Genomic DNA, 57671 nt, shown 5'->3' with positions numbered 1-57671 from the left:
CGCCGCGAGAGCGACAAGCTGTGCCGGTCCATCGTGCAGTTCGGCTCCGAGACGTCGTAGATATCGCTCGTTCAACGCCGTTGTGCGCTGGCTGGCGCGCTGGAGCTTCGCACTAAGTTCGCCGTTCTGCGTCAAAAGGTCGTATAGGTCCTGGATCCGCTCCTTCAACGCTTCTCGCTGGCTGTCGATCGTCCTGCTGCCTCTGGACACGAGCAGCGACAGGATGGCGAAGAATGTCATGGTAAATGCCACGACAGCAATCCAGCTTTGTAGGCGTGCGCGGTTCAGGCTGTGTTGGAAATCGGTCGCAATCTCATAGAACTCGAGGACGGCGACGACATCCCCGGACCAAGGCTGCAGAACCGGATTGTAGACCTCAAGGAGCGGAACGCCGGCTTCGCGTTCGCTCTCGCTCCCGACATCGTCGATGTTGTCATATTCGGTGACCATTATTCCAGTGAGCGCCGTCTGCAGGCCGTCGCTGATCGGCAGCTTCTGCCCGATATGCTGTCTGTTGTTGGAGTAAAGAATCGTCCCGTCGGGCCGCCAAAGCTTAAAAGACATCAGACGCCTTCCGAGTGCTCCCTGGCCAAGCGTCTCGTCTAGCGCCTGCTTTACGGAGTCGCTCAAGTCGGTGCTGGCTTGCATGTCCGGCAGCAGCGGTGCGATGACGCTATCGACGTATAGTGCAGTCGCGGCTCCAGAATTTCTTGTGACCGCATCCTCAATGAGGCTAGTGACGAACGCCCCAACGATGAGAGTTGCGAAGAGCGTGACCAAGCCTCCGACGAGAAGAAACTGCTGAGCCAGCGAAAGCGCCTTCCAATGATTGCCTTTGATGAACGGGTGCATGCTTGACAAAAGATCCCAACGCCACATTGCTAGCCTGCGAAGTGTCTGTCACAAACTAAGGCGGTACTGCGTTTCGTCAACGATTGGGAGTGCGATCGTCGGCGAATCCAACGGCCGCGTTTTTTTTCAAATGTACGGAGAGACGCAGGACCGGATTTCACCGCTGAATGCCCTATACGTATTGTTACCCGGGTTATAGGAGCGGTAGCGCGCGAAGCACCACTGGGCGTGGATCGTTCCGGAATATTCGATCTTACCGATGTGGGAATCTTGCTCCACCACCTCCGCGGGCACAGTGTTCTGGGGGGGAGATGCGAACGACGGCTCACATCGGCGGCGTGCGCCGTTGTACGGCTTGAATGTGTTGTCCGACGAACGATAGGACGTGTTATCGCTCGGCGCACCACTTGGCCGCTTCAGTGCCGGCCTGGAAACTTGAGGGCAGGCCCACGCTCGCCGTTTCACCTTCGCCGCTCAGATTGGGATGGGAGAGTTTCCTTGAAAGTTGGGTGGCGCTTGCGACAATGTTGTCCACGGCAGGAGTTAGGTCCGCCGATTTCGGCAGTTCGGTGACGAGGGCTGGAAGGCGCTCAAAATTCTGCTTGCTGGGATCGACTAACGAGGGTTTGGACGTCCAGAGCGAGGAAATGTCTATGCTGTTCAGGTTTTTGATTTCATCCTCGGGAAGGTGACTGGAGATTGCCATGACATTACCCGCTATCGCGGTGAGCGAGAGTGTTATGCCCACGATGGGCAGGATAGAATAAGTCATGAACGGGGCTCCTGCGTTCCGATGGTTCCCACGCCAATTGAGGAAAGGGAGAACGGTTATTCCGTGTAGGTTTCAGCGTGAACTCGCGCGCCTCATCCCGACAGTGTTCTGAGCCACCAAACGCCGCCAGGGTACGCGAGTTCCAGCTAACAATGCCGATACCGGCCCTATTAGCCCTTTGCTGTTGAAAAATCAGGACTAAAGCCCTGAATGGCATCATGTCTGAGAGCGCTCAATCATTGCTTTAGATCTATCGATGCCGACCCGCCACTTGGCGTCCTGCGCGTCGCGAAGTTGAGCATTTCTTTCACGCGCTGGTCTGCGCTTTCCGCAAAGTGCCTCCAAGCGAGGAACAAACGCGTCATCCCGCCGTTCACGAAGAATTCCCACGGAGTATCTTGCATGGCACCTCGGTCATTCTGGAAAGGCTATCTCAAGCTTTCTTTGGTGAACTGCGCGGTGTCCATGATCCCCGCGACCACCGAGAGTGAAAAAGTACGGTTTCACACCCTGAACCGAGCCACAGAGAACCGTGTTGTCAGCCGCTTTGTCGATTCCGTGACAGGGCGGGAAGTTGACGAAGATGACGAGGTCAAGGGTTTCCAGCGGGGCGAAGATGAATATGTGATGCTTGAAGACGACGAGATAGATGCTGTCGCGCTTGAAAGTACACGTACGATCGATATCGAAACCTTTGTCCCAAAAGATTCAATTGAATGGATCTGGTACGACACACCGCATTATCTCACTCCCAGCGATAAGGTTGGAGAGGAAGCGTTTGCCGTTATCCGCGAGGCGATGGCCGCCAAGGGCGTGGTCGGAATAGCTCGCTTGGTCATGTATCGGCGCGAACGGGCCGTGATGCTCGAACCACGCGACAATGGCATCGTCCTGTGGACGCTGCGCTACGGCGACGAAGTGCGTGATCCCAACCAATATTTCAAGGCGATCGGGGCACAGAAATCCGAATCCCACTACATGCAGCTCATGGGAAAATTCATTGAGGCGCGTTCAACGCCATGGGACCCTTCGATCGTTGATGACCCGGTACAAGATCGCATCCTCGACATGATCGCCACCAAGAAAAAGGCCAAATCGAAGAAAACGGTGGCCCGCAAGATTGAGGCCAAAGGTCCGAACAACGTCATCAACATCATGGACGCGCTTAAAAAGAGCCTGGATGCCACTAAGAAAAAATGACCGCCTAACCATCAGCCTGCCTTTCGGGTCGGGGCAGTCTTCTTGGGTTGAGTGCCGGTGCTCTTCTTGGATTTTTTGCTCGGCTTTTTGGCTTCAGCCTTAATACCCGCACTCTGGCGCAAGGCATCCATCAGATCCACGACCTTCGCCGGTTCTGGAGCGGGGCGCGGCTTGATCTTCCGACCTTCAAGCTTGGCCTTCACAACATCCGTAAGCGCCTGTTCATAGCGATCGTCGAACTTGCTGGGATCGAATTTACCCATTTTTCCGCCGATAATGTGGTCGGCGAGATCGAGCAGTTCCTTTTCGATTTCAAGCTTTGGCGTGTCGCTAAAGGCATCTTCTGCCGAGCGGACTTCGTATTCGAAATTGAGGGTCGACGCGACCAGCCCTTTTCCATGCGGTCTGATCAAAAGCTTTCGGACACGGCGGAACAGCACGGTTTCAGCAATGGCGGCGACTTGCTTCTTTTCCAATCCATCACGGATCAGAGTGAAAACTTCGAGACTTTGCTTGTCCGAGGGAGAGAGGTAGTAGGGCTTGTCGAAATAGACGTCATCAATGTCATCGCACTTGATGAACATTTCCGCGTCGAGTATTTTGTCTGCGTCCGGCACTGTCGCGGCAACCTCTTCAGGCTCGAAGACGACGTAGTGGCCGTCGGACTCTTCATATCCTTTGACCTGGTCCTCCCGCTGCACGACCTTGCCGGTTTCGCTATCCACGAACTCACGACGGACGCGATTTCCTGTCTTGCGATTGAGGGTGTGGAAAGCTATGCGCTCTGAGGTTGAAGCGGCGGTGTAGAGCGATACAGCGCACGTTAGCTCACCGATCTTGAGAAACCCCTTCCAGTTCGCCCGTGGCGCCATCTGTCTTCTCTCCTGCAAAAGTGAAAAATGTCCACGAACAACTTTAGTTCCGCGAGCAGTGCTCACGACCGAGTTGAACTTTCCCCCGTTAGTGCCGAAGCAGCGGCTGGAGCAGACGTGCCCGAAGAGCTGAAAGCATGAAGTCGACACTCGAGGTTACCCAGGCTGCTATGACGCAGGTAACCCGCCACTACTGCGGTGCACTGGTGCATTTGCCGACTGAGACTATTGGCTGACCCAAAACTTCCGATCAAGCAGGGGTTACGCGGTGGTCAACGTCGGAGCCTTTGCTCCGCCGTCTGGCTGCGGCCAGACGTAACCTTCAACTGAAGACGGACCTAATATCGTCCACCAAGGCCTCAGACCGGGCATTGTTGGCTTTGAGGCAGGCTGACCTCAGCTGATATCGGTGTGTCTTAGAATGATCAGTTCATTTCAAAGCGGTACATTTTTGACGATACTATCGGGCGACTTATGGGCGTTCGGCCGGTAAAGCATTGAACGACCGAAAGAATGCGAAAACCAAACGTTTCAAAATAACTTTGTGCAGTGCAGCAACAAACTCGCTTCTCACGCGTTGAGGGGCACGTGGCAGTCGTCGTCAGCCGCGAGGGAGACCTTAGATGCGATCCATTTCCGATACGATCGAACGGTTGCGTAAATTGCGCGCGGCTAAGGGCCAAGCATTCCACCCTGACGGAGTATTGTCGGACCTTGGGCCTTTCGGCACCAACCCTGGTGGATTGGAGGCGCGAGCACACATTCCCGCGAGGTTGCCGCTCCACTCCGCACTCGTCGTCGTCCTTCATGGATGCACTCAGACCGCGAGCGGCTACGATTATGGCTCTGGATGGTCACGACTAGCAGACGACTACGGCTTTGCGGTTCTCTTCCCTCAACAGACCCAGAGCAACAATGCCAACACCTGCTTCAACTGGTTCGTCCCTGACGACATCGGGCGGGGTCGGGGAGAAGCCGCGTCGATCCGACAGATGATAGAGACTGCAACGCTACGTTATGATATAGACCGCCGCCGCATTTTCATCACCGGCTTATCTGCGGGCGGTGCCATGGCGAACGTCATGCTCGTAACATACCCCGAAGTATTTGCTGGAGGCGCAATAATCGCTGGCCTTCCATATCGCACGGCAACGACCATTCCAGCGGCATTTGACCGGATGCGCGGTTATGGCACTCCCGACGCGACGACACTGCAATCTCTTCTCCGCAATGCATCAGGGCATAAGGGGCCCTGGCCAACGATTTCGGTATGGCAAGGGACGCGGGACGCAACAGTGGCTCCGTCCAACGCGATGTTCATAATTGATCAATGGCGCGGCGTTCATGACGTGCCACCAAAGCCTGATCTCATCGAGACGTTTGATGGCCATACCCGCCAAGCTTGGAAATCAGCCGACGGAAGAGCTGTCATCGAGCATTTCAGCATCAGTGGGATGGGACATGGGACACCGATCGATCCGAGGTCCGGCTATGGAAGGAGCGGGCCCTATATGCTCGACGTCGGTATTTCGTCCACATTTCATATAGCCCGGACCTGGGGATTGGTCGCATCGTTCGATAGACGACAGGAACAAGATCTTGATTTCAATCTACCCATTCAGCCCATGTCTGTTACGACGCGAGTGTCCTCATCTGGCCCGACAAGCGGAATTCAAAACACGATCGAGGACGCATTGCGAGCAGCCGGTCTGATGAAATAACACAGGCACTCCGGGAGGGTTTTCCGTAAACGCCTTGTAGCCCTCTCTCAGCGCTATCGAGCTAAAGGGAATGTGAGAGATAAATGTCAGCAGAAATAAGACGACGTGCGGCTGCGAGCGCGTTTCAACGTGCGCAGCGGGCGGGCCATGCTATCGAGCAGGACCCACGGTTCCACGAATGGGTTGAGGAATGGATTGCCGGGCGAATAACAATGCCGGATGTTGCAATGCGCTACCGTGCCTTAATTATCGAACGCTCGGCCGCCCGTCGTGCAGACACCAATGCTCACGTATTTGAGGCTCTACAACAGACGGAGACGACCGCTGGAGCTGAGCCTGCACGCTCCTTCGACCTGGAAACCGAGATCGGCCGCCTTATGGACGAGGATCGCCGATAGTCCCGTCACGCCATTGTTCCGGCAGTCGGTGGCTCTTGCGCCCGAACAATTGCTGCTGTGGCTATTTCAGTGAGCTCTCACGGCCAGCGGGAGTGGCCAAACCCGACAGTCATGTGGCAAAACGAATACGTTTTCCCCGACGAGAGGGCCGAACCACGTAAGCGCTGGCGTGTTCGCTTTCCCGATCCGGCAAATCGTCAAGAATGGGTGTAAGCCTCATCGCTCGGTGACCGCCTTTAAGATCAGCTCTTACAGCCGTTGCATATCACGCAACGCACGCGCAAGCGGCTCATATACTTGCCGCTCAATTCCCTCGCAGCGCATCGACAGTAACCCGTTGTCGCAGGGCCTCCCGTCGTCCCATCCTGCATGGTTGATAATAGGATACAGGCAAATACCCTCGACAGGAACCCCTCTGCGCATGGCTGCGCGGACCTCGGCGTTAACGTAAGTGATCCAAGCTGGGCGTCTTTCTGCCTCGATACCAGTTTCCGATATAAAGATCGGTTTCCCATAGCGGGCGTAGGTCTCGACCAGGATCGTGCGCAACGGCTTATAAAGTCGGTGGTCGATATCGATGGGAGGCCCTCCGTGGATCCACTGGTTGTTGTGATAATAATTCACGCCGACGATGTCGAGATACTTTTCAGCGCCGCCGATCTGCGGCCACATCCGGCCGGCGATCAGATCCCATCCTTGATATTGTGACTGACGGTGACCGTCGGCAACTCTTCGTTCCCATGGGCGGGCCGGATCGGTGACAACGTTGATTACCGGGTCACAGTGAACGAACCGCGCCCTCGGATCGACAGAAACAATCGCGTCCATGGCAGCAATCGAAGCGCGCGCCAACTGAACTTTGAGCTCAAAACCCCGTCCATGGGCAAAAGGATTTAGATAGCCTGCGTCGCCACCGCCCCACGAGAAGAAAGAGATTTCATTAACGGGGCAATAAAACGCCACTGAGTTGCTCTCCTTGGCTACAATCCGCGCTACTGCTCCGGCAAAGCGTGCGAAACGCGCGACGAAATCCTGCGACCAGATGTCAATGCTGTCGGGCCAGCCATAATGCAATAAATCCCAGATGACCTGAGTTCCAGTCTCCGTCGATGCCCTGAGCATAGGAAGGAAACTCGACCACTCATATTGCCCGGGGACTGCCTCGATCAGATGCCATCGCAACCCGTCGCGCACGGTGTGCATCGAATGTTGGGCCAGTTGGGTATAGTCGTTTGCTGCATGAACATCATGCCCGGTTTGAGCGATCACATCGAGGCGTCTTCCAATCGCTTCTCCAGGCCGTGCACGGATCCGGTGCGTGGAACACTCGAAGCCACCCTGGAGAAATGATTGAAACAGCCCTGTGGGCTTCGAACCAGCCCGTTCGGATGCGACGTCCCGAATAAGCCTCTCCCATTGGGGAATGACGGCGGTAGCGCTATAGTGCGTTTCGACCCTCCGCCGCAGAGCTTGTCCAAGCCGCTTTCGTAGCTGGGCGGATGAAATCAGCATCCTCATGGCCTTGGCAACGGCTGCTGGGTCGTCGTACGGTACAAATAGTCCTGACACGCCATCATCAATTTGCTGCACGGCGCCATTGTCGGGAGTGGCGATGACAGGCAAACCAGCGGCACCCGCCTCGGCAATTACATGCGGCATTCCCTCTCCCTTCGACAGCCAGGCGAAGACGTCGCAAGCGGAGAGGAGAGCTGGGATATCTGTGCGATCGCCGAGAAATGTCAGCGCACCGGTCAATCCGCGGGCGGCGGCGAGTGAGCGTAGCTGCTCGGCATAATCCGGTAAGAATGCATCCGGACCACCGACTATGACGAAGCGCGAAGTCGTGTCGTCTGCATGTACGATCGCCGCGGCCTCAATGAACTGATCGACGTTTTTCTTGGGGTCGAGACGGCCTACCCAGGCGATCAGAACATCGCTTTCCGCTATGGCGAGCGACGCGCGCATGGCGGTCCTTTGCAAGGGATCAAATTCCGAAAGATCGACCATCGAAGGAATTTCGATCGCATCGTTTTCGCGTCCCGGCATAATGGTGGCCGCGGCATCCCGAATAGATTTGCAGACACCAACGTACCGATTAGTGAAGTGTTTTGGCCCTGCAAGGGCTTCTGACACGAGGCCTCCATGCTCGATCAGGGCAGGCCGCAGATGAATACGCTCCAGCGCAGGATAAATATCGGCGACGTTTTGGCATGAGACTACCACGTCATAGCCCGATATCTTGCCTGCTAGATAGGAAACCGTATCCTCAAAGGAAAGTTCGTAAGGCGTCGTATCGACATCGACGCCGAGCGCCGCGAGTTGCTCATGTGTCTGTAACGGCATGTTGGGTTTGCGAAAGCATGCGACAACATCGAGTTTGAAGCGGGCCTGATCGAGGTGTGTTGCTAGAAGCCGGACTTCGGTTTCCTCGCCCCCGACCACCAGCCACGCGAAGACAAAGAGTATGCGGATCGGCGGTTCCTGCGGGGTCATGCGTGGACCTTAAAAACGATCTGCACAAATTCCGGCCGGTTTTCCACCAAATCGGCGAGAAATTTAGGACCGTCGTCAAACGGGACGACATGGGTAATCATATGCTCTCGAATGAGAGTGCCGTGACTTTTCATCAGCTGCACGGTTTCGCCAGCCAGTCGCCGCCTGTCCCAGAGCGATTCCAGACCGCGAGGCACGCGATTAATCTGAGCGCAGCGGATGTTGAGACCGTTATGATGAAACTCCTCGCCCAGCCGCAACGCATCGGCGCCGCCTTGATAGAAGGCGAGGTCGATCACAGTACCTTGCGGACGCAATGTTTTTAGCGCTACATGCAGGCTGCGGGAATGTGCGCGCGTTTGGAACACCACATCGCCGCCGCGATCGTTGCCACCGTTATGCCAGCGCGATTTCGCATAATGCCACACTTCCTCTTCACTCATGGCCATCAGGCCCATGGCACGGGCTTTGTCCCGGCGAAATTCCGAGGGGTCAGCGACGATGACACCTGACGCGCCCCGTTTCTCTGCAAAAAGAGCTGTCATCAAACCCACGGTGCCGGCACCGAACACGACCACGTTACGTCCCGCGATACCCGCGCCGAAGCTCGATACGTTGGCTCCAAATGCATCCGCGTCGGCATGCAAAATGCCATTGGCAGCAATCGGGCCCATCTGCGCGACAAATATGCCGAGTATTGGATCGAATCCGGCGGGCAATGGCACCAGCACATCCTGGAAGGGATCGGCCGTATGACCGCTTTTGTGGGCGTAGCTCGAGGCAACGACGTCGCCGGTCTCAAAGCCCGGTGCTCTCGACTCCGAGACACGTGCCACTTCCATGTAACCCAGGAAAGGCACGGGATAGCGCAGGTCGGGTTCATGTTCGATAAATACCCCACGGCCACCGTCAAAACGGGAATGGAAGTAGGGATTGGTATTTTTCATGAAGGTTAACTCGGTCCCGGCGGAAAAACCGGTGTAAAGCGTTTCCAACCGGACATGCCCGTCAGCAGGTGGGCCTTCTTCATACTGCAGGAAGTAAGGCTTTCCCCGACTTTCGATCCCAAGCGAGCGAATGTGACGATGGCCCGGAGGCAGACTCTGTGGAAGTTCTTTCTGCGGGGGGTTCTTAAGCGGCGAGGCCGGCTTGCGGTCCAGCACCGGCACGGAAAGCTTGACCGGTTCGCCGCAACGCGCTGAAATTTCGACGGCGAGCGCCAGCCTGTGTGTTGCCAGCGCGTCCTTATAGTCGCACCGGATATGATTTTCGCTGCCGCTCACCGCGTCGATGAAATCGCGGTCTTCGCGCCAGACCGGGTCGCCTTCGGCGTTCCGCACGGGCCGGCCGGCGCCGACATCGACCATGATATCATGGTCGGTCAATTCGATCGCCAGCCGGTCGGCGAAGATGTTCAGGCCGACCCTGTGACTCCATCCGAGAAGGCAAGTGGAAGAAATGTTGGCGATAACGCCCGACTGGAAGGTGAGGTTCGCGGTCGTGACGGCCGGCACGTCGAGGCCAGGAAACTCCGGTCGGTCTTTGAAGCCGGTACGCCCGTAGACTTCTGTAACTTCTCCAATCAGGTAACGGGCAAGATCGATGATATGCGTCGTCTGCTCAACCATCTGGCCGCCTGAGCGATCGGTCTTCCACCACCATTGCGGCGGTGGCGTCTGGTCTAGCCAATACCCAGACAAAAGCTGAGCAGGATTGTCGGCCAAAATTCTGCGTGCCTCTTCCACCGTATCGAGATAGCGCCAATGGTATCCGACAGCTGTGATCAGTTTCGCGCGATCGATCGCCGCCGACAATTCTTCGGCCAACCCGACATCGAGCGTAATCGGTTTTTCAACAAAGAAGGGAATACCGCGTGCAATAAGATCGCGCTCGGCGTCCCCATGGGCAAACGGTGGAACGCAGATGTAAACCGCATCAAGAACCTCTTCCACCAGCATTCTGCTATGGTTGTCAAACGCGCGCGCACCAAATCGGGAGGCGGCCTTTATGGCACGATCGAAGTCGGGGTCAGCGAAGGCCACCAGTGCCACGTCGTCGAAGCTGGACAGAAGATCGAGGTGCCGTTGTGCGATGCCGCCGACGCCGATGAAGCCGATACGTATCTTGTTCATGAAACCATGTCCTTGTTGCTTGTCTGTCTGCCCGGAAAGGAACCGCCGGTAGACAGCGGCTGTTTCATCTGCCATGCGCTGTGCCGAAAATTCGGCAAAAAACCGGTCTTGGCTGGCCTGAGCCGCACTCTGAGTGCGTTCGGGCGATGCGAGAGCATCGAGTATTGAAGAAGCGAGAGCGGCGGGGTTCCCGCACTCCGTGAGGAATGGGTAATCCGTTCCGAGTGCCTCGACCGTGCTGGCGATCCGGGTTGCTACAATGGGCAGCCGAAGCGACATCGCTTCGAGAACCGCGAGAGGAAGCCCCTCAAACAGCGAAGGCAGGACGAAAAGGTCAGCGCTGGCCATGATCTCTGCGATATCGCAGCGATGGCCAAGGAACCGCACATTCGGGCCTAGCGCCAAGTCTTCGACCAGTGAGCCGACCGCTTCAAGTTCTTCACCCCTACCGGCAAGGAGCAGAACCGCTGTTGGGTAGACCGCAAGCACCGCCGGCATCGCCCTGATCAGAGTCGCGTGATCCTTCTGTTTGGCAAAACGCGCTACGGTAAGCAGAACGACTTTTCCGTCCAGGCCGAGGGCATCATGTGCCGGCTGGCCAGCTACAATCGGTGGGAAGATCCCGTTGCGCACGACGGTCATGTGATCGGAGGCAACACCGTTGTTTTCGAAAGCCGACCGCGACGCCTCAGATACAACGATATGATGCGACAGAGCCGCGCTTTGCCGCGCATATTGCTCTATCTGACAACTATCCGTCAGGAGATAGGGCAGATGTTCTGTTCGTATGACAGGGATGCCGCATGCCGCTCCCGCCTGTGCGATTGCGTGTCCTTCCCAACCTATGCCAGCATGCACATGAAGAATGGAGGCACCGTAAGAATGCAGCCATTCTTCGAACGCGCCACCCTCATCAAGGGCCTTAACCGCCAGTCCGGCAGCAGCGGCTCTGACCAGCAGGTTTGCGTCAAGCGCTTCCAAAGCGGTTATCGTCACATCAAGCTGAGGCTGAAGCGCTCGGCCCAGTGTCAGCATATGCTCGCCCATGCCAGATGGGTCGAGACTGTCCGTCGCAAGGACTATGCGCAACCGGTTTCTGTTCACCATTGTGCGCTGGCTGCTATAGCAGTTGAGTTAGTTTTGCCCATCCGCCTATAAGTAGCCAGGGCCTGGCCCACCACCTGGTCCATATTGTAGTATCTATATGTTCCAAGTCGGCCTACGAAGGTTACGTCAGTACGCTCTCTCGCCAGCGCTTCATACTGCTTGTAAAGCGCCTGATTTTCTGGCCGAGGTATTGGATAATAGGGGTCTCCGTCAGCGCAGGCGAATTCGTATGAAATACTGGTCTTGGGATGGATTTGGCCGGTCAGATGCTTGTACTCGGTAACGCGGGTATACGGAACGGATTCGGATGGATAGTTGACCACTCCAACAGGAAGCAGACGTCTGACATCATGCGTTTCGTGTCTGAATTTGAGGCTGCGATAGGGCAGCTGTCCAAACCGAAAATCGAAATACTCGTCAATAGGCCCTGTGAAGATCGTATGCTTGGCAAGTCGATCGTTTTTGATTGCCGAATACTCCGTCCCGGTCATCACCGTGATGTTCTCGTGATCGAGCATCTTTTCGAACATTTCCGTGTAACCGTTACGGGGCATTGCCTGATAGGCATCCAGAAAATACCGGTCATCCGTATTTACCCGTGTCGGAATCCGGGCTGTCACCGACTTGTCGAGCTGGGAGGGATCAAGTCCCCATTGCTTTCGGGTATAACCCTCGAAAAAGGTCCGGTACAGATCGCTCCCCACTTGCGATACCACTACGTCCCTCGATGTTACAATTGGATTGCACGGCTCGGCACGGCTGGCCAGAAAGTGTGCCGCCTGTTCGTCACTGCCAAGATCAAGTCCATAAAGACCGTTCAGCGTCGTTCTGTTGATTGGAATAGGCAGTTGTCTACCGCCGACATCTGCAAGCACCCGGTGCTCGTAAGGTCTCCAGTCGGTAAACCGAGAAAGGTAGCTAAAAACCTCTTGGCTGTTGGTGTGGAAGATATGGGGGCCGTATTGGTGGACCAAAATGCCGTCGTCATTGCGAAAATCATAGGCATTGCCGGCCACGTGTGGCCGCCGGTCGCAGAGCAACACCCGCTTTCTGCCATCGCACGCCAGCCTTTCGGCTAAAACCGAGCCGGCAAATCCCGCACCGACAATCAAGTAATCATAATCGGCCGAAGGTTTAGCGCGTGAGAGGTTGTGATGATGATTGCCTTTCGCATTCCGCTCTGGCAGAAGGCGCCGCGTGACTGCTTCGTCAACCAAGGCGCTCATCGCCGAGTATGTCGCGTCCCAGGATGAACCTCGAAGCATGGTATCGACTGCTGCGAGCCAGCCGGTGTCCAGCTTTTTTTTCAATGCGATTGCATCATCGCATGCGGAGGCAAAATTATTGGCATCCCGCGCAATAAAGACACCGTCTGTACGGCCATAGTGCCGGATTATATCGGTAACCGGCGTACTCACGACAGGACGACCGGCGGCCAAATATTCGGGGGTCTTAGTCGGACTGATAAACTTTGTCGCCTCATTCAGGGCAAAAGGCATCAATGCCGCCTCCCATCCTGACAGGTAGGCAGGCAAGTCCTTATAACTTTTTTGCCCGAGATAGTGAATGTTGGACGCCTTGGGCAGATCCTCTGGTGCTATCTTGGTGACAGGCCCGATGAAGATAAACGACAAGCCTGGTCTGGCCTTGGCTACCGCCCCTATTAGGGCCAAATCGAGCCGCTCGTCGATTACACCGTAGTAGCCGACTTTCGGGCCAGTGATCACTTTCTGGTCGAACGGTTCTTCGAAATCATCCCGCGCCCTTTGAAAATGAGCGGCGTCGACACTTGACGGGAAAGGATGGATGCTGCCGTGCAGATGGCGTTTTGCCTCATAGAGGCTGTGCCCTCCCGTGAACATGACATCGGCCCGAGCAATTAGCGCTGTTTCCATTTCTTTCAGGCCGGGCGGCGCAAACTTGAAATTGGCCAATTCGTCCATACAGTCGTAGACAACTGCACCGGCATCTATATGGCTTGCGAAACCGTACATGACCGGTGTGTAAAACCACAAAATCGGACGCGCGGCGTTGTTCAACTCCAGAAGCTCATCCAGCAATTTACGCAGAGCTTCTTCACGATCACCCTCACTCCATCCGTGCGGAATGCGGGGCCGGACAGCCTTGACAGTGGTACCTTCGAAAGCATGTATTTCGAGATATGCCAGATGATGGTCTGTCGGAATATACTCTTCAAAGAAGAAGACTTGCCGATCGCTTGCGAACCTCTGCATCAGGTGTTGTGGCCGCTGCAGAACGAAGTCCCATCGTAGATGGGAAAAACAAATCAGCGGCGCATTGCGAGCAGGCACCGCCTGTGGCGCTTGGATAAACGAACTGGAGAGATTCATTGTACATCCGCTATTGAGAGACGGATGCAAACTACGATATCAAGTCTTTGTTCCGGACTATTCTTAAAACAATTCTAACTTTCTTTAAAATCCATCGCCGCCTGCAACTTGCGCACGGAATGATGCCACGTCCAATTGTCGAGGACGGTCTGTCTCGGTGAATAGGAGGGAAGTGTCGCCAGCATATCTAAAATTGCTTCGTGAAAAGCGTCGGACGTTGCGACCCTGCCCGTCTGCGGCGTTATATATTGAAGGCCACATCGAAGCGCATCGTTGGCAAGAACTGGGAGACCGGCAAGCATATACTCTGTCAGGATCGCCGGAGCGCCATCATTGATACCACAAACTACACCGATCTTAGCGGAGTTCATCAGCCGGTTGACGTCAATGAATGGAACTCCTGGTGGGCCCACGAAGTCTACATTGATCTGCAGCTCTCGAGCAAGGCAGCGCAATTCCCCGGCCAGTTCCCCATATCCGAAGACGCACAGCGCACGGATGGAACGCGGGAGTTTTGCCAAGGCCTTAAACAGGATGTCATGCCGCTTGTAGTCCTGGGCTGCCGCGACATAGATGATGTCGTATGGCTTTGGCCCCGCAACAGGAAAAAACATGCTTTCTGACGCAAATTCCGGCCCGATTGGCAAAATGGCGGTTCTCATCCCGGGATGTCGGCTGTTCACCTCGTCCGACTGCCATGCGGCACCGGTCAGCATCAGATTAAAATGGCGGCTAACCTCCGGCGGAATTCGCAATGCCGGCGCATCGATAGAGTTATAGATTTTGTAGCTGTCTTTGCAGGCCATGAGGAGATCTTCAGCAATACCAAGCCCCCAGACGCATAGGATTTCGGGCGCGCCGAATGTCAGTAAATGTGCCATCATGTCGTTGGATGAAAACGGTGCCTTGGGACCGTTCATCTGGAACGCGCGCCTGACCAGCTCCGGCGCGGCCCGCAGATCGGCGGGCGGGGGGCAATCGCCGCGCCAGTGCGTCCATATCTCAACAGTATCGACAATATCTGCCTTCAGGCAAGCCAGTGGCAAGCGCTCAAGATAGCCGCCCTCAACCGCAACATTGTGGTTTCCATTTTCATTGATAACGGGATTTCCGCGCGCCCCGCTCTTCCACTGCTCGCGGAAATCATCAATCGCAGGTACAATCCGATCGCATATTTGCCCATCCTGAAAATCGCTGACGACGACGAGACGCCGCTGTTTGGGCATTTGGATCACCATCTTGTCCGTCGCTCCATGCTATATTTCCTTTTACCCCACGACGGCGCCGTGGGGTCAAAGGATAGCTTCTTCGATCTCCGTCGCCGGACTTGGAGAAGTACCGACACCAACAAAACCGAACCGTGAACAAATTGAGATGGCGTCGGTGCTGCCGTATGGTGAGTTAGCGACGAGAACTACCACTTCCCTGCCGTCGCGACGTCACAAACGGGACCAGTAACAGCCTATCTCTTTGTTGTTCCGGGAGCCGCCATTTTGGCGTGCTGTTCGGCCAGTACTCCAGCCGGCGTAACGTTTGCCATTACCGTCTGGAGCTTGTTCTTCCAGCCAGCGACGATGTCGCCTTCGTTTTTCATCAAGGCGTCGAACCCAGCCTTGGCAACATCGGCCGGATCATCTTTTTCCGATTGCCCCACTTCGGTGTCGAGCATGTCCGCCCGCTCGAAGAACCGGGTTTCCGTGGCACCTGGCATCAGGCAGGTGACGCTGACACCGGTATCTTTCAGTTCATGCCTAAGGGCAAACGAGAAGGAATTCAGGAACGCCTTCGCCCCGTTGTAGACCGCCTGATAGGTGCCGGGGATGAACCCTGCAATCGATCCTGTGATCAGGATCTTGCCTGAGCCGCGCGCCCGCATGTCATTGCCCACCGTGTGGATGAGCGCGATAGTTCCGGTTACGTTGGTATCGACCACATCAAGTGCCTGGTTGAGATCCTGATCGAGAAAACTCTTTCCGAGCCCCCTGCCCGCGTTGGCAATCAGAATATCGACTGGCTGTCCCTTGTCAGTGATGAACCTCGCGAAATCGGCCGCTCCCTCCTTGGTGGAGAGATCGACCTGCATTGCGTCTACGGATACGCCGATGGAGCGCAGGATTTCCGCGGCAAGGTCGATATCGTCTTCGTCGGCGGCGATAACGAGGTCGTAGCCCTTTTCGGCCGCGATCTTCGCAAGCTCCAGACCGATACCGGAGGATGCCCCGGTTACGACGGCAAGCTGGTTTTGAGGGTTTCCCATGATCATCTCCACATTTCTTACGGTTTGAGAACGACCTTCACGCAGCCGTCCTTCTTGTCTAGGAATGTCTTGTAAAGATCCGGTCCATCCTCCAGGCTTCCCGTATGGGTGATGATGAACGAAGGGTCGATTTCGCCGTTCTGAATGCGATCCATCAGGATCGGCAGATAGTGTTGAACCGGCGTCTGAGCCATCTTGAAGGTCAGGCCACGATTGATCGCCGACCCCATCGGGATTTTGTCGAGAAACCCGCCGTAAACGCCGACAATCGAAACCGTTCCGAAATTGCGGCAGCAATGGATTGCCTGACGAAGCACATGCGGACGGTCGGTTCCCATGAAGGTCGCGACCTTGATGCGATCGATGCGGGCGTCCCAGCTTGCCGATGGATCGGATTCAGTTCCGACAGCGTCAATGCAGGCATCCGCACCACGCCCGTTCGTCAGTTCCATGATCCGGTCGTAGATATCCTTGTCCATGTAATCGAGTGTAATTGCGCCAGACTTCTCAGCAAGTGCCAGACGTTCCGGAACAGTGTCGATCGCGATGACGCGTTCCGCTCCAAGGATAAAGGCGGACTTGATCGCCATCTGCCCGACGGGACCACAGCCCCATATGGCAATCGTATCGCCAGGATGAATGTTGCAGAAATCGGCGGCCATGTAGCCCGTCGGAAAAATGTCGGACAGGAATAGCACCTGCTCGTCGCTTAGCCCATCAGGAACCTTAATCGGTCCGACATCGGCGTAGGGTACTCGGAGATACTCGGCCTGGCCGCCGCTGAAGCCCCCGAGCAGATGAGTATAGCCGAACAGGCCAGCGGGTGAATTGCCCCACATTTTCGTGACTTTTTCGGGCTTTGGGTTGGACCGCTCGCAACCGGAGAAGAAGCCGCGTTTGCAGAAGAAGCACTCACCGCAGGCGATTGTGAAGGGCACCACCACGCGATCGCCCACTTTCAGCTTCTTGTTGTCTTTACCGACTTCGACGACCTCCCCCATGGTTTCGTGTCCCATGATATCGCCGCTGTGCATGTCGGGCATGATGCCGTTGTAGAGGTGAAGATCGGAGCCGCAAATCGCGCAAGCCGTCACCCTGATGATGGCGTCGCGCCCATCCTCGATCGTGGGGTCTGGAACGCTTTCGCAGCGGATGTCATGCTTGCCGTGCCAGGTCAGTGCTTTCATCTCGCGTCTCCTTATTTCGATGCCATGTTGCGTTCGAGTGTGCCGACAATCTGACCTTCGGTGAGCACGTGTCCTTCCATCGCCTTTAGCACCGCATCCCGTTTCGCGCCTGGCTCCAGCCCAAGCGTTTCGATATCGAGCGCGAAGACCTGGAAATGATAGTGATGGGCTGGATCGCCGGCCGGCGGTTTTGGCCCTGTGTAACCAGTCGACCCCATGCTATTGGCGCCCTGCTTCATGCCCTTCGGCTCCTGAAGGATGGGCGATCCGGGAATGCCTTCCCGCAGCTTCGTAGTGGCCGCCGGGATGTCATAGGCGATCCAGTGTGTGAAGGGTTTTGGCTCGGCGGCATCGGGATCGTCGCAGATGACTACGAAGGACTTTGTGCCCTCTGGCGCTTCACTCCAGTCAAGCGCGGGCGAAGCATTGTCGCCGTCGGCGGCATATTGCAGTGGGATGGGGTCGTCCTTTTCGAAGGCGGACTTCACAGTGATGGGTTCGCTGCCCTTGGCATCGATCAGGTCGATAGCGATCTTCGACGCCGGCATGTCAGTGACGACATTGGGAATGGTACCCCCGGCTGCAGCCTTTGCCGTCGCCTCGCCGTTATAGGAGACTTTGTAGATCGTGCCGTTGCTGTCATCTGCGACGAACAGCGAGCCGTTCTTGCCGACGGCCACTCCCGTCAGGCGTCCGAGATAACCGTATTTGCCGTTTTCCTGCTGAAGCAGGAAGCCTTGGAGAAAAGGCTCGAAGGCAACAGGTTTGCCATCTTCAAAATTGACCCGGACGATCTCGTAGCCGCTCGGGGGACGGCGGTTCCAAGAGCCGCGCATAGCTATGAAGGCGTCGCCCCAATAATCTGCTGGAAAAGCGTTTCCGTTATAGAACGCCATCTGCATCGGTGCGCTGTGGGCGGTGTAACCGAGGACCGGTTCGGTGGATTGCTTCGCCCAGTCTTCGAGTGTGACACCTTCGGGCGGATCCATGCGCGGGTTCAGCCCTCCCATGCCAAAGACATACGGCCAGCCATATTTCTTGCCCTGCTCGATGCGGTTCAGTTCCTCGACCTGGACCTCGTCGCCGAGCCAGTCGATGCCGTGATCCATACCGTAGAGCGCGCCCGTTGTCGGTTCCCAGTCGAAGCCGATCGTGTTGCGCAGGCCGCTGGCGAAGATCGAGCGCGATGTTCCGTCTTTCTTCGCCCGCAGTACCGTGGCGTTTTCAGGATTGTCGTCCTGGCATTCATTGCAGGTGCTGCCCGAGCCGATATAAAGCATGCCGTCAGGGCCAATGCCGAGCGTGCGGTTGGCATGCTGTCCGGCATCCGGCAGGTCGTTGATGATGCGTTTTAGCGGGCCGAACGTTCCGTCTTCCTTGAAGTCGGCGGTGTAAACATCATGAATCGTCACCAGGAAAACCGTGTTCCCGTCGAAGGCAATGCCATGCATGCCGGGGCGGCTCGCGACCGTAACGGCCCCATCCGCCTTGCCGTCGCCGTCGGCATCCTTGAGCATAATGACGTCACCAACGGACCGGCGCGTGGCATAGACGATGCCCTTGTCGGAGACCGCCAGCATGCGCGGATTGATCAGGTCGCGAGCGAAGACCTCCACTTTAAAGCCTTCAGGTGCCTTGATCAGCGCCGTGAGCTTGGCGTCGTCCTTCACCTGAAGCTTTTCCGGCTCCAGGATCGAGCCCTGGATGACGACATCAGAGGCGCGGCCCACTGCTCCCTTAACCTGTGCAGCAGACATCGGAGGCAACGACAACGTCAAGGCGGAAGCGGACAACAAAAGTGCGGACAAACGGATATTCATGGGACCTCCCGGACCATTGGGATAGAAAGGAGAGCCCGATCGAAGAGATCGGACTTCATCACGGGCGATCGGATCAGTGAGCTGCCACTAGGTGCATCACATGCATCTTGTGCATTTCCAATTTGGGCAGTGTTTTGACTGCAAAGGCCTTGACCGCCTCGTCGTCGCCGCCCTTGGCACAGGTGGCAAACAGCGAAACTGCCTCCATATGCGCCCACCGTCTGCATTTCGATGTAGAGCGGCTTGAAGTCTTTGTCGGACGCGCCCTTCAGGAGTTCGAGCATGGCGGCGTGCTTGGATGACAGCTTCGCCGGCGCATCGTCCAGCTTGGCGGCCCTGTTCAGCTCTTCGGCCGCCATAGTATGATCCTTGATCATCGCGGCTGCGAATTCCTTGACATCGACGTCCTTCACCTTCTGCTCAGCCAGCTTCCCAAGCGTCGTCATGCGCTGCCGGAAACTTGTGTTCGGACGCATGCCTGTATTCGACCGAAACAACAATGGCATTGGCGCCGAGCGACAGCGCGCGCGGTGCGCCGTCGTAAACATTGATATCGGCCACAACCCACCCGCCACCGTGATAATAGACGACGACCGGGAACGGCCCCTTGCCGCTGGGGATATAGACACGGGCCGCAAGGGTGCCGGCCTTCGACGGGATGGCGATATCCTTCGTGGTCACCTGTGCTTCGGGTTCGGATGAGATTCGCTTTTCCCACTGGACGGCGTGAGCCGCATCGGCAGGGCTTGCCTGGGTACGTGCCTCGGGTACGGTCAACGTCGAAAATGGCTTTGCCTCAAGAGCCGCAAGCTTGTCGAGAACCGCCTGCATTTCGGCGGTCGGCTTCGCGACATCTGCCGCATGGCCGACACCGCCGAAGCAGAGCGGGAGAATGAACGCAGATGCAAGTGCCAGAAATTTCAGGATTTTTGGGGTCACGGAAAGAGTACCTCGGTTGAACGTGGTGCCCTAACCAGCACATCCGCGCTTTGTTCCGATAGGGATGGCAATTCACGAGAAACAACTATTTCCACTCGCTCCATCAAGCGAAAGATTCGGAACGAATCTTTCCATTCGTTTTCCCGCGCGGCCTGTCAGGATCAGTCGTCATGGGCTCTCAACGCCGGGATCCGCCATTGGTTCAGCGTTGTCCGCGCGTCGGGGTGGAAGATCAGCTGTACGGCCCTTACCATAGGACAGCCCCATGTCGTCTACGAGCCGTCCAGTTCCCAAACAAATGGGCAGAAGCGATCCAACCGCCGTAGTCTGCCAGGTCCCTTATCGGCTCAAGGCAGGAGGCATCATAGCCAAACATGGAAGATGGGTTAAGATTCCACTGTCTCGGGCATCATCATACTGCTGGAATGGGAGACATACTTGATGGAGGCTTCCGAAACCATAAGGTTGCTGGAGGAGCGCCTGGCTCGGGCCGAGGCGCAATTGGCCGAGAAATCCAGACTTGAGGCGGCTGCGCGAGAAAGCGATACGCGGCATCGTCTCCTCCTTGGCACCTGGGCTCAAGCCGTTTGGGAGACTGACGCCGCAGGTGTTGTCACGGCCGACAGCCCCAGCTGGCGAGCCTACACCGGTCAGACAGAGGATGGTTGGCTTGGATACGGGTGGCTGGACGCAATCCACCCAGACGACCGTGCCTATGCCGAGCGGCAGTGGCGAGAGGCGATGGCGGCACGCAGCTTGGTCAACGCCGAATTTCGCCTCCGTGCCCCGGACGGGGGGTGGCGTTGGACCAATGTCCGCGCCGCTCCCGTGATCGATACAGCGGGAGGTATCGAGAAATGGGCCGGGATGAACATTGACATCGACGCTCACAAGCGCGCCGAGGCGGAGTTGCGCGAAAGTGAGGCGAAATATCGCTCGCTGTTTGAGACGATGGGCCAAGGTTATGCGGAACTCGAGATCATCCGTGGCCCGGATGGCCGCCCCCTCGATATCCGTTATCTCGAATTGAACCCGCAATATGAGCGCCTGACCGGCATCTCCGTGGCCGAGGCGCGTGGCCGGACTTTACTCGAGATGATCCCCGATCTCGACGTTTGGTGGATACAGGAATACGACCGCATCGCGCGCAGCGGCCTTCCAGGGCAAGTCGAGAACGAGGTGGCCACGACCGGCAGGTGGTACGAAGCAAAAATATATCCACAGGCTGGCGATCGGTTCAGCATCCTGTCCGACGAGATCTCCGTCAGAAAGAAGGCCGAAAAAGCCCTGCGCGAGCGTGAGGCCGATCTTGCACGGGTGCAGCGGATCGGAGAGGTCGGTGGGCTCGACATTGATATCGCGCACGGGCTGCGTAGCACCCGCTCGCCCGAGTATCTACGTCTTCATGGTCTGCCCCAGGACGGCCGCGAGGAGAGCCATTCCGACTGGCTGGCCAGGGTCTGTCCCGATGATCGCGACGGAGCCGAACGCGCCCTATTCGATGCACCAGAGAGCGACACCCTCAGTTACGACAGCGAATATCGCATCGTCCGCCCGTCGGACGGCTCGGTGCGTTGGATCCATGCACGCGCTGACATCGAGCGCGATGCTGACGGCAAGGCGGTGCGGCTTGTTGGGGCGCATACGGATGTGACCGAGCAGAAGAGATCGACCGAGGCCTTGCGGGAAAGCGAAGCTCGCCTCGCCGCCGCGTTCCAAAGCGTCCCTGCGGGGGTCGCCGTGGTCGACATGTACGGGCGCGTCATCCTTTCCAACGCCGAGTATCGCCGTTTCCTGCCGAACAGCGTCACTGCATCGCGCGACGCGGAAAATACATTCCGCTGGCGTGCTTGGGACCCGCTCGGCACGGCACTGGCGCCTGAGGATTGGCCAAGCGCTCGGGCGCTACGGGGTGAAATCGTAACTCCCGGCCAGGACATGCTGTTCACCGACGAGAGGGGGCGTGAGATCTGGACTAAGGTCGCCACTGCCCCTATCCGCGACCACGGCGGCAATGTAACCGGCGTCGTTTCCGTGATCGGCGACATTGATATGGCGAAGCGGGCGCAAGAAGCGCTCGGCGAAAGCGAGGCGCGCTATCACGCGCTGTTCGAGTCGATGGACGAGGCCTATGCCGTCGTCGATGTGCTGAAGGACGAGGCCGGGGCCTGGGTGGATTTCCGCTTTGTCGAGGTCAACCCTGCCTTCATCGCCCATACCAGCATGCCCTATCCCGTCGGCCAGACCGCGACTGAGTTGTTGGGCGCACCTAATCCGCGCTGGACGCAGCTCTACGGGCGAGCGCTGGACACCGGCGAGGCGATTCGCATCGAGGAGGCGGAGCCGACGCTTGATCGGGTCTTCGACCTTAATATCTTCACGCTGGATCGCGAAAGAAACCGGGTCGCCGTGCTTTTCACCAACATTACTGAGCGCAAGCGCGCTGAGGTGGCGCTGCGTGAGAGCGATGATCGTCAGGCCTTCCTGCTGAAGCTCAGCGACGCTCTTCGCGCCATAACCGATCCCGACCTCGTGGCCGATGAGGCCTGCAGATTGCTTGTTAAGGAGCTTAACGGCAGTCGCGCTCAATATACGGTGATGATAGACAATACGCCGGGAGCGGAAATAGCCGAAGTTCGAGGCGAATCCCTTGGGTCGGGGCCGTTGCTTGTCCGGCGCTTCTTGATGAATGCCTACGGCGTGAAACTCGTAGATCTCCTCCGCAGTGGAAGAAATGTCATACTCACCGATATCGAAGCTGACGATCGGATTACGGACGAGCAGCGCGATGTGTTGCGTAACGCAGCTTCTCCGTCAGCAATCTCTGTTCCTCTGTTGAGAGAGGGTCGGATAGCAATCACCCTGACGCTGCATGATCGGCAACCGCGTGAGTGGACAAAACAGGAAATCTCCCTTGTTGAAGATGTGGCGGAGCGCACCTGGGCTGCGGTAGAACGTGCCAACGCAGAAGCCGCCCTCCGCCGCAGCGAGGAACGCTTCCAACAGTTTGCCAATGCATCTGCGTCCGGCCTCTGGATCAGGGATGCCGAAACGCTGAGAATGGAGTTCGTCAGCGCTGCCATTGCTACGATCTACGGAACTGCACCCGAGGCTCTCATCGGAGATTGAACGCTGGGCCGCAAAGATCGTACCCGAAGATCGGGACGCCGCTATGGATCACATCAAGCAGGCTCGCGACGGTGAACCTGCCATCCACGAGTTGCGCATCCGGCGAGACGATGGCTCGTTCCGCTGGATCAGGAACACAGACTTTCCACTCTATGACCGGAAAGGCAATATGGAGCGCGTTGGCGGCATCGCTGAAGACGTCACCGAAACAAAAATGGCCGTTGAGCACCAAGGCGTGCTGCAGAAACATCACGCGACTATGTGCAACGCGGGAAGTTGCGCCTTTTCGTTCCAGTGTCCATGAACCGATTAAGCCGGGATCCGTTCCTGGCTCGCGCCAAATCGGCGGGACACCATCATAAGAAGCTTCCGCAACTCCGGTTCTCGAACTTTTCGAGCAGCGTCATGCGGCTTCATCCAAGCGAGGTCTCGTTCGGTCATTTCCGGAAATTTCTTTTTACGACGTCGAACTTTCAGGATGTATACTGCGACTAAAGGTTCGACCTGGCTCCCATCGGACAAGATTTTCGCATAGCGGAACTTGCCGAAGAGCTTACGCTTAACCTTGCCGAGGACGCCGGCCTCCTCCCAGGCTTCGCGCGCTGCGACCTCGTGAGGAGCAAGTCCATCAATGGGCCAGCCCTTCGGGATCATCCACCGCTTCGTTTCGCGCGTGGTAATCATCAAAATTTCTGGGCCATCGTCCTGCGAACGGATGCAAAAAGCACCGATTTGCTGACAGGATGCAGTAGACGATGGCTGGTCGCTGTTTGAAATGTCCATTAATCACCGCCAATCTTCAGCACGAACTGCACAAAGGCATTGATGTTCCCTCGATCTGAGTTTCCGTAGACATCCAATGGAAATCGTCCCTGGATCGAAGGCGAATAGGGTTTGATCGAGGAATGCGAGGCTAGTTGATTGGTAGTCTGGAATGGTGATCCACTTCCGCAGCTATCGTGTGAAAACGCCGGAACGCGCGCATTCGTCGGGAACTTTCGATCAAGGCCGCGTTTCGCTACTACCTGCAATTTATGGCCAACAACACAATTTTGGCGGCGATACTCTTTGTTATGCCCGCCCCCCTGTCTTGGCGCAGAAAAGCCCATCTCCTCAGGAATTCGCGCAAGAGGCCGCGGTTTCGAATGACTTCGAACTTCAGGCAGCCGACCTCGCCTTGAAGACATTCGCGCAGAGAAACTCGGAACGCTACCAATGCACAATATCCGCGTGCACGATCTGACAGATTAAGAGTGATCCGAGTACCAATAAGTTGACAACGAAGAAAGATGGCACGCCGCCCACTCTTTTGCGTCCATGGCGGAACGTTCTGCGCAGAAGGCCGTTTGATGATCTGGAGGCGACTATGACAAGTAGCCCTGAACATCGCATAGAGGCGGAATTGGTGTCGCATATTCCGGCGCTACGAAACTTTGCCCGACGCTTTCATAATTCGCCCAATGATGTTGATGATCAGGAAACTTTGGCGAAGGCCCTCAACAATCTAGACAAGTTCGAAGCCGGAACGCGGATGAAATCGTGGCTGTTCACGATCATGCGCAACACCTTCTGCACAAGGTACGGCTTGACGAAACGGGAACAGGTGGGCCTGACCCCAGACTGCGAAAATCGCATTTCGATCAAGCCTTCCCAGGAGGACTTCGTTAGAGCCCAGGAGCTTGAGGAAGCTATTTACAAGCTCCCGGAAAAGTTTCGGACGGTCATCGAGCTGATTTTTATTCAGGAAGTCAGCTATGAGGTGGCGGCCAATAAATGCGGCTGTCCAATAGGGACAATCAAAAGCCGCGTCAGCCGTGCCCGTAACATGCTCTGTAAAGCGCTGGATTGATCTGCCGCCGGTTAATTCATCGCCTCATTGCCCGGGGGGTCGAACAAGGCGCGGGCAATTTTTTGTAGCTCGGTCGGTTTCTGGCAAAGCACGAAGCCCGCGAATCTTTGCGGTACGATTGATGGATCGAAGCCCGTAGCAAACACGAACGGGATGTTCCTTTCCTCAAGTTTATCAGCGACCGGAAACACGAGTTCATCGCCGAGATGAATATCCAACATGGCCGCGTCAATCTCCTGTCCTCCGATGAGAGCCAGAGCATCCGCTACCGTTGCGACGGGTCCAACGACAAGCGCTTGCAAATTCACTAACGTTCGGCGGGTGTCATCTGCGAGAAAATATTCATCTTCCACGACAAGAATTCGTTTGCCGGCAAATAGTCGTAAAGGGTCCGTTGAGTGCATTCGCCGTCACGCCTCTCGTGAATTGATGATGTCTGTTACAGTTTGGGCAGCAAGGTAACCAGCTTTTCTGTGTCATAGGGCTTCAGGACGCACCGCGCAGTGTGGAACCTTTCCGGCAGGATGCAGGAATCATAGCCTGTTACGAACACAACTGGCATGCCGTGATCGCTGAGCGAATCCGCCAGGGAAAAGCAAGTCGTTCCGCTGAGATTAACATCAAGAATTGCCGCGTTGATACGCCAACCCTCGTTCTCAAGAAGTTCTTGCGCCTCATCGAGACGTCCCACCGGGCCGACAATCCGTGCGCCCTCACCGACAAGCGCGTCGGAGAGGGCGAACGCGACAAGAAATTCATCCTCGACAACGAGATAGCATTTATCCTCAAGGTGACGAAGTCGAGCCACGGTCCGCTCTTCAACGTGTGACAAACGAGCACGGCAAAAACATCCGATGAAGACACGAACCAGCCAACCGTCGATAGGTTCCCTTTGAACGCGAAAGTAGATGCGACATCTCGCGTGTCGATTCCCGCTAGAGGTCTGATCCACTTCCGTTGCCTTGGGAACAATCTGCGAAATGCTTGGTTAGACGGATTTTTGTGGTGGTGAAGGCGGGGAGGTGCATATGACTGAAACGTGCTCTTGTGTGATCACGAGCGGAAGCGCAAGACATCGCCTGGCGCTAACAAACGGCACTTGCCATGGGCAAACGGCCAGAGGTCTTTCGGCGTTCCATCATCAACTTTCCTTCTTGAGCCATTCCGTGGCGAAAGTCATAGTTGAGACAGCAATGGGGTTTCCGGCCTCATCTCGGACTGAAACCTTCACGCGGAAATCATCTCTCCCGTTGATTTCGTCGTTGGAGATATCCGTCACAATCTGCGCGATCTCGTCCGTGATTTCGACATTTCGGTCCAGGTTTTTGCCCATCTGGTCCGGTATGAAGCCATCGCCGTTATCAATATCGAAAAAATACCGCGTCATTGCATATCTCCCTTCGTCACAAATGAAGGGCGCGGACGATTGTTCCCCTGTCCGGCGCTGCAAAGCAAGAAACTGTAGTCAGGCGCCGTATGATTGACGTTCTGATAGACAATCTAAATGCTCGCGACGAACTCAATGCGCAGGAGATTGCGCATCTTGCAACGATTGTGACGAGCGAGCGACTAGTGGCGCCCGGTCAAGATATCGTTCCGGAAGGGTCGCGGCCGATGACCTCGGTGCTGCTGCTTGACGGTATCGCCGCGCGTTATCGCGTGATGAACGATGGCAAACGACAAATCACGGCTTTGCATGTGCCCGGGGACTTTATGGATCTTCATGCTTTCCTTCTGAAAACCATGGATCAGGGCGTGTTAGCCTTGTCGCGATGCCGCATTGCGATTGCCACGCATTCGGATTTGCAGCGTACGACGGAAACGATGCCTCACCTCACGCGCCTGCTTTGGCTGCTGACAGTGATCGACGGCGCCATCCACCGTGAGTGGATCGCCTCCATGGGCCGACGCAGCACCAAGGCCCACCTCGCCCACCTGATTTGTGAAGTGTATATTCGACTGAAGATCGTCGGAAAAACAGACAACGGCAGCTTCCATTTGGCATTGTCGCAGGCGGTCACAGCTGACGTCCTAGGTATCTCAATAGTGCATCTTAACAAGACGTTGCAAAGCCTTCGGCGAGATGGGGTATTTCGATGGGATGGTCAAAAGGTCTCTATTCTGGACTGGATCAAACTTACGAAAATCGCTGAATTCGACGACACATATCTCAACCTCGTGCATGAGCCCAGATAGGCGATAGCGGTTTTGTCGCGTCGGAGCGAAACGGTTGGTAGGGCACTGGGGTTGTTGGGAAAATCTAATCTGTTCGAGGTCACGTCCGCCTGAAACATCTACGGTGACGCCGGGCCGGTGGTCTGAACACTGTGGAGGGCCTGATCGCAATTTTTCGTAAGTTTGAAAATTCTGATCGCTCGGGGGAACCATGGGGGATTCGCAAGGTTGGACCCTCGTGGCCGGCACCACGCTCGCGGCTACCGTGGGGGCGTTTCCAGCTTCACTAATCGCCGCGTCTACCAAGGTCAGATTTCAAACAGCAACAACAGCCATGGCCCGGCCTCGCGTCCAAAAGGGATCCCGTCCCGGACCACGGAGAGGAGAGCTACAAGGGATCAGGCCGTCTTGATGCGCGAAAAGCACTCATTACCGGAGGGAGTTCGGTATGGGTCGGGCGGCAGCTATCGCGTACGCGCTGGAAGGTGCTGATGTCGCTATTAACTACCTTCTTGCAGAAGAAGAGGATGCTCGGCAAGTTGTTGTTCTTATTGAGAAAGCCGAACGCAGCTGTCGCTCTTCCAGGCGACCTCCGCGACGAAAAGTTTTGCCAGAAGCTTGTTGAAGATGCTGTGGCCGCGTTGGGTGGTCTCGATGTTCTCGTCAACAATGCGGCTCGCCAACAGACCAAGCCGACGTTGGAAGATATCTCTTACGAAGATTTCGACGCGACGATGAAAACCAACGTTTACGCGGCTTTCCTTCTGACCAAAGCCGCTTTGAAGCATCTTAAGCCTGGCTCCGTGATCATCCATTTCACTCCTGTGCCCACGATCCATCCGAAGACTTGTCGACTACGCGATGACAAAGGCGGCCGTCATGAATTTTACCAAGTCGATGGCCCGTCAACTCGGGCCGAAGGGAATTCGGATGAACGGCGTGGCTCCTGGTCCAATCTGGACCCCGCTGCAGGTGTCTGGCGGAGCTACGATGGAGAAACTCACGAAGCTCGGCGGCGACACGCCACTCGGTCGTCCCGGACAACCTTCGGAATTGGCCTCGATTTATGTGCAGCTTGCAGCGTCCGACGCAAGCTATGCGACCGGACAGATTTACGGAGCTGCAGGAGGCGATGGGCAGCCCTAACGGTCCTTACCCAGCTCGGAGAGTCTCAGGTAACACGAACGGTGCAAAGAAGGCCGCCCGCCCGCTTCAGTTTAATTTCATCGGAGATTGTGATGTCCAGGATTGAATATGGCTCCTGCTTCTGCGGCGCAATCAGGGCTGAGGTGACCGGCAAGCCTTTCTGGATCAATTGGGATCATGACCGCGACTGCCGCAAGGCGCTAGGCAGTCCGATGACCATCTGGATCGGATACAAGGCGGATCAAATTACCTATGTCGCGGGCCGGCCGAAGGTGTTTTCGAAGACACGCGGCGTTCTGCGGTCTTTCTGCGCGGATTGCGGAACGTCAATCGCCTATCAGGATGCCGGTCTTCCGGGCGAAACCTACCTGTGCATCGGCTTCATGGATGATCCCGTTCGTTTCGAACCGGTCGCCCACGGCTTTTACGAAGAACGCTTGCCGTTTGTTGATCTGCGCGACGATCTTCCACGGGAGGCCCGATACACACGGCCACGGCAAAGGACATTCGGTGACCCCAGGGATCGGTGACCACTACTTGGTTTGATGCGGCGTTGATCAATGATGAACCCAGCCTATTTTCCGGTATCAGAATGCGCCGCTACATCAACATCATCGGTGCCCTCTGGACCCGTTATCGCTGAGGTTGATGTTGCCGACGCGCGTTAACTCCGATCGTTAGGTTAGACCCGGCAATCATCCAAGCTTCTGGCAGTATATCTCGCCGACGGCTACAGCAGTCTTTTGATCCTTGTAAGGTCCAGAAAGCGTGGCACGTCATCCCGAAAGACGATGAAGACGCCTTTTGACAGAATGTGAAGAACGATTGTCGTCCCCGCTGGTAGACCGATTACAATCAGTGCCGATCGCACAAACATTCCTCATACCCGCAGGGCGCATTGCTCCCCTCTGTCCCTCCCCGCGTTGAGGTAATTTCCTTCAGGAGCTGGCTATTAGGGACCGTCCTGCCAAACCAGCAATTATCCGGACAAAAAGCCTTGTTTTCACGAGGCTTGATTTGATTCCGCGCCATGAAATCGGGAATAGCGGCTATACCAGCCGCCTACATTGATCGCTCTTCGCGGTTCGATGCGGTAGCGCTGCTGAATCTTGCCTCATACGCTTTCGTCGCATAATCGCCAGGTGGGCGAATGAATAGTGTCAAGCGAAGTGAAGATTTGACCCCGTAGGCGAAACGAAGAACTGACCCCCTTCATTGATTTGCTGTTTCGTTTGTCTCGAGCGCCGTTCCGGTCTTCTGCAGAAGGCCGGAACGGCGCTTTTCGCGAAGCCTGTAGCTATCACCTCGAATGGTGATCACTGTCGAGTGGTGCAAAAGGCGGTCTAATATCGCGGTGGCGACAACAGGGTCTCCGAAGACGCTCCCCCACTCACCGACTGATCGATTTGAGGTAATCAGGATTGATCCTTTCTCGTAGCGGCGAGAGACCAGTTGGAAGAACAAGTGAGCCGCGTTCGCTTCGAAGGGCAGATATCCGAGCTCATCGATGATAAGCAGTTTCGGTCGTGACAGGGTCGTCAATTGCTTGTCTAGGGTTCCGTCGCTGTGGGCCTTTGCCAGCATGGCGACGAGTGTGGCTGCGGTCACAAACTGGACATTGTAATTTTGACGGATCGCTTCGCGGCCGAGACTGACGGCAAGATGAGTTTTCCGGTTCCGGGTGGCCCCAGGAATAAGACTGTATCGCCGTGAGCGATCCAGCGGCAGGTCGCCAACTCTCTGATCTGTCCACGATCCACCGATGGCTGTGCCTCGAAGTCGAAGCCGTCGAGTCCACGCACGAACGGGAACTGCGCCAGTTTGCTCGACATGGAGAAGCGCCGCTCGTCGCGCCGTGCAATCTCACGCGATACCAGGAACGCCAATGCCTCGCGCAGCGTCATTTTCGAGCGAGCGGCCTCGTCTAGCAGGCTGTCGAGTTGATCGCGGATTGCTGTCAGCTTCAGGCGATCGAGCGTTGCGATGAGTAGATCATTGTCTACGGTTGTCATCACCAGCCACCTCCAACCACAGCCTCGTATTCCGCAAGCGGGCGCAGCAGGGCTGCTGGCGTCGTCTCGATTGGAGCGGAACGAACCAGCCCTTCGATACCCGCAACGCCGACGAAGTGGGTCCGGTCCACGATCCGTTGTCGCCGTCCCTGGCACAGAGCATGATCAGCTACGACATGGCCGGCGTGGCGGACGATGACACGACCCGCAAGTACAACGACCTGGACGCTTTCACCTATGAGACGCCAGGGTACGGAGTAACTGTTGGTGTCGAGATCGATGGCGCAGTCTGCCTGCACCTTGCGCACGAGATCGCGCAGCTGACCAAACGGTGCACGGCCTGACAGAGGCCGAAGGGCATCGACCTCGCCAGCGAAGCGCTCAATTGGAGGTTCGCCAGTCGTGCCGTGGTCGCGCTGATCGGCGACCTCACGTATCCAACGATCCAGATGTGCCTCGAAGGAGGCCCAGCTCTTAAACCGGCGACCTGCGATGGCGTTCTTCTTGACGTAGCCGACCCCGCGCTCATCCTTTCCCTTTGTCTGGGCCCGGTATGGAGCGCACGCGCGTGGCATGAAGCCCCAGTAACGTGCAAATGCCCATAGCCGTGCGTTGAAGCGCACCTCCCGGCTAACCGCGTCGTGATGCTCGACAAGCGCATTCGCATTATCCAGCAGAACCTCACCAGGAACGCCGCCGAACCGAAGAAACGCGCCTTCCATGCCCTCGAACCAGTCGGTCTGTCCTTCTCGCAGTGAGGCACGTATATGGATGCGTCGGGAATAGCTCAGCGTGGCGACAAAGACGTTTACCCGGATTCGCTCATCGCCAATCCAGACACGAGTCTGCCCAAAGTCGATCTGCAATTGACGGCCTGGTGGCGTCTCAAACCGGACTGTTGCCCGCTTCTGCGCTTTGAGTTCGCGCCGCCATTCCCGGACCCGAAGCTCAACCGAGCGCAAACCGATGATAATTCCATGCTCGCTGGCCAGCTCCTGCCGGATCACATCGGCATTGCCGTCGTGCCGGAAGAAGCGTTCGCGCAGCCAATCAACCAAGCCATCGAAGGCAGTGCGGCGAACCGGCTTCTTGAATGAGGCTGCTCCGCCCTCCCGCAAATATCGCCGGACAGTGTTGCGAGCACAGCCAAACTCTTTTGATAAGCGCTTGGCACCCCAACCAAGCTCGTGAAGCCGCAACATTGCCACCACCTCATCAGCCTGAAGCATATCTTCGCCCTGCATTGTCCGCGACAATGCAGGATGCGCTGAAATCATGCTCATCATCCATCTCTCCTCGTTCTGAAACGAGGGGGCAGTTCTTCATTTCGTTAGGGAGGCAGTTTCTCACTTCGCCTGACAAATAGTGCGCCGGGAAGGCCGAAGACTAAGCACTGAAGAATGAATATGGGCCACTAGGAGACATAGAGCGATCGCATCAGAGCCTTGACGCGGAACAAACTCAATCAGCCGCCGTTTCAGAACATTGTAATATTACGTGGAGGAGGTACCGATGGGTGTCGAACAAGCTCCGACTAAACAAGGCAAGGAAGCTGCCAAGGGCCTGCGCAGAAGTGCCGCTGGGGAGGAGAAAAAAATTGAATCTCGAAAGGGCTCGGATTTTGCCAAGGGGGCAGCGCGCGTTGAAGAACGCTCACGGAGTTCTGACGGCAAGAGCCCTGACGAAAAACAGAAACCGAAGCGATAATAACACGGTGAAACTATCGGCTGGCTGCGCGGTTTCTGCATGCCGACGGTCCCTACAACGTCGGTCGCTTCCTGCGCCCGATCCGGCAATTGAAGCGAGCCAGTGGCTGCCCCCGGCCACAGGCTTATAAATTGGCACTGCGCTCCATCAAAATAATCTTCCAGGTTCGAAACTAATGCGGCATTGGCCGTTCGGCACCATCGGACCCACTGTGATTTGATGATGGCGCGCCCTTCCATGCGTCCCCCCGCCCTCAGCCGAATGGGCCGCCGGCATGGATGCGAGGTGCTGTGAGATGGCCTCCCTGGTCAAGAGTTTCTCAATGGAGGATAGACAAGGAGTAGCTTGTTGAAGACGAGCTTATTCGCTGTCGGAGACCGAACGATAAGCCACCGGGCGCTACGAGGACCACTCGTTCGAGGCAAAACGCGAGATCAACGGCAAACGCGCTGCATCTTTGGTCACAGACAGTCCACGTCCTCCCGAAATGGATCGCGAACCGATTCCCTTGGCTACCAATCCGGGTCTCGACTCGCAGTGACGCCTAAGATGCAGGGAAGGGGATGACTTGAAGTTGATATATTCAAATGTCATCATATGTGCGGGTGATCCCTGAACACCATATCCCGCCTTGGCACATTGCAGTCCGAAACTGCGATATGGCTTTTGGCTCTACAAGGTCCAACTGGAACTGTGAAGTCGAGATCGTGCACAGACGCGGCCGCGATTAGTGAGCCAGTGGGTCGCACGCAGCCACTGCGGAAAATGCGGGGAACCAATAAACCCACCTGTGCGTTTTGACACGTTCAGATAGAAAGGACCCGTCATGAACCGCATAATCTACATCGTTGGACTCGTCGTGATTGTCATCGCAATTCTATCGTTTTTTGGCCTTCGGTGAATTTGCTGAAAAGCTAATTCAATGGAAAATGATTGTCGCGGCTGGCGCCGCGGCGACCTACGGCGAGACGCCCGGCTAGCTATGCAAACCGCGACATCCGGCGCAAAACGATACCTAGCCTAAAAGAGGTGATGCCCACGAGAATCGCGAGGCCAACAGTGGTACCCGCGGAATGCGAGACCGGTTTAAAATCCGAAACACGGGATTTTTCCACCTCCGACACCTGTTCTCGGAGATGTGCGACGTAGGCGGTGAGGCGGCGAAGCTCTTCAGCTTGGGACAGACCAACTTTTTCCTCTTTGGACGTACTTCGAGGGGCGTTCCCATCGTCATTCTGTAGACCCTCGAAAGAATCCTCCAGTTCGTTCCGCCTGCTGGAGAGGCCCCATTTGCCCGATTTTGTGCTGCTTCCGCGCATGATCAACTTGCTCCTTTTTACGGTAACCGAACAACGCAGGTGCGGGCAAAAGGATGCAGGGTTTGAGGCGGTTTTTTAAGGGTCAATAAAAAAGCCGCCACTCCCGGCAGTAAATGGCGACGCTAGAGTGGCTCACAATGTAGATCTTTAGTATAGGAAATGCAGTATTCTCCCTCCCAGAAAGGGCAGAGATCAAATGCAATTATAGGGGATTTTCAAACACATTTTTGGTATCGTTTTTCACCTGTATAATATTAAACGATACGAAAGAGGAGCGGCCAGCACGCCGTGCATGTTGGGACGAGGTGCCAAAGTTGGCCCAAGGATAGCCACCGGCCCGCTGGGATGGACGACGGCAGCCTAATCGCCGAACAAAGCAAGCTGGAAAACGGACAAGCCCAAAAGCCGACGAACCTGATCCCGACGCCGCTATGCCCCAAGCCTCCGATTGCGCCACTTACCCGCAGCGTGGCTTGTTCCCGGCGTTCGAGAAGAAATATGTAGACGGTGATGTGCCGTGGAGGGGAATCGTTCGACGATTTGTGCTCAGAAACTGGCGGTATCTGTAGCGGTAACGACTGCCGGAATCAATCGCTCAGCATCATGGCCCTCACCTTGCCAAGATCGATTGGCTTTCCCCAAGTGGAAACGCCCCTGAACCTCGGCGGCATTATCGAGGCATCATAGCCGGTGGCAAAGACGAACGGCACTTTTCGCTTGGCAAGCAGATCAGCAACCGGAAAAACGGGTTCGTTACCGAGATTGACGTCAAGTATGGCGTAGTCGATCCGATCGGTGGCCTCGATTAGCTCGATCGCCTTTTCCAGTTGACCGACAGGGCCGACAACGATGGCTCCTTCACGTTCCAGTTCATCACACAGCTCGCTCGCCAGGATATATTCGTCTTCGACCACGAGTATGCGGCGGCCTTCCAGATTTCCCTTGGGCATGAACCGTCTCCATTCGGCCTTTCGCGACAGTCTCCGTCAGTGGGGTGCTTCCACCACGTTCGTCCGCCTGGGATACATTACGGCAGGCAGGTCGAAAGCGACAGCTCCAACCTTATCGAACTTCCGACAGCCAACTGTGTTCCATAAGGATTTCAAATTGCAAGGGTTGATCGCAAGAAATGCTGCTCGGCAGCGTGCTAGGCCCACCAACATCACCAATCACGCTCCTTTGGCCGAACGATTTGCGTCTGAGTCACTGGAACGACTTGACATCACTTAGCTAGTAACTTGAGGGAGCGGCCCTGGGGAGGGTGCCAAGAACAGGATAATCCGACCTCCCCGAAACTCGCGTGACGCTTCGTCACCGTTCCCCCACCGTGTCGGTCGATCGCCCATTTGAACGATTGCCTGCAAAGGAGCAGGCAGTCGCAACGATCAAGCAGACCCAGTTGTATTCAGCTCGTCAGGCTCCCGTGCTCAATGCGTTGGCGAGGCGTTTTCCTCCGTCGCTAGGGATTCTGTAGATCTCTTCCTGAGAAGCTGGCAAAGGCGTTCGGCACGCGACGTAATGCAATTAGGGTCTGCTCGTGGAACAATGACCGGCTGCGTCATGTGTTCACGACACCTTGAGCTTGAACATGCCCAGTCTTCATCAAGCGGTATAATCTTCTAACGGCACCAATGCCGTCCGATCTCACTCGATCGATGATGACAATAGGCCTGTCGTTGCTGGTTGGAAATCTTTATTGCCGCTTGATGAGAAAATTGCTTCGCACTGGGGCCAATCCAGAATGCGCTCCCACGTTGAGCCCAGCACCCACCTCATCGAACGGATGCACGCTTAACCGAGAGATCCCCTCCAAACGTCTGAATGATTTCATTGAGGCGAAGGGGCTTTTGCAGGCATGGGATGGTCGAAAATTCTGCTGGAATGACTTCCGGATCTTAACCGGTCGCGAAAACGAACGGAATCTTGAGCTTCACCAACGCGGCAGCGACCCGAAATCCGCGCCATCGCCAAGGTGATATCCAGAAGCACGGCTGATGGTATCTCTTCGGCCAGAACATTGCGCGCCGCTTCAGCGTCCGGACATGGGCCAAGGACGTTCGCCCTTGCTGCCGTCAGGGCGCGCACAATATCGGTGGCGAGAAAGTATTAGTCTTCCACGACGAGGATTTTCTTGCCCCTCAAGTCGGCAGGCTCGGTCATGTAGATCTCCGAATAAAGCCGGCTCTAACCAAGCGGGAAAGGTGAAGTTCCAGGACTGCAGACACGGAACACGACAGCCCCTTACACGCCATCGTCATCACCCGCAGCGGTACTTTTAGAAACAGGAATCGAGATCGTGCAATGCACACCGTCGTCGCCAAGCGTATAGCTTGTTCGCGCCTTGAGCTGATACGGCAACGCGCGTTCGATCAGTTCCCGACCCTGCCCCGTGCCAGTCGGCATTGATCCCAGAGCAGGCATCGCAACATTTTCCTCGCGCCAGTCGATGTGCAGCCACGGTTGGCTACCCTTTCCATCGACCTCCAGCGACCAGCGAACATTTAGCCGCGCCGCGTCCTGGCCCAAGGCTCCGTATTTGACCGCATTGGTGGCGAGTTCGTGCAAGGCCATTGCAAGGGTCTGGACTGTAGATGAACGCAAGCGGATTCCGTCCGGCCCCTCAAGCGATAGGCGATCGCTGGAACCGTTCATGGCGCCGAGTTCAACCCTGACCAGTTCGTCAAAGGTGACCCGATCATGCTCGTTCAGTCGCGATAGCAACCCCTGGACGCGAGCCAGGGCTTCCAGCCGGTTTTTGAAACGGTCGTGGAAGTCTTCGAGGCCGCTGCTCGAACGAGCCGTGTTGTCCGCCATTGAGCGGATAACGCCGAGAAGGTTCCGGGTCCTGTGCTGCAGTTCGGCGACCAACACCTCCTGGCGTTTGTGCAGGCCTCGGATGTCATCAACGTCCGTGGACGTGCCAAGCCACTCAACGATCGCGCCCTTTTTGTCCCGTACGTAGGCTGCCCGTGTGTGGAACCAGCGATAGGCGTCTGTCTCGCTCTGACGCAGCCGATACTCGACTTCGAAGCCTCCTGTAGCCAAAGCCTCGGACCACGCTGTTTTCGCAACGTCCCGGTCATCGGGATGCACCGGCTCCAGCCACCCATGTCCATGGCTCTCCTCTTCGCGCTGGCCGGTATATTGTGTCCATTGCGGACTTGCCCAGGTCCAGTGACCGCCATCGATGGCGCGCCACACCAACTGCGGGATACCTTCAAGGAGAACACGCTGTCTCTGTTCGGCAGCCGCGAGTGCCTGTTCCGTCTCCTTGATCTCGGTGATGTCATGACCGATGCCGCCAATATGGCCGACGCGACCGGCTTCGTCCTTGATTGGAAAGTCCGTGTTTCGCAGCCATCGTATTGCACCATCAACCGGCCGTTGAATGCGGTATTCAAAGGTCATCCATTCGCCGTCGCGCACCCGCCGGAGATTAGCCGCGGCGAGTTCGCGGTCATCAGGGACGATCAGCTCCAGCCAGCCTACCATGTTATCGCCACGCAGTGCCGCCTCGCGGTCAAGGCCGTAGATCGCTTCGAAAGCGGGCGTTAGATATTCCCACTGCATAGTCTCCGCATCACGAATCCAGAGGACGTCCTGGGATGCCTCGCCGAATTGACGCAGGCGCTCCTCGCTTTCCCGCAACGCGGTTTCAACGCGTGCACGTTCAGATATATCGACAAAACTCACGACCGTACCGTCGATGCGGTCTTCCACGGTGCGGTAGGGTCGCAGCCGCATGGCGAATCGTTGCCCTCCTTTGCTGCTGACCTCCCGCTCGATCGGGATCAAATCCTTCAGGACCTTTTCCGCATCGACGCGAATGTCGTCATAGTTGAGCTGGTGGGTAAAGTCGGTGATGGCGCGTCCGATATCATGCCTGGTGATGTTGAAGAGGTCCGCGATCGGGGACGTAAACATCTTGATGCGCATGTTTTGGTCGAGGAAGAGGGTGCCGATTTCGGTGGCGGCCGACAGGTTCTGTAGATCGCTATGGGCCGCCGAGATGTTCTCCAGCTTGCTTTTCAGCTCTGCGTTGACCGTATGAAGCTCTTCGTTTATCGACTGAAGTTCTTCCTTCGAAGTCTCCAGCTCCTCCGCTGTGGAACGGTACTCCTCGTTCATCGACTGCAGCTCTTCATTGGCCGCCCGAAGCTCCTGCATCGAAGACTCCTGACTGTTCCGACTGATGAGCAAAGCCTCCTGCGCTGCTTTGAGCTCGGCATAAAGGCGCCTCACCTCGTCAGGCCTCGCCTCACCGGTGGAGCCGGCCTCCTCACCATCTCGGACTTCGCCGCCATCGAGAAAAAAGACGAGCGCCTGGCTGCCACGCTGCGCTTCAGTCGCCACCGGTGTCACGTGCATAGACACGCGACGACGATGCTGTTCGAAGGCGACGACGGTCGGCAAAGTGATGGTAGGCTCGCCTTGTTCGATTGCACGGGCCAATGCCAGTCTGAGATCAAGGCGCAATTCCGGTTTTACCACGGACGATAGCGACCTTGAGACGGGCCCCGCCGAGAGGAAGAGGAAGCGACCGGCCGTCGGAGACAGGTGAAGGATATTCTGCCCGTCATCGACAAGTACACTTGCGGGCGCGTTTTGCTCCAGGGCCGCAACATGCAAGGCGGCCGGCAACCCCGACCGTTCGGTTCCAATCGGCGTGGGGCGCTCTGTGTGGTTTGCCTGCTCTGGCGCTGCGAACTGCGGCAGGATGGGCAGGAGATGGCTCGACTGCGGTCGGGAACTGTAAAGGCGTGCGTGCCGGTCGACTGGGGCAAACAAGTCTGTCGCGACGTCGGCTGTCTCTGCCGATCCTAGAAACAGGTAGCGGCCGGGCCTCAGACTATAATGGAAGATCGAACACACCTGAGCCTGAAGGCTTCGTTCGAGGTAGATCAAAAGGTTGCGACAGGAGATCAGGTCGAGCCGCATGAACGGCGGTTCTTTAAGAATGCTGTGCTTTGCAAACAGCACGCTTTCGCGAAGCTCCTTTCGCACCCGAAAGTGTGTTCCTTCATCGATGAAGAAGCGCGCAAGCCTTTCTGGCGTCACGTCAGCTTCGATAGCGCGCGGATAGCGGCCTTCCCTTGCTGTCGTTAATGCTGTCTCATCCAGATCCGTTGCAAAGATTTGGAAGGGCACCTTCATCTTCCGTCGTGCCATTTCCTCATGCAACAGCATAGCTACGGAGTAAGCCTCCTCACCGGTAGCGCAACCAACCACCCAAATCCGGATGCTTTCCTCTTCATGATGGTCGGCCATGTCTACCAAAGGTTTCAGAACCTGAGATGCAAGCGCCTCAAATGCCTGTTCATCTCGGAAAAACGTCGTCACCGATATCAGGAGGTCGGAGAAGAGGTTTTGGGCCTCCTCCGGCGTGGTCAGAAGGTGATCGGCATAATCTGCCAGCGTGTCCTTGCGGCACACCTGCATCCGGCGAACCACACGGCGCATGACCGTTGCACGCTTGTACCCTGAGAAATCGTGGCCCACACGAGTTCGTAGCAAGGCGACGATGCGGCGAAGGTCATTGGCGGCGCCGATCATATCCAATGACCGCACCGCCTCCTTGCTATGGGCGACCTCCGCCAACCGTTCTGCCAAACGTGCGACTGGTGCGACAAAGTCTGCGGCGCCTGTTGCGATCGCGCTCTGAGGCATTGAGGAAAAAGTTGCCTCTGTTGGCTCCTGGACCATAATGACGCCGCCGGCCTCCTTGACGGCAGTGACCCCCAGCGCGCCGTCCGAGCCTGCGCCTGACAGGACCATCGCAACCCCGTCCCCGCGGGCAGCAGCAATAGAGCGGAAGAACATGTCGATCGGCGCGCGCTGCCCACGCGGCTCGGTAAACCCGCGGGCTGTGATGCTGTCTCCGTCGATAACAAGTTCACGGTCGGGCGGAATGACGAAGACGCAGTTCGGCTTGAGCTTTGGCGACTCACCAACCAGATGAACAGGCATGCGCGTATGCTGCGCCAGGACTTCACTCAATGCGCTCGGTTCGTCGGGCGACAGATGCAGGATTACGACGTAGGCGAGGCCGAGATCAGGTGGCACTAGGCGGAGCAAATCCTGAAGCGCGGTTACCCCTCCCGCTGAAGCGCCGATAGCACAGACAGGGATAAACTTGCGGTTTGCAGGCAGGAGGTATTCTTCGTCCGTCATGGCGTCGCTCATATGAATTTATCTCTTTGAGTATCGAGAAAACGCGCATGGCGTCAAACCTAATCGTACGCCCGTCGTGCGTAGCCTTCCGTCCGCCCGCTACCCCTCCTTCAGCACAGCACGACCTTCATAGGATGGAATTTCAAGTTCCTCTGCGCCGTCCGGCTCGCCTTCCATCAGTTGCAGGAGGGCTTGCCGCAGGATATCGGCGTGGGCTCGATATTCATCCGACTTCTGAAGGAAGTTTTCCGCCATCCCCTCTCTTCCAGAGGCACGAGCGTCCCGTCCCATGCGAGACATCAGTTCGGCACGCTCCTCGACGATCCTCAGGGCCACGCGCATCGCCTCGTCCACTGCGCTCTGCTTCTCCATCATCAATACCTTGCCGGTATAGCCGTGTCCGACCTGGCAACGAAATCGGAGTGGATGGGAGCCTTCAATCTCGGAAAGGACGCCCCCGCAATCAGGACACGTTAATGCAACCGGGTGGCCGAGTTTCCCCATGCTGCCCGTCGTGGAAGCAGCGCCAGCGGCAATCTCGACCTCTAGTCTCAGTTCAGAAGGTACGGGTCGAGCAGGACCAGCTTCTTCTTGCACGTACCTGGCTATCGCAGATGCAAGCTCACCTGCGCCAGCGCTGAGGTCCATCGGCGTCGCTTCGAGGGCCGCTATCGGCATAGCGGCGGCTTCTGAGGTACTCGGTGCTTGAACCAAGGCAACGCCGCCGCATCGCTTGATCGAAGATAGCCCCGAGGCGCCATCGTTCAGCATTCCACTGAGGATCAGTCCGATCGCTCTTGGACCGACCGAAAGCGCCACGGAACGAAAGAGCGGATCGATAGCCGGTCGCGCGAGGTTTTCCCGAGGCCCCTTGCCAAGTTTGAAGACGTCCCCGATCAGCAGGAGGTGATGATCCGGAGGCGCTATAAACACTTTTCCCGACTCCAGCGCCATCCCGTCCTGCACTATGACTACAGGAAACGGGCTGCGGGAGGCGATCGCTGTATGGACGCCAGAGCTATCCGCGGGTATGTGAATGACCACGATGATCGTAGCATTCAAGTCTCGAGGCAGCTTCTCCAGTATGGCGTTTAGTGGCTTGATTGCCCCAGCTGAGCCACCGATGGCGACAACGTTTCTGTTCGACATAGGACTATCCTTTTATTCTAAAACTCCGTCCCATGCTAAAGGTTGCCTAACCTGAGCAAGATGGCTCCAGGATGACCGGTCGTCTAGCGATATCGCGCTTGAACTATTTGATCCTAGATCCATTACGCAGTGTTGTGGCGCCCGTCTGATCGATGCCTGAAAGGCTGTTGGGTGATTTCTCCCGTTGGAACACTTCGACGTGGTGCCCCTAAGGTCAGGCGCGGGCTATCGAAAGAGACTCATGTGTGCGCATGGCCTTGAGCTCACCAACAGTGACGGGGCGACGGAAAGATCGCGGCGGATCAGCCAATCAGCTGTAGGCGGCGTTGCCCCGGCAATTGATAACAGCATAGGCTATCCGCAAACGATTTCGAACTTCCCTCGCTGCGACGCGGCGATATCGGAAGATCATCAGACCCGCGCTAAGTAGACGAACACTCACGACAGCCAGTTTAGTGACGGACGGCACCCGGTCCCCCATGCATCGACCTCCTCTCGGCAACATGTGTTAAAGCGCGCCGTAGAGCAGATGTCTGCATTCAAGAAAACGCTAAGTCGAACATGTCGTGCATCGCCATTCTCCTGCCGGAAATCGCGATGGCAACCTCCTGCGATTAAGTCGGAAACACACCCTTAAATGGGACAGAGCACGGGCAATTTCGTAGCGGAAACTTTTTTCGCTTCGACAGGGAACAAGATCCAGACGGAAGGGTTCGAATGTCCCCAATGAACCCTGATGAGATAAATCCATGGTTTCCGTCTTCGCCATCATGATCGCAGTTTGCGCTTTCGGCTTTGTCCTTGGATACTTTTACAACCGGTTTGAAGTTATTGCTGCGCGGCGGGCTTTAGTTGACCAGAGAATTAAGTTCGAAGCCGATCTTTCACGCGCTGCGGAAGTTCTCGAGGATTTCGAAGAGATTTTTGATGAGATGGAACGTTTCCATTCGTCTCACGAAACGGCTGTCGTACTGCCATTCAAACCACCGGTTGTTTAGGCACAGAAAGAAAAACGGCAGAGCGGTGGGGCTGCACAGTGCTCTGCCGCAAATGGATCATCGAAGCATAGCTGGAGAGGCCGGGCCCGGTGTGGTGTAGGGCCGTCGTTTCTGTCCGTAGGCCATTCCAGACGCTGTTAAAAGCTTGGAGTCATGCAGTAGAGATCTCCGGTTGCCCAGATCTGCCACCTGGACGATGGCGTCTCGCTTGGACTGAATGTGTACGATCGCGCGCTCGTGCGGTTTGGCTGCCGATCCTCGAGTGCCAAGTTGGTCTGGAGAGGTGTCGCCTTGATTGGGCCACACCGAGGCATCCGATAGGCACCGCTACATTACAGAACGGTAGACGTTTTGAAGGTAAAAGGGATCGTGTCCCAGCGAGTGGTGTAGCTGGATTTCATAGCCATCGGTGATTTCCGGTAGAGTCGGGGTGCTTAGAACCTGGCTCTGCCGCCGAGAAGCTGATGGCACGGACTCGCGTTAACGCCGATTTGCAAAGGCGTCATATCCCTTCGCCGCTCGTTTCGGGAAAGGGAACTAATATCGTTTTCACAAGTTGGAAAGCACCTGAGATGGCAGAAGAAGGGGAAAGTTGATGAAATCTCGCGTTAAACGCTTCTGGTATAGCTCGACAAACCCAAAATGGTCACGACCGCCTGTCAACCGGCGCGAACCGCAGATAATGGTGCCCCAGGTAGTTGACCTTGCCTTCCCGAAGAAAACCGTTCAGGAAATAGCCGTTCCCGCTTCTATCAACGGCAGGAGTCTGGCTGATGGACGCCCATAAGGGACTGGCCGGGGTGCGCTCGGTCAAGAAAGCCACGATCTATACGATTTCCCCGAGCTATTCTGTACAGTCGGCCGCGGGTCTCATGGCCGGAGCGGGCGTCGCTTTCCTGCCAGTGGAACACCGCCCTGTTGGTGCCATAAAGCATTCTCCGCGCAGGACGGACAATGATCGACTGACAAACCCAAAGGGTTCATTGTTGTCGATGGCGCCCGGCAGCTGGCCGGGATCCTGTCACTGGAAGACATATCCCGCTCGGATCCGCTGTTGGGTGCGCGCGTGGTCGCGACCCCACAATACCGCGGTCACCCGACAAGCATCTTTAAATGACGCATTTGACGCGGAATACCCGGAAAAATCCTGGACTTAAAGGGGAGCGGATTCATGAAAAGGGGCCCTGTTGAGATCCAACCGGGACGGTGGCAGAAATTGGGTGCCATCCCTGACGCCGATGGCGTCAATTTCGCGCTGTTTTCCGCACACGCCGAATCGGTGGAACTCTGCCTATTCGACGAAAATGGAGAGACCGAAACCGCACGGCTTGAACTGCCGGAATTCACCAACGAAATCTGGCACGGTTACGTGCCTGGACTAAAGGCCGGTGCGCTCTATGGATACCGCGTGCATGGACCCTACGATCCATCCGCCGGCCACCGGTTCAATGCCAACAAACTGCTCATTGATCCCTACGCGCGCGAGTTGGTCGGCGACATCACGTGGTCAAATTCGCATTTTGGCTATGACGTCGGAAGCCTGGACAAAGACCTATCGTTTAATCGAAGCGATAGCGCCGCTTCCATGCCGAAGTGCCGTGTGGTCGAATCGAAAAACTATGACTGGAAATCCGATCGCCCTCCCGCGATAGCCTGGTCCCGGACCATTTTTTACGAAGCCCATGTGAAAGGGTTCACCCAGCTTCATCCGGCTGTTCCGGAAAAACTTCGGGGCACGTTCGAGGGGCTCGCGGACAAGGCGATTGTCGACTATCTGAAGTCCCTTGGCATTACCTCGGTGGAGCTCCTGCCCATCCATTACTTTCTTGATGACAAACATTTGATCGACAAGGGTTTGCGCAACTATTGGGGTTACAACAGCCTCGGATTCTTCGCGCCGGCGAGCCGCTATTATGGCCCGCGCGGCATGGACGGCCTTCGCGACATGGTGCGCGCGCTGCACGACGGCGGTATCGAGGTCATTCTCGATGTGGTCTATAACCACACAGCCGAAGGAAACGAGCTGGGCCCCACTTTGTCCTTCAAGGGCATCGACAATTTCTCCTACTATCGGACTCTACCCGACGATCCTCGTTACTACATCAACGACACTGGCACCGGAAATACCGTCAACACGTCGCATCCGCGCGTCTTGCAGATGATCACGGATTCGCTGCGTTATTGGGTCGAGGAAATGCATGTCGACGGATTTCGTTTTGATCTCGGCACTATCCTTGGCCGCGAACCGGAGGGGTTCGACCAGCGTGGTGGCTTCTTCGATGCGGTAACACAGGACCCGGTGCTAGCCACTGTCAAACTTGTGGGCGAACCTTGGGACATCGGGCCTGGCGGCTATCAGATCGGGGGCTTTCCGCCTGGCTGGGCGGAATGGAATGACAAATACCGCGACACCATGCGCGACTATTGGAAGGATATGGATGGAACCGCACCCGAGTTCGCCGCGCGCTTCATGGGATCGGCGGATATGTACGATCTGCGAGGACGACGGCCTTGGTCCAGCGTCAACTTCATTACCGCCCACGACGGTTTCACCCTCAACGACCTCGTTTCCTACAATGACAAGCACAACGAGGCGAACGGGGAACACAACAACGACGGACACAGCGACAACCGCAGCTCCAACCATGGCGCCGAAGGTCCAACCGACAATGCGGCGATCAACGCCAGCCGCGACAGGCACAAACGTAACCTCCTCGCGACGCTGCTACTCTCGCATGGCACGCCGATGCTGCTTGCCGGCGACGAGTTCGGCCGCAGCCAGCTCGGCAACAACAATGGCTACTGCCAGGATAGCGAGATTAGCTGGGTGCATTGGGAAGGCCTGTCGGGCAGCGCTGAGGAGATGCGTGATTTCGTCCGACAATTGATCAAGCTGCGCGTCGAGCAGCCACTGCTTCGCCGTGAAAGCTGGCGAGACGGTCTGACAGCCACCTGGGTCAATGCCGGCGGCGGGGAACAGACACCGGAGCACTGGCAGGACGAAGGAAGCACGACGATTGGTCTCCATCTCGGCTGCAAGAATATGACAGTGACGAAAGGCGCCTGGCGTGAGCTGCTATTGATTTTTAACCCGCACGATGGGCCTGTACCCTTCAGAATGCCGCGGTCGGAGTTCGGTAGCTGGACCCTTGTGCTCACGACGGCCCAGATGAACGAAGCGGACAACCTCTCCAGTAAGGAGGCCGTCGTCCAAATGCCGCCTCGCAGCTTGGTGCTTTTCTCGGCAAATTGAGGCCGAGGAGCTTGGTCGAGTAAGTAAGCGCAAGAACCCTCAATTCGGGAATTAGCCATTTCGGTGTGCGGGAACAAAATCCCACACGGTCGTTTTCGCCATCGCTAGAAAGCGGGACCTCGGGTATGCTGAAAGGGCCCGCAGAGGGTGAACAAGTCTGGGAATCGGGCGGGATGCGGCTTTTGCACACGCTCGTCCTCCGCAACTCGGCGAACAGATGCGAAAATTCGTAGCTCTAATCACTCGTCACATCGCCGTTTTGATCCCTAAACTTAAAGTAGGAACTAGACTTTGCCGGGCGCTCCCCGGGTCAGACACGCATGTTGCAGATAAAGTTCCGCCGCGGGCAATATAACTTTCTCTGGGTGCATCGTTTTGAATTCAAACGCGTTTTCACCGATCAGGTTTATTTATGTCAAACTCATTTCGGGGAATCAAACGAGCCTGCGAGCGTCAGACTTGAACCGGTTTGATGGTATCGACGCTGATTTCGCCCTCGATCACCCCGCGTGGGAAATCACGGCGCGCATGGTCCACCTCAATGACGGTATAGAGTTTTTCCGACCGGAACGCACTCGCGTTGCTCGTCGTCACGCCCTCGGCAGGAGCTGAATCGATTTCCATGAAATCAAGTTCTCGTTCGGCAGCAACGATGCGCGCATCGCCCGTTGTCCGAGCGGCGACCAACACTTGGCCCTGGTAAGGCGAGTTGTCCCACCGCGGGTCGTTGGCTTCGGCTATGGGAACGAGGCGATAGATATTCAGGAGTTCAGCCTCTTTCCCCGAAGTGGTTGACGAGTCCAGAACCTGGGCACGGCTCTCGACAGACTGACCGAATTCGGTCGGACTGGTTCCAGTTGAAGGGCCAAGGTGGCTCTGGTCGTTCGTTGCGTTCGACATCGGAGGGCTCCTTATGAATTAACGTTGTCGGAAGAGGATCAAGCAGTGTGATTCCTGTCAGGGACGGCAGGCTTTCAATCTCATGACGCCAGAAGACCTTCGGCTGCGCAGTGTCTTCCGCCCTTTCTCGGGTGGAGACGAGATTTTCGTCTAGCACCGCGCGGCGCTGTTCCGAGCCTCACGTATTTCATGGCCCGATCTTTCGACCGATTGGTGACGATCATCGTGTGACCCCGTACAAAAAGCCTAGGAAACCGACTCCAACCGCAGCCGTAATCGGCTGCGAACGCACCTTGGCGCGGAACTCTTCAGTCGCCAGGCTGCCCGCTGCGGACGCAGCGTCCTGAAGCGAATCCCTTAACCGGGCGACTTCCGACCACAACGCCCTGAGTTCTTCCTGATTGTCGGCTTTCCAGTCTGTCGCCGCCAGCGCTTCATCGACGAGCGGTGCTGGCTCTTCCGGAGTGTCTGGTGCGACCTGATGATCTGTCATGTTTAAACTCCTATAGGAGGTTTTTTCGGAGGTTTATTACTGGGTTTTCTCGGTGCCCGTCGGAGCGACCGATTGCGAATCGCCACCCGTACCAGATTCAGCCGTGGGATCTCGATCTGTTGGCGAGGTCTGCATGGTTTCTCCAGCAGGTGGAGTGTTGTCGATGACCTTCTGATCGGTCGGTGTGACCACCGCCTTCGTACCGTGCGTGGTGGTTTGCTTCGTTTCCGTGACGGCGTCATTATCGACCGCCTCTCCATACATCCCCGCGATAGCCCAGGCGATGGCGGCCAACACGAGACCACCTATCAGCACCATCAGTACCGGTCGCCCAAGCAATCCCTGCCGCGCCTGCACGGGCGTAGCTTCCACGATCTTCTGCGTCTGCACACTTGAAAGCGTATCGCCGCGTTCGTCCTTGAAGCTATTCATGGATTATTCCTCTTTTTCACCTTCCTTAACCAATGGCGCGCGGGAATGTTCCGCCGGTTTCAATTGCCTTCGGAACGCGACATTCGCCCGATCTCGCGAGAAGGTCGTCGGAAGAGGCAAGCGTCTCTCCAGTTGGTGGAAAGTCCTCGGCAAAGGGGGAGTTCCACGCTCGTCCAGCCGAGTCGCGCGAACTTGGCGATAACGCGCGCGCTTTCTCTGCGATTTCGATCTCGCCGTCTGTCCAGAGCTGTGACAGCATCATGAAATCTGTGTCACCGTCGATCTGGCTGTCGGCCGCCTTGGCTTCGCGCTCAAGGCCGGCCTTACGAAAGACCGGCCGCGGCGGCCAGCGCTCATTTCACAAGCCCCCCGCCAGCAGGGCTTTCTCGATCCCTGCTGGATTCCCTCTCTTTTCTAAAGGAAAAGGAGTTGAAAGGGGATCGCTGGCGGCTGGTGCGCTTTCCTGGGTTCAATTTTTCGCGCGTTGTTGGAATGACGCGGTCAAACCCTAGGAGAGGGCAATAGGCAAACTCGAGGAAATGCCGACATCCATTCGGCTGCGGGCGGCCGTTCCAGCTCCGCGCCATTGTTGACTAAGCGCAAAAACACTATTTCAAATTTCGACCGCCGCCTGCAGGTGGCGACATTCCAGCGGATATACCGGCGCCTCAGCGATCCTTGCCCAATCGCGTAACCAGCGAATAGCAAGCACACGCTCCTCAGTGTAGTGTCATTCGCGATCCTATCAGCCGAAGACATTTCTCAGGAACTCCTCAGTCGGTTGGAGGTCGAGCTGAACCGAAAATCTGTCGCCGAGCAGTTTTAGCGATGCGTCGTGTGTAGCGTCCTCCCCACTGCACGCTCCGTAGGATAGCAAGACAACACGATACCCAAGATCAACTGCCCCAACCACTGCGGCAAGGACACAGACATCTGTTTCACCACCCGTGATAACGAGTGTTTCCACCTCCTCACGAGCGAGGGTGGCATGGAGACCACCTTCGGCAGCACGCTGGCCATCCACTGGACGGCCATAGCGTGTCTTCAGCGAACAGGCGCTGCATGTCGATACCAGGTGCTTCCAGTTGCCCAACTCAACCATAGATGCGGTCTGCTCCTCTGTGTCCTTCAACTGGCTGAAACCAAATCAGTTCCGGGTTGTGCGGAACAAGTGTCGGATTAACCAGCTCCGTTAGCTTCGAAACAAGAAGGGCTTGAGGGCTGCAAACAAGACCGAGAAATTTCGTCATCGAATTACGCAACTCGCATGCCATCGAGAGCCAAGCTCTATCGATGATGAAGCCGCAGCTTGAGCACATCGAAAAGCTATCCGGAGCTGACTTAAAAACTGGAGCAACGTATCCGCGACGAGGGACATTCCGCGTTGAAGGACTGAGTGCGTTCATTTAGAGCGGCATGGCGGGAATTGGCATAAGATGGCAGGCGATGAGATCATTGAGGATTCTCTAGCCAACTTCGCTTCGAGAAGTTGAGATATCCGCCTTCTCCATGCTGACGATCGCTGACATCGGAGAATACGCTCCACGAAGACGAGGACCCGAGAGTGGACGGAGGGAGGCGGGCGAATTTGAGGTGCCCGCTCTGGCGGGCTTTTCTGGTGATGATTGATGAGATCGTCAAGAGCCCAAGCATTTATCCAGAAACTGACTCCGCCCCCAGCGTGTAAGCACGTGCGTGCTGTGAGAGGGCGTCACCCAGTTGGCCCGAGGAGCGGGCGACGTGAGGAATAGCCTGCATCGTGACTATCCCTTGAAGTCGCCTTCCTCCATCTCGCGCTTATCATAGTTTAGATCCCATTCCTTGCCGACCGGTTTCGCTCCCGGAGGAGCTTTATGTGCTGTGGCATCATCAGAGCCCGTGATGACCCGCGGCTTTGCGCTGGCCACCCCGTTATTGTTACTGCGCTTCAGGCCTCTGGCATACTGACCCTTTGCATCGTCGTGGATTGTCTTCACGGGTGCTTTGTCCTTCACAGGCCCTGACATCACTTAGCTCCCCCCGTTTTGCCCGCGTCCGTGGTTTTGGAGCGATCGGGATCGTTCAGATTCTCTCCCGCTGCGTCGCGGTCGGTTTCCGGGTTGTCTACCGCGGGAAGATAGCCACGCGGGCGGGTTTCTTCGGGTCCTTCCCAACGCGGCGATTGATCTGTGGTTCCGGGGATGCCCGGTTTTGGTGTTTCCTGTTTCATCTTTTTTTCCTCCAAATGGCGTTTTCGCGATTTCATGCACACTTAACGGCGGGCCGCTTCGGATGTTCCGTCCATGCCGATGATAATGAACCTCGAACGGGAACCTAGCCGCTGGGAGCTTCTGTCACAAAGGACCCGCGGGGACGTCATTCCGAGCAAGCCACATGACCACGCCGTGGTAATGCCGGAGGAATGCCAGTCCATCCCCATGACGGCGCCGAAAGACTGGAACCAGAACGGGCATGCCAGTCGGCGCAAAATCTCCTCGCGTCCATACTGCTGGACAATCGCCTCGGTAATGACAGCACCGACTCTTGTCATCCGCCCACCAAGGCCATTTGGGCACGCGTCCGTCCCGCAATGGAAGATCCACGCTACCTGCCCGCTGTGTCGGAAAATCGTCTCCGATCGGTTTCCGACAGGCATTGCGGGATAAGCACCTAGGCCCGCGACCGCCCCCGGCAATTATATCAACCCAGCCGTTGGCTAACTCCCAATACAATATGGAGTACAGAGCGTCGTTTCACAGCTTTTTGCTTAAAAATGGCGAACCCCTAACACCGAAACGCCAGCGCACATCGGCGGCTTTGGTGATACCAATGCGACATCCGGATGATGCCGCCCATGGCTCAGACGGGAGGCTTACATGAAAAGGGTCCGCAGCCAGCGATCGGCCGTTGAGTTCACCCGTTGCGGCAAGCGCCTGGCACAGGCGACCAGGTCCGGAACAAAGCAAAACAGGGCTTTCCAGCGCCCGTCTCTGACGCATAAGATCCAACCCGGTTGTCGGTTCCAGGGCGCGGATCAAGACGGCGCTTCCCTCCTGACAGACAAAATTCAGGCACCAGTGTATGCCGTAGGATCGGTAAATGTAGAGCGTCGCCGGAGGACCGAACATCGCCCGGTTCCGAGCGGTTTGACCATTATAGGAGTGGGACGCCGGATCCTCATCGGTATAGGCTTCCGTTTCCACGATCAGGCCGCCAACGCCCGCAATGACAAACTCTGCACCGATCAGATCGACAGCGACGACGGGCGCAGGCCGGTCAAAAAAAGTGCTCATCCAGTTTCGGTCAGGTAGCATCGATAACTCTCTCTCTTTCAGCAGCCACACAAGGAAATTTATAGCCCTCGACTACAAAGTTATTGACCGTCCTATCGAGCGATTTCGGGGCGGCGGCGGCCAGAGCAGCGTCGGATTCCGAGAAATCTCGCTCATGGGGCTAAGCCGATTTTCGTCCTGTGGCGCGGATGCGAAATTCTTGCCCACAGGGCGAAACGTAATGAGCGTTTTTTAGTGCAAAATCCCCTCAAACCGCACCGCCCGCCACTTCAATATTTCGTCCGATAACGTTGGATTATCCGTCATTATAAATGACGATCGCGAGAGTGGCGGTATTGTCGCGCAGAACCCTAATTTCTTTTCCAAGACTCTGCGCCGTGTCTCAGCACGGCGCTTGCGGATTATCGATATTACGGGCAGCTAGGCGGCCGCCGTTCACCCGAGCAATCGCCGCGATCATTCCATCAGGTGCCGACATTCCCCGCCCCCTAAGAGCGGCGCCGCCCATAATTTCGCTGTAGGCAAGTGCGGCTTCAAACCGAAAATCCGATCGGCGAAACGATGGCGCCAGTCGAGCAATCCCTGTTCCAACCGATCGGCACGCTGAGCCGGTCTTACGTTTTGTATCCCGAAAGTAAATCTCAGCGATCGTGACCGTCGGAAGGGCCAGCTCCGCATCAAACCGCATCAGCCATTCGATGACCGGCTCGTTTGACGCTTTTTGAAAGTCTCGGAAACGACATTGCTATCAAGGAAATCAAAGTTCGACGCCCCGATGCGGACGGCGACTTTCGCGGACGACAGCCTCGAGGTCGAGGTCAGTCCCTGATTCAGCGCTCAAGCAAGTCTCTGCCTCCGATTGACATGCCGAGCGCGGGCACGGGATGCCCATGACGGTACCCAGTTCTAACGACCTTGCGGGCAGAAGAATGACGCCACGAAAATTGTGGCGTGCTATATACTGGTTAGCCACGAAATCGACGTGGGGGTGCCGATGGAACAAAAGCTCTCGGTCATAATGGCGTCAGACGTCGTTGGATACAGCCGCCTGATGGGCTTCGATGAGAGAGGCACCCTGTCGACTCTCAAACGGCACCGACATGAACTCCTCGATGTCAAAATCGCCCAGAATCATGGGCGGATCGTCAAGCTCGTCGGCGACGGGATGCTGACAGAGTTCCGGACCGCCGAGGAGGCAATTACCTGCGCTGTCGCAATCCAACGAGAAATGCGGACAAGGAACGCGGATGTTTCCCCCGATCGCCGAATTGAGTTTCGGATTGGCATTAACATAGGGGATATCCTTTTTGAAGATGACGATGTGTATGGTGATGGCGTGAACGTTGCATCGCGCATTGAAACGATCGCTAAGCCCGGAGGCATCGCGGTATCCGCATCGATGCGTGACACCGTGGGCAACCGTCTGAATATCGGCTTCGAGGATGCAGGTGAGCAGAGATTGAAGAATATCGATCGACCGCTCCGCGTCTTCAATGTCCTTTTTGATGATTACAAAACTGCGCAACCGAAAGATGCCCCCGGTTCGGCCTTGGCAGTGCCACCGGCCTGCATACAAAATGATCTGGGCTCCGAGTCGAACAGAACGATCCTGTATGTTTCAAGGTTTTCAAACCTTGGCGGCGATCCAAACCAGGATTACTTTGCGGCGGGCATTGCGGAGGATGTCGTGACCGCCTTGTCGCGCTTCTCGCGGTTGAACGTGATAGTTCGACCACCCCGTTTAGAGCCCCGCCCTATCGGATCGACTACCTATTACATCCTTGAGGGCAGTGTCAGACGGCTCGGCAATCGAGTCCGAGTGAATGCCAGCCTGACCAACGTTTCTGGCGAACATATCTGGGCGGAAAAATACGACTTCGACCTTGTCGACGTTTTCTCCATTCAGGACGAGCTGGCTCAATCGATCCCGGCCGCGCTAAACGTCAAGATCGAAGAGGCTGAACGTCAACGCGTTCTTGCTAAACCGGTGTCTGCTCTGAGGGCCTATGACTTTTATTTGCGAGGGAAGCATCTTCAACAGAGCCGGCGGCCGGAGGACATCGGGATAGCGAAAAAGATGTTCGTTGCCGCGATCGCGGATGATCCGAATTATTCACGCCCATACCTGGGGCTCGCCTGGATCGAGCTGCTGAAGCTGAAATGGAATGAAAGCGTCGACATTGACTTCGCACTGGCCACTGCGTTCACATGGGCGAGCAAAGCACTGCAGCTCAACCCCTCTGAATCCGACGCCCATTTTGCGCTTGGCGTAATCCACTTATGGAGAGGGGAGACTGAGCGTGCCATAGGATGCTACGATCGGGCTCGCGAACTCGCTCCTTACAACTGTGATCTGCTCGCCGAGTATTGCGATGCGTTGGGCTATTTAGGGCGTCTTGAAGACGCGATCAGGATCGGCGAAATGGCCGTGCGTCTCAATCCAAGTCGACCCGACTGGTACCTGTGGGACATTGCGGCCAGCAAGTATCTTTCCGGTGACTATGTTGGTGCGCTGTCTCTTCTAGAAAAAATGACAGAGCCAGGGCCTGCATATCGACTACTGGCGGCAACATATGCACAATTAGGGCGGTTGGACGAAGCGAGCAGCGCAGCGACCGAATTGCTAAAAATCAATCCGGACTTTTCGATTAAGCGATACATGACCCGAGCGCCCTATCGGGATAAGGCGCTCCTCGCTAAATATGTCGAAGGACTGCGGATGGCAGGATTACCGGAGTAGGCACGTGATCAACTGCTTAATTTAAGGGAATTCGTCTGGGGCAGTTATGCTTGCATGTCGATCCCCCTGATTGTTACTCGTTCGCTTCCCGGTGTGTCGGCGGCAGATACGCGGCGCTTCAAGCCGCTCCTACTGAACAACAATTGCTTGTTGATGGAGAGGAGAGATCGGCGGCGTGAACCGATGCTTCCGCAGATCCGGAACACTGTTTGGTCGAAAGCAAACCTAACGCATCCAGGTTCGCACAGCTGCATAAAATGGCATTGCGGCAGCCTCTCCTGCCGAGAGCCGCGCTCTATCGGACGTGCGATAGGCTATGCCATCTGCAATATTTGATAGGGCGATGTCAGAGGCTCAGTTAAGCGGCGATCAGCAGTCCGCTGGTGACCGCAAAATCACGCGCGAAATAAGGCAATTATTCGCTGACCTCGCGCTCTCGGACTTTCCAAGCCGGAGCGATTATTGTTCTCGCTTATTTCCCCGGAAAAAGTCCTGCTTTCATTGCAGGGAGCAGTAAGCGCAATTTTCTCAGAACTAAGTTCCGAGTGATCGATTGACGATGGTGTAACTCGCGTCATGTCGACAATCCAGCCGGGCCAGTCGCTCGATGTGAACCCGACGGAGTGGATTTCAGATATGGCCCGTTTGCACCACAAGCGGCCGCTGCGGAAGGCCGTTGTTCAGCTTTGTTCTCTCGGTTAAATGAGCATAAGAGAGAAGCCGAGGAAGTTTTCATGAGCACAGAGAACGGTATAGGCCTCAGCTTGTTTTTTGTCGATACTGACGGCCCTGTCTTCGGGACTGAGCAAGATGCACTGGACCTGTTGGGCCAAACCTATGGCAAGGAAATTGATGTCATTGTTGTGCCCGCCAATCGTTTCTCACCTGATTTTTACGACCTCAGCAGCAGACTTGCGGGACATTTTTTTCAGAAAATGCAGGACTACCGGATGCGTCTCGTGATCCTCGGCGACATTTCTGTCCCCATGGCGGCAAGCAAAGCGCTTCGTGACTTTGTCAGCGAAACCAACCGGATGGGATATCATCTCTTTGTTGCTGAGCGGACAGAACTGGAGGACAAGCTGCGCCGGAATGATTGATTCTTCACCTTTCAAAGGATGCGCAGAAAACATTTCATCTCAATCGCCTTCAAGCTTCCCGATCTAAAGGGACATCCCTTGTTGATGGAGACGACCGCTTCGAGCCGTCGAACCAACCCGCTGCGCGAGAGGGCGTCTGGGGGTTGAAATCGAGGTTCGGGCTGCAGATCGCACCTGAGTTGAACATCGTCTGGTAAGGGCGGAACATGACGAGCTTCTTCAACAAGGGAGCCTCACTATGCAGGCCCCCAACCCGCCTGTCAGCCGCTGCGCCAATAGTTGATTGACGACATATCTTCCTGACGTCGATAGCCAGCCAACCTTCCTCGGGCGTTCAACCGACGGCGACCGCCGACGACTGCGCCGGTTCCAGATCATGTAGCAGAAGGATGGCGTTCCCGCACCAACCATAAACAGCATCGTTAGTCGTGCCTTCCTCACGATAATATGCTATGTTTCTGCCATGCGACCGAGTACGCGCTATGCAAAAAGTGGTGAGTTGAACATCGCCTATCAAGTGATCGGTGACGGGCCCCTTGATATCATCTACGTCCCAGGCTGGGTGTCGAATCTTGATTACGCCTGGGCATTTCCACCCGTGGTGCACATGTTCGAGCGGCTGAGCGCTTTTGCCCGGCTGATCCTCTTTGACAAGCGCGGAACCGGGCTCTCGGACCGCAACGTCGGTTATCCAACTCTTGAGGAGCGCATGCAAGACATGCAGGCAGTCATGGATGCGGCTGGCTCGCAGCGAGCTGCGCTGATGGGCACGTCCGAGGGCGGCAACCTTTGCATGTTGTTCGCGGCGACTTATCCGGAGAGGTCCATCGCACTTGTTCTCCACGGGGCCTTCGCGAGAGGGCTTTGGTCGGAGGACTACCCTTGGGGCAAGACCCGTGAGAAGGTTGAGGAAGAGCTGGTCGTCATCGCGCGGGACTGGGGTGGACCATTCGATCTCAGTAACGGAGCACCAAGTCTTGTCGGTGACCGGGAGGCGCGCGATTGGTTTGCAGGTTTCCTGCGCAACTCGGCCTCGCCGCAGGACGCTGTGTCTCTCTGGCGCTGGAATACCGAGATCGACGTTCGCGGCATCTTGAGTGCCATCCACGTTCCCACGCTCGTCCTTCACAGAACTGGCGATCGCTGGGTGCAGGTCGAAGAAGGCCGCTATCTCGCCGATCGGATACCGGGGGCAAAATGGGTAGAACTGCAAGGTGATGACCACGTGATCTGGGCTGGTGACGCGGATCGTACATTGGATGAGATCGAAGAATTCCTCACCGGTATCCGCCCGCAGCCGGCCTCTGAACGCGTTCTTCTCACTGTGCTGTTTACCGACATTGTCGGCTCTACGTCCATAGCCGCCAAGCTGGGCGATCGAAGCTGGCAAGACTTATTGCGCCGCCATGACGAAGCGGTGCGCGTCGGACTTTCTCGCTACGATGGCAAGGAAATAAAGACGATGGGCGACGGCGTTCTAGCCACTTTCCAGCAGCCAAGCCAGGCTATACGTTGCGGTTGCGCAATCCGCGATAGCGCGGCAATGTTGGGACTGGGTATTCGTGCCGCCCTACACACTGGCGAGTGTGAAAGGCGCGGTGGCGAATTGGGCGGGATAGCCGTCCATCTTGCTTCGCGCCTTCTAGCTCACGCCGATGCCGGAGAAGTCGTGGCCTCGGGGACGGTGAAGGACCTCGTCGTTGGCTCCGGCGTTGCGTTCGAGACACGTGGTGAAACGGATCTGCGTGGCGTTCCTGGAAAGTGGCACATCTACGCTGTAACCGTTGATCCGAAGCGTCCTGACGATTGGTGACAGGCTCCTAATCGTTGCATTTTCCGGTGATTGACGGCTGTTAACGCATTTGAGCCGCGCCAGTAATTCACCTGAAGCAGCCATCGAATCTTAAGTCTGCGATATTGACGCTGATTACGGACTCTGGGGCTTGCGAGTTTGGCAACGCGGGATGCGTGACTGAGGGAGTGGGCCATTCGTTAGCAGGTCTCGGGCACGCTTCGCAACCAATTGGGCCACTGCATCATTAAACCGAATGACTGGGTTTCGAACAATCAGTCGCTGCCGATCCTGATTTACGGGGCCGTGTTACTTGCAAAGTTCCTTGCAATGTTGACCACAGATGTACTGGCGGCGGCGTGAGTGACGAGGGAAGTTGATGTGAGTTTCGCCGGCCTTTTCTCTTTTTGGCAGTTCCCCGTCGAAAAAGTTGATGGGTCAGGTCCCGCATCAGGTGCTTTGTGTTTTAGGCATCACTGATATATAATTGCGGATAAGAATAGGGTTACTCTGGCACGAACAAATCTGAATGGCCTGATGCAGTTAAAGTCCGGTACTCGGATGGACCATTCGACGGAAAGGTGGTTACCGAGAACGCGCGCGTTGCCTTCATTCGTGGCAGCAAAGAGCGATGTGATGCAGGCTGCGCAGACCCGGTCGATCTAAAACCACCTCGACCTCGACTCCCGGTCCCGACAAGAGATGTCGGCCACCAGAAAGGGGGCTGACGGCCATGGGCGGGAGATCAACACCAAGGCGAGGGCGTGTGCAATACCCCCGTCGCGCTGTGCGTAGTTCTACCGCGTCACCAGAATTTAATATATTTCCTTGGGAAGGATATCATGGATCTAGTTGACCGCCTCTTGTTATCAACAAACCCCTTCATTAGCGACGGGGGCATGGAGACCGACCTCATCTTCCACAAGGGCGCCGATTTGCCGCTGTTCGCCTCGTTCGTCTTGCTTGACAGCCCAGAGGGTCGCGAGATGCTGCGGAGCTACGCGGTTTCTTATTTCGACATGGCCCAAGCAGCGAGCCGAGGCTTTGTGATGGGCACGCCGACCTGGCGGGCCAATGGCGGCTGGGGGCCGAAGCTGGGACTGGACGACGCTGGCATCCGAAACATTAACCGGCGCGCTGTCGCGTTTGCACAAGATTTGCGACGCAGCCATCCCTGGCGTGACCACATATTGATCGAGGGAGCGCTCGGGCCAGCCGGCGACGGCTACGCTCCCGAGCACCTTTTAACCCCGAGTGAAGCGGCCCACCTGCACACCGCCCAGCTCGAGACCTTTGCCGAGGAAGGTGTCGACATCGCATCAGCATTTACCATCACGCATCCTGGCGAGGCGATCGGGATGGTCAACCGGGCGCGTGAACTGGGCCTGCCTTTTGCGCTTTCATTTACAGTGGAGACCGACGGACGTTTGCCGACCGGGCAAGACCTTGACTCGGCACTGAGTGAGGTCGAGGCCGCAACAGGAGGCTACGCTCGCTATTACGGGATCAACTGCGCTCATCCTGATCATTTCAGCAAACTAATGCCGTCGCGTTGGCTCAGCCGGATCGGCATGGTCCGGCCAAACGCCTCGCGCCGGAGCCATGCCGAATTGGATGAAGCCACCGACCTTGACGACGGTAATCCACAGGAGTTCGGCACGCTTTACGCTGAAATGGCACAGCGCCTCCCTGGGCTGCGCGTTGTGGGCGGATGCTGCGGCTCAGATATTCGGCACATCAAGGCTTTGATCGCGGCGGGGGTCTGAGCCCCAAATGTCCAAGTGTTGGTTTTCACGCGGAACTGAGCCGGTGGGGATGCGGATAAAAACTTGGACTGATTTATACGGTTAGGCCAAGGCTTTCTCGATATTCGACCGGACTGCGTGAGCCCAGTGATAATTTGATGCGCTTTTCATTGTACCATCGGATGTAC

General features: G+C 56.5%; 44 protein-coding genes and 5 pseudogenes (1 of these 49 running past the window's edge). 17 read left to right on the top strand and 32 right to left on the bottom strand.

The window, feature by feature from the left end; all coding sequences use genetic code 11:
• From ASC96_RS16370 to ASC96_RS32685, 3 genes are all read right to left on the bottom strand, one after another.
• Positions 1–852, bottom strand: partial view of a sensor histidine kinase gene (locus ASC96_RS16370; protein ID WP_060504222.1) — the 5' portion only. Its footprint begins 549 nt before the window's first position; only the first 852 of its 1401 coding nucleotides appear in the window; its start codon is at positions 850–852; the stop codon falls past the left edge of the window.
• A 126-nt stretch (positions 853–978) separates the two neighbouring features.
• Complete coding sequence (locus ASC96_RS33375; RefSeq protein WP_244482102.1) at positions 979–1131, bottom strand: BA14K family protein; 153 nt, start codon at positions 1129–1131, stop codon at positions 979–981.
• Positions 1132–1240: 109 nt separating this feature from the next.
• Positions 1241–1624, bottom strand: coding sequence for a hypothetical protein (locus ASC96_RS32685; RefSeq protein ID WP_060504211.1), 384 nt, complete (start codon positions 1622–1624; stop codon positions 1241–1243).
• A gap of 402 nt (positions 1625–2026) precedes the next feature.
• On the opposite strand from ASC96_RS32685, the gene ASC96_RS16360 reads away from it, so the two are divergent.
• Complete coding sequence (locus tag ASC96_RS16360) at positions 2027–2824, top strand: Ku protein (protein ID WP_060504210.1); 798 nt, start codon at positions 2027–2029, stop codon at positions 2822–2824.
• Positions 2825–2835: 11 nt separating this feature from the next.
• Here ASC96_RS16360 and ASC96_RS16355 read toward each other — a convergent pair whose 3' ends face one another.
• Positions 2836–3696, bottom strand: a complete 861-nt coding sequence (locus ASC96_RS16355) for a Ku protein (protein ID WP_060504209.1) — start codon at positions 3694–3696, stop codon at positions 2836–2838.
• Positions 3697–4319: 623 nt separating this feature from the next.
• On the opposite strand from ASC96_RS16355, the gene ASC96_RS16350 reads away from it, so the two are divergent.
• Complete coding sequence (locus ASC96_RS16350; RefSeq protein ID WP_060504208.1) at positions 4320–5417, top strand: PHB depolymerase family esterase; 1098 nt, start codon at positions 4320–4322, stop codon at positions 5415–5417.
• Between the two features lie 83 nt (positions 5418–5500).
• A complete protein-coding gene (locus ASC96_RS16345) occupies positions 5501–5815 on the top strand; it encodes a hypothetical protein (protein WP_060504207.1) in 315 nt (104 codons plus the stop codon).
• A 249-nt stretch (positions 5816–6064) separates the two neighbouring features.
• On the opposite strand, the gene ASC96_RS16340 is transcribed toward ASC96_RS16345, so the two are convergent.
• From ASC96_RS16340 to ASC96_RS16300, 9 genes are all read right to left on the bottom strand, one after another.
• The gene (locus ASC96_RS16340; RefSeq protein ID WP_060504206.1) at positions 6065–8308 is read right to left on the bottom strand and encodes a glycosyltransferase family 4 protein; all 2244 of its coding nucleotides are present in this window, start codon (positions 8306–8308) and stop codon (positions 6065–6067) included.
• Positions 8305–11547 (bottom strand): glycosyltransferase, encoded by a 3243-nt coding sequence (locus ASC96_RS16335; protein ID WP_244482100.1) that lies wholly within the window; start codon positions 11545–11547, stop codon positions 8305–8307. Before ASC96_RS16335 ends, ASC96_RS16340 begins: the two co-directional genes overlap by 4 nt.
• Positions 11541–13781 (bottom strand): UDP-galactopyranose mutase, encoded by a 2241-nt coding sequence (glf, locus tag ASC96_RS16330; protein WP_162246363.1) that lies wholly within the window; start codon positions 13779–13781, stop codon positions 11541–11543. Before glf ends, ASC96_RS16335 begins: the two co-directional genes overlap by 7 nt.
• A 191-nt stretch (positions 13782–13972) precedes the next feature.
• Positions 13973–15136, bottom strand: coding sequence for a glycosyltransferase (locus tag ASC96_RS16325; RefSeq protein WP_244482098.1), 1164 nt, complete (start codon positions 15134–15136; stop codon positions 13973–13975).
• Between the two features lie 224 nt (positions 15137–15360).
• Positions 15361–16155, bottom strand: coding sequence for an SDR family NAD(P)-dependent oxidoreductase (locus tag ASC96_RS16320; protein ID WP_244482096.1), 795 nt, complete (start codon positions 16153–16155; stop codon positions 15361–15363).
• A gap of 17 nt (positions 16156–16172) precedes the next feature.
• Complete coding sequence (locus ASC96_RS16315; protein ID WP_060504203.1) at positions 16173–17342, bottom strand: zinc-dependent alcohol dehydrogenase; 1170 nt, start codon at positions 17340–17342, stop codon at positions 16173–16175.
• 11 nt (positions 17343–17353) lie between these two features.
• A complete protein-coding gene (locus ASC96_RS16310) occupies positions 17354–19162 on the bottom strand; it encodes a YbhB/YbcL family Raf kinase inhibitor-like protein (RefSeq protein WP_060504202.1) in 1809 nt (602 codons plus the stop codon).
• Positions 19159–19575, bottom strand: coding sequence for a DUF4142 domain-containing protein (locus ASC96_RS33370; protein WP_200956629.1), 417 nt, complete (start codon positions 19573–19575; stop codon positions 19159–19161). Before ASC96_RS33370 ends, ASC96_RS16310 begins: the two co-directional genes overlap by 4 nt.
• A 7-nt stretch (positions 19576–19582) precedes the next feature.
• The gene (locus ASC96_RS16300) at positions 19583–20101 is read right to left on the bottom strand and encodes an alpha/beta hydrolase (protein ID WP_060504200.1); all 519 of its coding nucleotides are present in this window, start codon (positions 20099–20101) and stop codon (positions 19583–19585) included.
• 441 nt (positions 20102–20542) lie between these two features.
• On the opposite strand from ASC96_RS16300, the gene ASC96_RS33365 reads away from it, so the two are divergent.
• Both ASC96_RS33365 and ASC96_RS31770 read left to right on the top strand, forming a co-directional pair.
• Entirely contained in the window at positions 20543–23230 is a 2688-nt protein-coding gene (locus ASC96_RS33365; RefSeq protein WP_060504199.1) for a PAS domain S-box protein, read from the top strand.
• Positions 23184–23534: a PAS domain-containing protein gene (locus ASC96_RS31770; protein WP_280140013.1), complete on the top strand. Its 351-nt coding sequence runs from the start codon at positions 23184–23186 to the stop codon at positions 23532–23534. The genes ASC96_RS33365 and ASC96_RS31770 overlap by 47 nt, the downstream gene beginning before the upstream one ends.
• Before the next feature lie 5 nt (positions 23535–23539).
• Here the strand turns inward: ASC96_RS31770 and ASC96_RS16285 are convergent, their stop codons facing one another.
• The gene (locus ASC96_RS16285; RefSeq protein WP_060504197.1) at positions 23540–24013 is read right to left on the bottom strand and encodes an NUDIX hydrolase; all 474 of its coding nucleotides are present in this window, start codon (positions 24011–24013) and stop codon (positions 23540–23542) included.
• Between the two features lie 151 nt (positions 24014–24164).
• Here ASC96_RS16285 and ASC96_RS32680 point away from each other — a divergent pair, with 151 nt between their 5' ends.
• Complete coding sequence (locus ASC96_RS32680) at positions 24165–24473, top strand: hypothetical protein (RefSeq protein ID WP_156397535.1); 309 nt, start codon at positions 24165–24167, stop codon at positions 24471–24473.
• 123 nt (positions 24474–24596) lie between these two features.
• Positions 24597–25079 (top strand): sigma-70 family RNA polymerase sigma factor, encoded by a 483-nt coding sequence (locus ASC96_RS16280; RefSeq protein ID WP_060504196.1) that lies wholly within the window; start codon positions 24597–24599, stop codon positions 25077–25079.
• Between the two features lie 11 nt (positions 25080–25090).
• Here the strand turns inward: ASC96_RS16280 and ASC96_RS16275 are convergent, their stop codons facing one another.
• From ASC96_RS16275 to ASC96_RS16265, 3 genes are all read right to left on the bottom strand, one after another.
• Entirely contained in the window at positions 25091–25483 is a 393-nt protein-coding gene (locus ASC96_RS16275; protein WP_060504195.1) for a response regulator, read from the bottom strand.
• A 35-nt stretch (positions 25484–25518) separates the two neighbouring features.
• Entirely contained in the window at positions 25519–26031 is a 513-nt protein-coding gene (locus ASC96_RS31765) for a response regulator (RefSeq protein ID WP_200956627.1), read from the bottom strand.
• 189 nt (positions 26032–26220) lie between these two features.
• Entirely contained in the window at positions 26221–26466 is a 246-nt protein-coding gene (locus ASC96_RS16265; protein WP_060504193.1) for a hypothetical protein, read from the bottom strand.
• 89 nt (positions 26467–26555) lie between these two features.
• On the opposite strand from ASC96_RS16265, the gene ASC96_RS16260 reads away from it, so the two are divergent.
• From ASC96_RS16260 to ASC96_RS16250, 3 genes and pseudogenes are all read left to right on the top strand, one after another.
• Positions 26556–27275 carry a Crp/Fnr family transcriptional regulator gene (locus tag ASC96_RS16260; protein WP_060504192.1) on the top strand — a complete coding sequence of 240 codons (720 nt, stop codon included), beginning with the start codon at positions 26556–26558 and terminating at the stop codon, positions 27273–27275.
• A 281-nt stretch (positions 27276–27556) separates the two neighbouring features.
• A pseudogene (locus tag ASC96_RS16255) lies at positions 27557–28400 on the top strand (SDR family oxidoreductase); the annotation flags it as partial.
• 92 nt (positions 28401–28492) lie between these two features.
• Entirely contained in the window at positions 28493–28930 is a 438-nt protein-coding gene (locus ASC96_RS16250) for a GFA family protein (RefSeq protein WP_060504191.1), read from the top strand.
• Positions 28931–29612: 682 nt separating this feature from the next.
• Here the strand turns inward: ASC96_RS16250 and istB are convergent.
• Together istB and istA are read right to left on the bottom strand one after the other, a co-directional pair.
• Positions 29613–30412 (bottom strand): annotated as a pseudogene (gene istB, locus ASC96_RS16245) (IS21-like element helper ATPase IstB).
• Entirely contained in the window at positions 30412–31698 is a 1287-nt protein-coding gene (gene istA / locus ASC96_RS16240; RefSeq protein ID WP_060504190.1) for an IS21 family transposase, read from the bottom strand. The pseudogene istB and the gene istA overlap by 1 nt, the downstream one beginning before the upstream one ends.
• A 226-nt stretch (positions 31699–31924) precedes the next feature.
• Here istA and ASC96_RS16235 point away from each other — a divergent pair, with 226 nt between their 5' ends.
• Positions 31925–32119 carry a hypothetical protein gene (locus tag ASC96_RS16235; protein WP_060504189.1) on the top strand — a complete coding sequence of 65 codons (195 nt, stop codon included), beginning with the start codon at positions 31925–31927 and terminating at the stop codon, positions 32117–32119.
• A 1906-nt stretch (positions 32120–34025) separates the two neighbouring features.
• On the opposite strand, the gene ASC96_RS16225 is transcribed toward ASC96_RS16235, so the two are convergent.
• The 3 genes from ASC96_RS16225 to ASC96_RS16215 form a co-directional block, all read right to left on the bottom strand.
• Positions 34026–34388 carry a response regulator gene (locus ASC96_RS16225; protein WP_060504187.1) on the bottom strand — a complete coding sequence of 121 codons (363 nt, stop codon included), beginning with the start codon at positions 34386–34388 and terminating at the stop codon, positions 34026–34028.
• Positions 34389–35679: 1291 nt separating this feature from the next.
• Positions 35680–39621 carry a chemotaxis protein CheB gene (locus ASC96_RS16220; RefSeq protein WP_060504186.1) on the bottom strand — a complete coding sequence of 1314 codons (3942 nt, stop codon included), beginning with the start codon at positions 39619–39621 and terminating at the stop codon, positions 35680–35682.
• A gap of 87 nt (positions 39622–39708) precedes the next feature.
• Positions 39709–40758 (bottom strand): chemotaxis protein CheB, encoded by a 1050-nt coding sequence (locus tag ASC96_RS16215; protein WP_060504185.1) that lies wholly within the window; start codon positions 40756–40758, stop codon positions 39709–39711.
• 749 nt (positions 40759–41507) lie between these two features.
• Here ASC96_RS16215 and ASC96_RS16210 point away from each other — a divergent pair.
• Together ASC96_RS16210 and glgX are read left to right on the top strand one after the other, a co-directional pair.
• Positions 41508–41756, top strand: a complete 249-nt coding sequence (locus tag ASC96_RS16210) for a hypothetical protein (protein ID WP_060504184.1) — start codon at positions 41508–41510, stop codon at positions 41754–41756.
• Positions 41757–42927: 1171 nt separating this feature from the next.
• Positions 42928–45009: a glycogen debranching protein GlgX gene (gene glgX / locus ASC96_RS16205; protein ID WP_060504183.1), complete on the top strand. Its 2082-nt coding sequence runs from the start codon at positions 42928–42930 to the stop codon at positions 45007–45009.
• A 453-nt stretch (positions 45010–45462) separates the two neighbouring features.
• Here glgX and ASC96_RS16200 read toward each other — a convergent pair whose 3' ends face one another.
• From ASC96_RS16200 to ASC96_RS31755, 9 genes and pseudogenes are all read right to left on the bottom strand, one after another.
• The gene (locus ASC96_RS16200; protein ID WP_060504182.1) at positions 45463–45909 is read right to left on the bottom strand and encodes a hypothetical protein; all 447 of its coding nucleotides are present in this window, start codon (positions 45907–45909) and stop codon (positions 45463–45465) included.
• Between the two features lie 220 nt (positions 45910–46129).
• On the bottom strand, positions 46130–46402 hold the full coding sequence (locus ASC96_RS16195) for a hypothetical protein (RefSeq protein ID WP_060504181.1): 273 nt from the start codon (positions 46400–46402) through the stop codon (positions 46130–46132).
• Between the two features lie 36 nt (positions 46403–46438).
• The gene (locus ASC96_RS16190; RefSeq protein WP_060504180.1) at positions 46439–46834 is read right to left on the bottom strand and encodes a hypothetical protein; all 396 of its coding nucleotides are present in this window, start codon (positions 46832–46834) and stop codon (positions 46439–46441) included.
• A 745-nt stretch (positions 46835–47579) separates the two neighbouring features.
• Positions 47580–47828, bottom strand: a pseudogene (locus ASC96_RS16185) (isochorismatase family protein); the annotation flags it as partial.
• A gap of 769 nt (positions 47829–48597) precedes the next feature.
• Complete coding sequence (locus ASC96_RS16180; protein ID WP_060504178.1) at positions 48598–48840, bottom strand: hypothetical protein; 243 nt, start codon at positions 48838–48840, stop codon at positions 48598–48600.
• Entirely contained in the window at positions 48840–49043 is a 204-nt protein-coding gene (locus ASC96_RS16175) for a hypothetical protein (protein WP_060504219.1), read from the bottom strand. The genes ASC96_RS16180 and ASC96_RS16175 overlap by 1 nt, the downstream gene beginning before the upstream one ends.
• 174 nt (positions 49044–49217) lie before the next feature.
• Positions 49218–49452: pseudogene (locus ASC96_RS16170) on the bottom strand (DUF763 domain-containing protein); the annotation flags it as partial.
• Between the two features lie 114 nt (positions 49453–49566).
• On the bottom strand, positions 49567–50106 hold the full coding sequence (locus ASC96_RS16165) for a DNA-3-methyladenine glycosylase (protein WP_082512109.1): 540 nt from the start codon (positions 50104–50106) through the stop codon (positions 49567–49569).
• A 382-nt stretch (positions 50107–50488) separates the two neighbouring features.
• Positions 50489–50883, bottom strand: a pseudogene (locus ASC96_RS31755) (PIN domain-containing protein).
• Positions 50884–51100: 217 nt separating this feature from the next.
• Between ASC96_RS31755 and ASC96_RS16160 the strand changes: the two are divergent.
• From ASC96_RS16160 to ASC96_RS16140, 4 genes are all read left to right on the top strand, one after another.
• Positions 51101–52846, top strand: coding sequence for a tetratricopeptide repeat protein (locus ASC96_RS16160; protein WP_060504218.1), 1746 nt, complete (start codon positions 51101–51103; stop codon positions 52844–52846).
• 734 nt (positions 52847–53580) lie between these two features.
• On the top strand, positions 53581–53946 hold the full coding sequence (locus tag ASC96_RS16155; protein ID WP_060504175.1) for a DUF4180 domain-containing protein: 366 nt from the start codon (positions 53581–53583) through the stop codon (positions 53944–53946).
• A 499-nt stretch (positions 53947–54445) separates the two neighbouring features.
• Positions 54446–55759, top strand: a complete 1314-nt coding sequence (locus ASC96_RS16145; protein ID WP_244482094.1) for an adenylate/guanylate cyclase domain-containing protein — start codon at positions 54446–54448, stop codon at positions 55757–55759.
• Between the two features lie 821 nt (positions 55760–56580).
• A complete protein-coding gene (locus ASC96_RS16140; RefSeq protein ID WP_060504172.1) occupies positions 56581–57504 on the top strand; it encodes a homocysteine S-methyltransferase family protein in 924 nt (307 codons plus the stop codon).
• A 73-nt stretch (positions 57505–57577) separates the two neighbouring features.
• Here ASC96_RS16140 and ASC96_RS31750 read toward each other — a convergent pair.
• Positions 57578–57671, bottom strand: a 94-nt coding sequence (locus ASC96_RS31750; protein WP_156397529.1) for an IS3 family transposase, incomplete at its 5' end; no start/stop codon positions are given.

The organism is Rhizobium sp. Root1204, from assembly GCF_001424965.1.
Lineage (GTDB): Bacteria > Pseudomonadota > Alphaproteobacteria > Rhizobiales > Rhizobiaceae > Pararhizobium.
This window is presented reverse-complemented; position numbering and strand designations above follow the sequence as displayed.

What these genes read in the sequence shown, in the direction of transcription:
- ASC96_RS32685 (WP_060504211.1), bottom strand. Translation starts at nt 1,624, where the DNA reads ATGACTTATTCTATCCTGCCCATCGTGGGCATAACACTCTCGCTCACC.
- ASC96_RS16360 (WP_060504210.1), top strand. Translation starts at nt 2,027, where the DNA reads ATGGCACCTCGGTCATTCTGGAAAGGCTATCTCAAGCTTTCTTTGGTG.
- ASC96_RS16355 (WP_060504209.1), bottom strand. Translation starts at nt 3,696, where the DNA reads ATGGCGCCACGGGCGAACTGGAAGGGGTTTCTCAAGATCGGTGAGCTA.
- ASC96_RS16350 (WP_060504208.1), top strand. Translation starts at nt 4,320, where the DNA reads ATGCGATCCATTTCCGATACGATCGAACGGTTGCGTAAATTGCGCGCG.
- ASC96_RS16345 (WP_060504207.1), top strand. Translation starts at nt 5,501, where the DNA reads ATGTCAGCAGAAATAAGACGACGTGCGGCTGCGAGCGCGTTTCAACGT.
- ASC96_RS16340 (WP_060504206.1), bottom strand. Translation starts at nt 8,308, where the DNA reads ATGACCCCGCAGGAACCGCCGATCCGCATACTCTTTGTCTTCGCGTGG.
- ASC96_RS16335 (WP_244482100.1), bottom strand. Translation starts at nt 11,547, where the DNA reads ATGGTGAACAGAAACCGGTTGCGCATAGTCCTTGCGACGGACAGTCTC.
- glf (WP_162246363.1), bottom strand. Translation starts at nt 13,781, where the DNA reads ATGCAGAGGTTCGCAAGCGATCGGCAAGTCTTCTTCTTTGAAGAGTAT.
- ASC96_RS16325 (WP_244482098.1), bottom strand. Translation starts at nt 15,136, where the DNA reads ATGGTGATCCAAATGCCCAAACAGCGGCGTCTCGTCGTCGTCAGCGAT.
- ASC96_RS16320 (WP_244482096.1), bottom strand. Translation starts at nt 16,155, where the DNA reads ATGGGAAACCCTCAAAACCAGCTTGCCGTCGTAACCGGGGCATCCTCC.
- ASC96_RS16315 (WP_060504203.1), bottom strand. Translation starts at nt 17,342, where the DNA reads ATGAAAGCACTGACCTGGCACGGCAAGCATGACATCCGCTGCGAAAGC.
- ASC96_RS16310 (WP_060504202.1), bottom strand. Translation starts at nt 19,162, where the DNA reads ATGAATATCCGTTTGTCCGCACTTTTGTTGTCCGCTTCCGCCTTGACG.
- ASC96_RS33365 (WP_060504199.1), top strand. Translation starts at nt 20,543, where the DNA reads ATGGAGGCTTCCGAAACCATAAGGTTGCTGGAGGAGCGCCTGGCTCGG.
- ASC96_RS16285 (WP_060504197.1), bottom strand. Translation starts at nt 24,013, where the DNA reads ATGGACATTTCAAACAGCGACCAGCCATCGTCTACTGCATCCTGTCAG.
- ASC96_RS32680 (WP_156397535.1), top strand. Translation starts at nt 24,165, where the DNA reads ATGGTGATCCACTTCCGCAGCTATCGTGTGAAAACGCCGGAACGCGCG.
- ASC96_RS16280 (WP_060504196.1), top strand. Translation starts at nt 24,597, where the DNA reads ATGACAAGTAGCCCTGAACATCGCATAGAGGCGGAATTGGTGTCGCAT.
- ASC96_RS16275 (WP_060504195.1), bottom strand. Translation starts at nt 25,483, where the DNA reads ATGCACTCAACGGACCCTTTACGACTATTTGCCGGCAAACGAATTCTT.
- ASC96_RS16265 (WP_060504193.1), bottom strand. Translation starts at nt 26,466, where the DNA reads ATGACGCGGTATTTTTTCGATATTGATAACGGCGATGGCTTCATACCG.
- ASC96_RS16260 (WP_060504192.1), top strand. Translation starts at nt 26,556, where the DNA reads ATGATTGACGTTCTGATAGACAATCTAAATGCTCGCGACGAACTCAAT.
- ASC96_RS16250 (WP_060504191.1), top strand. Translation starts at nt 28,493, where the DNA reads ATGTCCAGGATTGAATATGGCTCCTGCTTCTGCGGCGCAATCAGGGCT.
- istA (WP_060504190.1), bottom strand. Translation starts at nt 31,698, where the DNA reads ATGATGAGCATGATTTCAGCGCATCCTGCATTGTCGCGGACAATGCAG.
- ASC96_RS16235 (WP_060504189.1), top strand. Translation starts at nt 31,925, where the DNA reads ATGGGTGTCGAACAAGCTCCGACTAAACAAGGCAAGGAAGCTGCCAAG.
- ASC96_RS16225 (WP_060504187.1), bottom strand. Translation starts at nt 34,388, where the DNA reads ATGCCCAAGGGAAATCTGGAAGGCCGCCGCATACTCGTGGTCGAAGAC.
- ASC96_RS16220 (WP_060504186.1), bottom strand. Translation starts at nt 39,621, where the DNA reads ATGAGCGACGCCATGACGGACGAAGAATACCTCCTGCCTGCAAACCGC.
- ASC96_RS16215 (WP_060504185.1), bottom strand. Translation starts at nt 40,758, where the DNA reads ATGTCGAACAGAAACGTTGTCGCCATCGGTGGCTCAGCTGGGGCAATC.
- ASC96_RS16210 (WP_060504184.1), top strand. Translation starts at nt 41,508, where the DNA reads ATGGTTTCCGTCTTCGCCATCATGATCGCAGTTTGCGCTTTCGGCTTT.
- glgX (WP_060504183.1), top strand. Translation starts at nt 42,928, where the DNA reads ATGAAAAGGGGCCCTGTTGAGATCCAACCGGGACGGTGGCAGAAATTG.
- ASC96_RS16200 (WP_060504182.1), bottom strand. Translation starts at nt 45,909, where the DNA reads ATGTCGAACGCAACGAACGACCAGAGCCACCTTGGCCCTTCAACTGGA.
- ASC96_RS16195 (WP_060504181.1), bottom strand. Translation starts at nt 46,402, where the DNA reads ATGACAGATCATCAGGTCGCACCAGACACTCCGGAAGAGCCAGCACCG.
- ASC96_RS16190 (WP_060504180.1), bottom strand. Translation starts at nt 46,834, where the DNA reads ATGAATAGCTTCAAGGACGAACGCGGCGATACGCTTTCAAGTGTGCAG.
- ASC96_RS16180 (WP_060504178.1), bottom strand. Translation starts at nt 48,840, where the DNA reads ATGTCAGGGCCTGTGAAGGACAAAGCACCCGTGAAGACAATCCACGAC.
- ASC96_RS16175 (WP_060504219.1), bottom strand. Translation starts at nt 49,043, where the DNA reads ATGAAACAGGAAACACCAAAACCGGGCATCCCCGGAACCACAGATCAA.
- ASC96_RS16165 (WP_082512109.1), bottom strand. Translation starts at nt 50,106, where the DNA reads ATGAGCACTTTTTTTGACCGGCCTGCGCCCGTCGTCGCTGTCGATCTG.
- ASC96_RS16160 (WP_060504218.1), top strand. Translation starts at nt 51,101, where the DNA reads ATGGAACAAAAGCTCTCGGTCATAATGGCGTCAGACGTCGTTGGATAC.
- ASC96_RS16155 (WP_060504175.1), top strand. Translation starts at nt 53,581, where the DNA reads ATGAGCACAGAGAACGGTATAGGCCTCAGCTTGTTTTTTGTCGATACT.
- ASC96_RS16140 (WP_060504172.1), top strand. Translation starts at nt 56,581, where the DNA reads ATGGATCTAGTTGACCGCCTCTTGTTATCAACAAACCCCTTCATTAGC.